General features: G+C 72.9%; 49 protein-coding genes and 1 tRNA gene (1 of these 50 running past the window's edge). 19 read left to right on the top strand and 31 right to left on the bottom strand.

Going from position 1 to position 57,671, the window contains the following annotated elements:
• From RND61_RS22735 to RND61_RS22690, 10 genes are all read right to left on the bottom strand, one after another.
• Positions 1-1,125, bottom strand: the 5' portion of a protein-coding gene (locus tag RND61_RS22735; protein WP_315879898.1) for an alpha/beta hydrolase. Its footprint begins 462 nt before the window's first position; the window shows 1,125 of its 1,587 coding nt (coding positions 1-1,125); its start codon is at positions 1,123-1,125; its stop codon lies off the left edge, out of view.
• A gap of 67 nt (positions 1,126-1,192) precedes the next feature.
• On the bottom strand, positions 1,193-2,404 hold the full coding sequence (locus RND61_RS22730) for a DNA polymerase III subunit delta' (protein WP_315879897.1): 1,212 nt from the start codon (positions 2,402-2,404) through the stop codon (positions 1,193-1,195).
• Positions 2,405-2,727: 323 nt separating this feature from the next.
• On the bottom strand, positions 2,728-5,859 hold the full coding sequence (gene tmk, locus RND61_RS22725; protein ID WP_315879896.1) for a dTMP kinase: 3,132 nt from the start codon (positions 5,857-5,859) through the stop codon (positions 2,728-2,730).
• Between the two features lie 249 nt (positions 5,860-6,108).
• Complete coding sequence (gene topA / locus RND61_RS22720; RefSeq protein ID WP_315879895.1) at positions 6,109-8,982, bottom strand: type I DNA topoisomerase; 2,874 nt, start codon at positions 8,980-8,982, stop codon at positions 6,109-6,111.
• 418 nt (positions 8,983-9,400) lie between these two features.
• Positions 9,401-9,598, bottom strand: a complete 198-nt coding sequence (locus tag RND61_RS22715; protein WP_315879894.1) for a hypothetical protein — start codon at positions 9,596-9,598, stop codon at positions 9,401-9,403.
• A gap of 230 nt (positions 9,599-9,828) precedes the next feature.
• Complete coding sequence (locus tag RND61_RS22710) at positions 9,829-11,352, bottom strand: class I SAM-dependent methyltransferase (protein WP_315879893.1); 1,524 nt, start codon at positions 11,350-11,352, stop codon at positions 9,829-9,831.
• Positions 11,353-11,439: 87 nt separating this feature from the next.
• The gene (locus RND61_RS22705; RefSeq protein ID WP_315879892.1) at positions 11,440-12,138 is read right to left on the bottom strand and encodes a small secreted protein; all 699 of its coding nucleotides are present in this window, start codon (positions 12,136-12,138) and stop codon (positions 11,440-11,442) included.
• Positions 12,139-12,349: 211 nt separating this feature from the next.
• Positions 12,350-14,746: a sodium-translocating pyrophosphatase gene (locus RND61_RS22700; RefSeq protein ID WP_315879891.1), complete on the bottom strand. Its 2,397-nt coding sequence runs from the start codon at positions 14,744-14,746 to the stop codon at positions 12,350-12,352.
• A gap of 248 nt (positions 14,747-14,994) precedes the next feature.
• On the bottom strand, positions 14,995-15,453 hold the full coding sequence (locus RND61_RS22695; protein ID WP_315879890.1) for an ATP-binding protein: 459 nt from the start codon (positions 15,451-15,453) through the stop codon (positions 14,995-14,997).
• A 627-nt stretch (positions 15,454-16,080) separates the two neighbouring features.
• Positions 16,081-16,434 carry an STAS domain-containing protein gene (locus RND61_RS22690; RefSeq protein ID WP_003967428.1) on the bottom strand — a complete coding sequence of 118 codons (354 nt, stop codon included), beginning with the start codon at positions 16,432-16,434 and terminating at the stop codon, positions 16,081-16,083.
• A gap of 78 nt (positions 16,435-16,512) precedes the next feature.
• Between RND61_RS22690 and RND61_RS22685 the strand changes: the two genes are divergently transcribed.
• Complete coding sequence (locus tag RND61_RS22685) at positions 16,513-19,008, top strand: DEAD/DEAH box helicase (protein ID WP_315879889.1); 2,496 nt, start codon at positions 16,513-16,515, stop codon at positions 19,006-19,008.
• Here the strand turns inward: RND61_RS22685 and RND61_RS22680 are convergent.
• From RND61_RS22680 to ssd, 7 genes are all read right to left on the bottom strand, one after another.
• Entirely contained in the window at positions 18,932-19,246 is a 315-nt protein-coding gene (locus tag RND61_RS22680; RefSeq protein ID WP_391653934.1) for an Rv3654c family TadE-like protein, read from the bottom strand. The genes RND61_RS22685 and RND61_RS22680 overlap by 77 nt on opposite strands.
• 62 nt (positions 19,247-19,308) lie before the next feature.
• Positions 19,309-19,653: a TadE family type IV pilus minor pilin gene (locus RND61_RS22675; protein WP_391653933.1), complete on the bottom strand. Its 345-nt coding sequence runs from the start codon at positions 19,651-19,653 to the stop codon at positions 19,309-19,311.
• A 110-nt stretch (positions 19,654-19,763) separates the two neighbouring features.
• Positions 19,764-19,964, bottom strand: a complete 201-nt coding sequence (locus tag RND61_RS22670) for a DUF4244 domain-containing protein (protein ID WP_315879922.1) — start codon at positions 19,962-19,964, stop codon at positions 19,764-19,766.
• Positions 19,965-20,037: 73 nt separating this feature from the next.
• Positions 20,038-20,811 (bottom strand): type II secretion system F family protein, encoded by a 774-nt coding sequence (locus RND61_RS22665; protein WP_391653931.1) that lies wholly within the window; start codon positions 20,809-20,811, stop codon positions 20,038-20,040.
• Positions 20,808-21,659 carry a type II secretion system F family protein gene (locus RND61_RS22660; protein ID WP_315879887.1) on the bottom strand — a complete coding sequence of 284 codons (852 nt, stop codon included), beginning with the start codon at positions 21,657-21,659 and terminating at the stop codon, positions 20,808-20,810. The genes RND61_RS22665 and RND61_RS22660 overlap by 4 nt, the downstream gene beginning before the upstream one ends.
• On the bottom strand, positions 21,653-22,804 hold the full coding sequence (locus RND61_RS22655) for a TadA family conjugal transfer-associated ATPase (protein WP_315879886.1): 1,152 nt from the start codon (positions 22,802-22,804) through the stop codon (positions 21,653-21,655). Before RND61_RS22655 ends, RND61_RS22660 begins: the two co-directional genes overlap by 7 nt.
• A complete protein-coding gene (ssd, locus tag RND61_RS22650) occupies positions 22,801-23,904 on the bottom strand; it encodes a septum site-determining protein Ssd (protein WP_315879885.1) in 1,104 nt (367 codons plus the stop codon). Before ssd ends, RND61_RS22655 begins: the two co-directional genes overlap by 4 nt.
• Before the next feature lie 589 nt (positions 23,905-24,493).
• On the opposite strand from ssd, the gene RND61_RS22645 reads away from it, so the two are divergent.
• On the top strand, positions 24,494-25,363 hold the full coding sequence (locus RND61_RS22645; protein ID WP_315879884.1) for an HAD family hydrolase: 870 nt from the start codon (positions 24,494-24,496) through the stop codon (positions 25,361-25,363).
• Positions 25,364-25,732: 369 nt separating this feature from the next.
• Here RND61_RS22645 and RND61_RS22640 read toward each other — a convergent pair whose 3' ends face one another.
• The gene (locus RND61_RS22640) at positions 25,733-26,551 is read right to left on the bottom strand and encodes an oxidoreductase (protein WP_315879883.1); all 819 of its coding nucleotides are present in this window, start codon (positions 26,549-26,551) and stop codon (positions 25,733-25,735) included.
• 102 nt (positions 26,552-26,653) lie between these two features.
• On the opposite strand from RND61_RS22640, the gene RND61_RS22635 reads away from it, so the two are divergent.
• Positions 26,654-27,637 (top strand): ATP-binding protein, encoded by a 984-nt coding sequence (locus RND61_RS22635; protein ID WP_315879882.1) that lies wholly within the window; start codon positions 26,654-26,656, stop codon positions 27,635-27,637.
• On the opposite strand, the gene RND61_RS22630 is transcribed toward RND61_RS22635, so the two are convergent.
• Positions 27,634-28,938 carry a hypothetical protein gene (locus tag RND61_RS22630; protein ID WP_315879881.1) on the bottom strand — a complete coding sequence of 435 codons (1,305 nt, stop codon included), beginning with the start codon at positions 28,936-28,938 and terminating at the stop codon, positions 27,634-27,636. The two genes, RND61_RS22635 and RND61_RS22630, sit on opposite strands and share 4 nt — an antisense overlap.
• A gap of 296 nt (positions 28,939-29,234) precedes the next feature.
• Here RND61_RS22630 and RND61_RS22625 point away from each other — a divergent pair, with 296 nt between their 5' ends.
• From RND61_RS22625 to RND61_RS22600, 6 genes are all read left to right on the top strand, one after another.
• On the top strand, positions 29,235-31,589 hold the full coding sequence (locus RND61_RS22625; protein ID WP_315879880.1) for a bifunctional SulP family inorganic anion transporter/carbonic anhydrase: 2,355 nt from the start codon (positions 29,235-29,237) through the stop codon (positions 31,587-31,589).
• Between the two features lie 222 nt (positions 31,590-31,811).
• Positions 31,812-33,827 carry an acetate--CoA ligase gene (gene acs / locus RND61_RS22620; RefSeq protein ID WP_315879879.1) on the top strand — a complete coding sequence of 672 codons (2,016 nt, stop codon included), beginning with the start codon at positions 31,812-31,814 and terminating at the stop codon, positions 33,825-33,827.
• 318 nt (positions 33,828-34,145) lie between these two features.
• Positions 34,146-35,672 (top strand): Na+/H+ antiporter NhaA, encoded by a 1,527-nt coding sequence (nhaA, locus tag RND61_RS22615; protein WP_315879878.1) that lies wholly within the window; start codon positions 34,146-34,148, stop codon positions 35,670-35,672.
• Positions 35,673-35,711: 39 nt separating this feature from the next.
• Positions 35,712-36,206, top strand: a complete 495-nt coding sequence (locus tag RND61_RS22610; protein WP_315879877.1) for a phage holin family protein — start codon at positions 35,712-35,714, stop codon at positions 36,204-36,206.
• Positions 36,203-37,141, top strand: coding sequence for an alpha/beta fold hydrolase (locus tag RND61_RS22605; RefSeq protein ID WP_315879876.1), 939 nt, complete (start codon positions 36,203-36,205; stop codon positions 37,139-37,141). Before RND61_RS22610 ends, RND61_RS22605 begins: the two co-directional genes overlap by 4 nt.
• Before the next feature lie 142 nt (positions 37,142-37,283).
• Positions 37,284-37,463, top strand: coding sequence for a hypothetical protein (locus RND61_RS22600; protein WP_315879875.1), 180 nt, complete (start codon positions 37,284-37,286; stop codon positions 37,461-37,463).
• A 214-nt stretch (positions 37,464-37,677) separates the two neighbouring features.
• On the opposite strand, the gene RND61_RS22595 is transcribed toward RND61_RS22600, so the two are convergent.
• The 3 genes from RND61_RS22595 to nth form a co-directional block, all read right to left on the bottom strand.
• Positions 37,678-38,877, bottom strand: a complete 1,200-nt coding sequence (locus tag RND61_RS22595) for a MarP family serine protease (RefSeq protein WP_315879874.1) — start codon at positions 38,875-38,877, stop codon at positions 37,678-37,680.
• Between the two features lie 66 nt (positions 38,878-38,943).
• Complete coding sequence (locus RND61_RS22590; RefSeq protein WP_315879920.1) at positions 38,944-39,663, bottom strand: NUDIX hydrolase; 720 nt, start codon at positions 39,661-39,663, stop codon at positions 38,944-38,946.
• Between the two features lie 40 nt (positions 39,664-39,703).
• Positions 39,704-40,570 carry an endonuclease III gene (gene nth / locus RND61_RS22585; RefSeq protein WP_315879873.1) on the bottom strand — a complete coding sequence of 289 codons (867 nt, stop codon included), beginning with the start codon at positions 40,568-40,570 and terminating at the stop codon, positions 39,704-39,706.
• A 316-nt stretch (positions 40,571-40,886) separates the two neighbouring features.
• On the opposite strand from nth, the gene RND61_RS22580 reads away from it, so the two are divergent.
• On the top strand, positions 40,887-41,561 hold the full coding sequence (locus tag RND61_RS22580) for a Crp/Fnr family transcriptional regulator (protein ID WP_010473292.1): 675 nt from the start codon (positions 40,887-40,889) through the stop codon (positions 41,559-41,561).
• A gap of 91 nt (positions 41,562-41,652) precedes the next feature.
• On the opposite strand, the gene RND61_RS22575 is transcribed toward RND61_RS22580, so the two are convergent.
• The 5 genes from RND61_RS22575 to RND61_RS22555 form a co-directional block, all read right to left on the bottom strand.
• Positions 41,653-42,537, bottom strand: coding sequence for a prohibitin family protein (locus RND61_RS22575; RefSeq protein ID WP_315879872.1), 885 nt, complete (start codon positions 42,535-42,537; stop codon positions 41,653-41,655).
• Between the two features lie 132 nt (positions 42,538-42,669).
• On the bottom strand, positions 42,670-43,500 hold the full coding sequence (locus RND61_RS22570; protein ID WP_315879871.1) for an MBL fold metallo-hydrolase: 831 nt from the start codon (positions 43,498-43,500) through the stop codon (positions 42,670-42,672).
• A complete protein-coding gene (locus RND61_RS22565) occupies positions 43,497-44,405 on the bottom strand; it encodes an NUDIX hydrolase (protein WP_315879870.1) in 909 nt (302 codons plus the stop codon). Before RND61_RS22565 ends, RND61_RS22570 begins: the two co-directional genes overlap by 4 nt.
• A gap of 320 nt (positions 44,406-44,725) precedes the next feature.
• On the bottom strand, positions 44,726-45,199 hold the full coding sequence (locus RND61_RS22560; RefSeq protein WP_315879869.1) for a RidA family protein: 474 nt from the start codon (positions 45,197-45,199) through the stop codon (positions 44,726-44,728).
• On the bottom strand, positions 45,196-45,354 hold the full coding sequence (locus tag RND61_RS22555) for a DUF4177 domain-containing protein (RefSeq protein ID WP_019992579.1): 159 nt from the start codon (positions 45,352-45,354) through the stop codon (positions 45,196-45,198). Before RND61_RS22555 ends, RND61_RS22560 begins: the two co-directional genes overlap by 4 nt.
• A gap of 81 nt (positions 45,355-45,435) precedes the next feature.
• Between RND61_RS22555 and RND61_RS22550 the strand changes: the two genes are divergently transcribed.
• Positions 45,436-46,404 (top strand): ArsA family ATPase, encoded by a 969-nt coding sequence (locus RND61_RS22550; RefSeq protein WP_315879868.1) that lies wholly within the window; start codon positions 45,436-45,438, stop codon positions 46,402-46,404.
• On the top strand, positions 46,401-47,684 hold the full coding sequence (locus RND61_RS22545; RefSeq protein WP_315879867.1) for an ArsA family ATPase: 1,284 nt from the start codon (positions 46,401-46,403) through the stop codon (positions 47,682-47,684). Before RND61_RS22550 ends, RND61_RS22545 begins: the two co-directional genes overlap by 4 nt.
• A 153-nt stretch (positions 47,685-47,837) precedes the next feature.
• On the opposite strand, the gene RND61_RS22540 is transcribed toward RND61_RS22545, so the two are convergent.
• Positions 47,838-48,182: a WhiB family transcriptional regulator gene (locus tag RND61_RS22540; RefSeq protein ID WP_175408568.1), complete on the bottom strand. Its 345-nt coding sequence runs from the start codon at positions 48,180-48,182 to the stop codon at positions 47,838-47,840.
• 462 nt (positions 48,183-48,644) lie between these two features.
• On the opposite strand from RND61_RS22540, the gene RND61_RS22535 reads away from it, so the two are divergent.
• Positions 48,645-50,987, top strand: coding sequence for a transglycosylase domain-containing protein (locus RND61_RS22535; protein ID WP_315879866.1), 2,343 nt, complete (start codon positions 48,645-48,647; stop codon positions 50,985-50,987).
• A gap of 66 nt (positions 50,988-51,053) precedes the next feature.
• On the opposite strand, the gene RND61_RS22530 is transcribed toward RND61_RS22535, so the two are convergent.
• Positions 51,054-51,518, bottom strand: a complete 465-nt coding sequence (locus RND61_RS22530) for a GatB/YqeY domain-containing protein (protein ID WP_315879865.1) — start codon at positions 51,516-51,518, stop codon at positions 51,054-51,056.
• An 87-nt stretch (positions 51,519-51,605) separates the two neighbouring features.
• Here RND61_RS22530 and RND61_RS22525 point away from each other — a divergent pair, with 87 nt between their 5' ends.
• The 6 genes from RND61_RS22525 (at position 51,606) to RND61_RS22500 (ending at position 57,070) form a co-directional block, all read left to right on the top strand.
• Positions 51,606-52,532: a metallophosphoesterase gene (locus tag RND61_RS22525; RefSeq protein WP_315879864.1), complete on the top strand. Its 927-nt coding sequence runs from the start codon at positions 51,606-51,608 to the stop codon at positions 52,530-52,532.
• An 80-nt stretch (positions 52,533-52,612) separates the two neighbouring features.
• Positions 52,613-52,686 (top strand) — tRNA-Pro (locus tag RND61_RS22520).
• Positions 52,687-52,910: 224 nt separating this feature from the next.
• Positions 52,911-54,311, top strand: a complete 1,401-nt coding sequence (locus RND61_RS22515; protein ID WP_315879863.1) for an MGMT family protein — start codon at positions 52,911-52,913, stop codon at positions 54,309-54,311.
• Between the two features lie 1,121 nt (positions 54,312-55,432).
• Positions 55,433-56,308 (top strand): UbiA family prenyltransferase, encoded by an 876-nt coding sequence (locus tag RND61_RS22510; protein WP_315879862.1) that lies wholly within the window; start codon positions 55,433-55,435, stop codon positions 56,306-56,308.
• Positions 56,309-56,321: 13 nt separating this feature from the next.
• On the top strand, positions 56,322-56,891 hold the full coding sequence (locus RND61_RS22505) for a hypothetical protein (protein ID WP_315879861.1): 570 nt from the start codon (positions 56,322-56,324) through the stop codon (positions 56,889-56,891).
• Complete coding sequence (locus tag RND61_RS22500; RefSeq protein ID WP_315879860.1) at positions 56,888-57,070, top strand: hypothetical protein; 183 nt, start codon at positions 56,888-56,890, stop codon at positions 57,068-57,070. Before RND61_RS22505 ends, RND61_RS22500 begins: the two co-directional genes overlap by 4 nt.
• Before the next feature lie 73 nt (positions 57,071-57,143).
• Here RND61_RS22500 and fdxA read toward each other — a convergent pair whose 3' ends face one another.
• Positions 57,144-57,464, bottom strand: coding sequence for a ferredoxin (fdxA, locus tag RND61_RS22495; protein ID WP_315879859.1), 321 nt, complete (start codon positions 57,462-57,464; stop codon positions 57,144-57,146).
• A partial coding sequence (locus RND61_RS22490) for a flavodoxin-dependent (E)-4-hydroxy-3-methylbut-2-enyl-diphosphate synthase (protein WP_315879858.1) occupies positions 57,461-57,671 on the bottom strand: 211 nt, incomplete at its 5' end. The genes fdxA and RND61_RS22490, both read right to left, overlap by 4 nt.

The raw sequence follows: 57,671 nt of genomic DNA, 5'->3' as shown, positions 1-57,671 counted from the left end.
GGCGAGGGCGAGGAGGCCGGAGCCCTCGCCGTCCATCGCGCGCGTGAGGGCCGTGCGGAGCCGGGGCCAGGCGGCCTCGTCGTACATGGCGGTGATCACACCGATCGTGGCGAGGGCTTCGCCGAGGGCCCGGTCCTGGCCGGTGGGGGCCGGCTCGCGGTCCAGTCCGGCGAGGAACGTCCTCATCCGGGCGGTGGCGTCCCGTACCGACGCGGTGCCGAGGGGGCAGTCGGGGTGGGTCAGGCAGTCGGCGGCGAAGGCGCGGAACGCCGTGTCGAAACCGGCCGCCTGGTCGAGGTTCAGCCGCTCGGCGGTGAGGGACGGGTCCATGGCGCCGTCGAGGACGAGGCGGCCGGTGCGGGAGGGGAACAGCTCGGCGTACGTGGCGCCGAGGAACGTCCCGTACGACGCGCCGACGTAGCTGAGCTTCTCGTCGCCGAGCGCGGCGCGCAGGACGTCCATGTCGCGGGCCGCCTCGACGGTGGACACGTGTGGCAGGATCCGCCCGGACCTCTTCGCGCAGGCCGAGGCGAACCCTTTGAAGGACGTGGCGAGCAGGCCGGTCTCCCGCTGGTCGTCCGGGGTCTGGTCGACCTGCGTGTACGCGTCCATGGCCGGCCCGTCGAGGCACCGGACCGGCTCGCTGCGGGCCACGCCGCGCGGGTCGAGGGCGACCATGTCGTACCGGGCGCGGACGGGGGCGGGGTAGGCGAGCCCGGCGTACCCCTGGAGGTAGCCGATGGCCGAGCCGCCGGGGCCGCCCGGGTTGACCAGCAGGGAGCCGAGGCGCTCGCCGGGGCCGGTGGCCCTGACGCGGGCGACGGCGAGCTCGACCCGGGCGCCGCCCGGCCGCGCGTAGTCGAGGGGCGCCCTGAGCGTGGCGCACTGGAAGCCCGGCGCCCCGCAGTCGCGCCAGTTCAGCCGCTGGGCGTAGTACGGGCGGAGCGCGGCCGGGTCGGACGGGAGGGACGCGGCGGGAGCGGTGGACGCGACGGAAGCGGCGGGCGCGGTGGCGCGCGGCGCCGAGGCGCCCGCGGGGTCACCGCTCCCGGCACAGCCCACCGCGAGGAGTAGGGCGAGCGTGACGGCGGACACGGACGTGCGGAGCGGACGACATGGGTGCATTCACCGGAGAGTAGCGGCGCGGTGACGGTGCGAGACCCGGTGTTCGCGCGCGTCCTACCCGTACGGGCTAACCGGCGCGCAGGGCCATGGTCATGGCCTCCACGGCGAGCAGCGGCGCCACGTTCCGGTCGAGGGCCTCACGGCAGGCGAGGACGGCCTCTATGCGGCGCAGGGTCGACTCGGGCGTGCTGTCGCGGGCGATCCGGTCGAGCGCGTCGTGCACGTCCTCGTTGGCGATCGCCGCGCGCGTGCCGAGTTGGAGGGCGAGGACGTCCCGGTAGAAACCGGTCAGGTCGCTGAGGGCGAGGTCCAGGCTGTCGCGCTGCGTGCGGGTTCTGCGGCGCTTCTGCTTGTCCTCCAGCTCCTTCATCACGCCCGCCGTACCGCGCGGCATGCGGCCCCCCTGAGCCGCGCCGAGGGCCGTCTTCAGCTCCTCGGTCTCCTTGACGTCGGTCTCCTCGGCGAGTTGCTTGGCGTCCTCCCCCGCGGCGTCGATCAGCTCCTGGGCGGCCTTGAGGCACCCGCCCACGTCCTGCACGCGCAGGGGCAGCTTGAGGACGGCGGCACGGCGGGCGCGGGCACCCTCGTCGGTGGCGAGGCGGCGGGCGCGGTCGATGTGGCCCTGGGTGGCGCGCGCGGCGGCGGCGGCCGTCTCCGGGTCGACGCCGTCGCGCCGTACGAGCACGTCGGCGACGGCGTCCACCGGCGGCGTGCGCAGCGTGAGGTGGCGGCAGCGGGAGCGGATCGTGGGCAGCACGTCCTCCAGGGACGGGGCGCACAGCAGCCAGACCGTGCGGGGCGCGGGCTCCTCGACGGCTTTCAGCAGGACGTTCCCCGCGCCCTCCGTGAGGCGGTCGGCGTCCTCCAGGACGATGACCTGCCAGCGACCGCCGGCCGGGGAGAGCTGCGCGCGCCGGACGAGCTCGCGGGTCTCCTTGACGCCGATGGACAGCAGGTCCGTACGGATGACCTCCACGTCGGCGTGCGTGCCGATCAGGGCCGTGTGGCAGCCGTCGCAGAAACCGCAGCCGGGCTCCCCGCCGAGCGCCCGGTCGGGGCTGACGCACTGGAGGGCGGCTGCGAAGCAGCGGGCGGCGGTGTCCCGGCCGGCGCCGGGCGGGCCGGTGAACAGCCAGGCGTGCGTCATCTTCGACTTCGCCGCGTCGGGCGGCGCGGCGCCCTGCGCCTCGGCGGTGACGAGGGCGTCCGCGTCCCGCGCGGCGGCGGCGAGCTGCGCCTGGACACGCTCCTGGCCCACCAGGTCATCCCATACGGGCACGGGTCACCACCTTCTCCTCACGCCGCGGCCCTTCCACCGGCGCCACCCATTGTGACGGAGCCCTCTGACAACGCCGCCCGCTCCGGCGGCACGGACGGCGCCGCGGCCCGACGGCGGCGTACGGCCACGACATCCGACCACCGCATACGGCGGACGTCCGGCCACGGCCCGGCCTCGGTGTCCCACCGCGGCGCCCTCTGCTACGGCCCGGCCACGACATCCGACCACGGCGTCCTGCTACGGCCCGGCCACGACATCCGACCACCACGTACGGCCACGACGTCCGACCACCGCGTACGCGCCCCAGCGGGGCGCGGCGGGCCTCAGCGGCGGCGTCCGCCCCGGCCGTCGCCCTCGTCGTCCTGGCCCCCGAGCAGTTCGTCGGCCAGGGACGGCAGGTCGTCCAGCGGGGTCTCCTCCGCCCAGTCGGGACGGCCGCGCCGCGGCCTGCCCTGCTCGTCGACCTGGGGCAGCTCGCGGGTCCGCTCGTTGGCGCCGGGCGGCTCGGGCGCCGCACCGGGCCGGACCTCGTCGCGGAAGAAGCCGGGCGGCACGCGGTCGTCCGGCCGCTCGTCCCGTACGGACGGCAGGACCGCCGTCTCGGCGACGTCCGGGGCCGGGTCGTCCTTGCGCATGCTGATGCGCTGGGTCTCCTCCTCCGGCCGGACCGCGGGCTCCTCGGCCTTGCGCATGCTGATGCGCTGCGTCTCGTCGTCGTCCTTGCGCAGGTCGATGCGGGCCGCGGGCAGGGGCTGCGTGATCTCGTCGGGCCGTACGACCGGGGTCGGCACCGTCACGTCGTGCGGCGAGACGGCCGGCCGGGCCGCCGCGGCGGCAGCGGCGGCGGCTGCGGCTGCCGCCTCGGCCTCGGCCGCCGCCCGGCGGCGGGCCTCCTCCGCGCGCAGCAGGGCCTCCTCGGCCTTGCGCTGCTTCTCGCGGCGCCGCTCCTCGGCCTCGGCGCGCAGCCGGGCCTCCTCCTCGGCACGCTTGCGCAGCCGCTCCTGCTCCTCGCGGCGAGCCTTCTCCTCGGCCTCGCGCCGCCGCCGCTCCTCCTCGGCGAGCCGCCGGGCCTCGGCCGCGCGCTGGCGGGCCTCCTCGGCCTGCCGCTCGGCCTCGCGGCGCCGCGCCTCTTCCTCCTCGCGGCGCTTGCGCTCCTCCTCTTCGGCGCGCAGCCGGGCGAGCTGCTCCTGGCGCTCCCGCTCCAGGCGCTCCTCCTCGGCCTTCCGCCGGGCCTCCTCCTCGGCCTTGCGGCGGGCCTCCTCCTCGGCGGCCTTCCGCGCCTCCTCCAGGGCCTTCATCTCGGCCTCGGACAGCGGCAGCAGCTGGTCGAGCCGGTGGCGTACGACGGTGGTGACGGCCTCCGGCTCCTGCCCGGCGTCCACGACGAGGTACCGGGCGGGGTCGGCGGCCGCGAGCGTGAGGAAACCGGCCCGTACGCGCGCGTGGAACTCGGCCGGCTCCGACTCCAGCCGGTCCGGCGCCTCCGTGAACCGCTCGCGTGCCGTCTCCGGCGGCACGTCCAGCAGCACGGTCAGGTTCGGGACGAGCCCGCCGGTCGCCCAGCGGGAGATGCGGGCGATCTCCGTCGGGGACAGGTCCCGGCCGGCGCCCTGGTAGGCGACGGACGAGTCGATGTACCGGTCGGAGATGACGACGGCGCCGCGCTCCAGGGCGGGGCGGACCAGCGAGTCGACGTGCTCGGCGCGGTCGGCGGCGTACAGCAGCGCCTCCGCGCGGTGGGAGAGGCCGGCGGACGAGACGTCCAGCAGGATGGAGCGGAGCCGCTTGCCGATGGGCGTGGCGCCCGGCTCGCGGGTGACGACCACCTCGTGGCCCTTCGCGCGGATCCACTCGGCGAGCGCCGCGACCTGCGTGGACTTCCCGGCGCCGTCGCCGCCCTCGATGGCGATGAAGAATCCGGTGGGGGCCGGGGCCTGCGCCGGATCGGCGCCCCGCAGCGCGTCGCGCAGATCACGGCGGAGCGGTACGCCCGACCGGTCGTCGGTCTTGGCGAGGACGAGCGCGGCGACGGGCAGCAGCAGCGCGCCGACCAGCATCAGCGTGAAGGCGGCGCCGCCGTGCGCGAAGACGCCGTCCCCGTCGGCGAGGCGGTGCGGGCCGATGGCCGCGGCGAGCAGGGGCGCCGCGAGCGCGCCGAGCGCGATGGCGACCCGCACGGCGGCTTGGAGGTGCTCGGTCAGGCGCGGCCGGCGGAACTCCTCCGTCTCCTGGTCGATCAGCGTGTGCCCGACGTTCGCGGCGACGCCGGCCGACAGGCCCGCGGCGAGCGCGAGGAACAGGACGGTCGCCGTGTCGGGCACGAGGCCCATCACGAGCAGGAGGATCCCGGTGACGGCGGTCGCGAGGGCGAGGAGCCGGCGCCGGGACAGGGCGGGCAGGACGGCGCGGGCGGCGCGGACGCCCAGGCCCGTCCCCCCGGTCAGGGCGAGGACGAGCAGCGCGTACGCGACGGGGCCGCCGCCCAGCTCGGCGGCGTGCAGTACGGCGACGGCCGCGGCGGAGGCGACCGCTCCGGCGACGGCGGCGCAGGCGAGGACGAGCAGCGGTATGGCGCCCGTGCGGCCCTTCTCCGCTCCCGCGCCCGTCGACGGCCGGCGCAGGCCCTCCAGCGGGGAGCGGGGGCGCGGCGTCTGCGTGTCGGGAAGCTGGAGGAAGTACAGGATCGACAGGGACCCGGCGAACAGCCCGGCCGCCGCGTACGAGCCGAGCGCCGCCTGGTGCGTCGCGAACCAGTCGACGCCGAGCGCCAGCAGCTTGCCGGCGAGGGCCGTGACCAGCAGGGCGGCGGCCGCTGCCGGGATGGCGACGAACCCGGTGCGCAGCGAGAGCCGGCGCAGCGTGCCCAAGTGGTCCGGCAGGGGCCGCACGGCGGCGCCCCCGGCGGGCGGGGCGGGCAGCAGGGCGGGGGCGGCGCTCTCCTGGGCGATCGTCCAGAACCGCTCGGCGGCACCGGCCAGGAAGGCGGTGATCAGGAGCAGGAGGACGGCCTGGTCGGGCGTCCAGACGATCCAGAGCGGGGCGGCGACCAGCAGCGCGACCCGCACACCATCCGCGGCGATCATGGTCCAGCGGCGGTCGAGGGGGCCGTCGGACGCGACGAGGCCGCTCATCGGGCCGAGCAGCACGGCACCGAGGAGCAGCGTGGACAGCGCGCGGGCGCCGAGGACGGCGGCGACCGCGAAGGCCGCGCCGCGCACCCCGCCGCCGAGCGTCTCCTCCGCGACGGTCGCCCGCACGGTGAGGAGGACCAGGGCGAGCAGGGCGAGGGCGTCGGCGACGCCGCCGACGAGCGACGCGCTCCACAACCGGCGCAGCCGTGGGTTGCGCAGCAGCGCCCGTACGGCGCGCTCGCGGGAGTCCGCGGCGAGTGCGGCGTCGGAGACTTCGGGGTCTGAGGTGGGGCCCAGGGCCGTTGGCTGCTCGGCTCGCGTCATCCCCTCAGCCTATCCGCCCAGGCCGACACTCATACGCCCCGACCGGCCGCGCGATCACACGGCGGCCGGCCCCCGGTACGGCGCGCGCCGCCCCGCGCCGCGCTGTCGCGGTACGGGGCCGGGCGCGGACCGGTCGGAAGGGCGTGGACCGGCCCGGAGGGCGCGGGCGGGGTCCCGGGAAGGGCACGGGCGCGCCCGGCGGGTCCGTCGGCGGGCCTGTGGGCCCGTCCGTCCCGCCTCCCCCGGCGCCTACTCGTCGGAGGCGCCGGCCTTGGCGGCCGTCGTCGTCTTCGCCGTCGCCTTCTTGGCCGTGGCGGTCTTGGTGGCCGTCTTCTTCGCCGCGGTCTTCTTCGCCGCCGTCGCCTTCGCCGTCGTCTTCTTCGCGGCGGTGGTCTTCTTCGCGGCGGTCTTCTTGGCCGCCGCCTTCTTGGCGGTCTTCTTCGCCGGGGCCTTCGCCCGCTTCTCGGCGAGCAACTCGAAGCCCCGCTCCGGCGTGATCGTCTCCACGCTGTCGCCGCTGCGCAGCGTCGCGTTCGTCTCGCCGTCCGTCACGTACGGGCCGAAGCGGCCGTCCTTGACGACGACGGGGCGCTCGCTCACCGGGTCGGTGCCCAGCTCCTTCAGCGGCGGCTTGGCGGCGGCGCGGCCGCGCGCCTTCGGCTGGGCGTAGATCGCGAGGGCTTCCTCCAGCGTGATCGTGAAGAGCTGCTCCTCGCTCTCCAGGGAACGCGAGTCCGTGCCCTTCTTCAGGTACGGGCCGTAGCGGCCGTTCTGCGCGGTGATCTCGACGCCCTCGGAGTCCTTGCCGACGACGCGCGGCAGCGACATCAACCTGAGCGCGTCCTCCAGGGTCACCGTGTCGATGGACATCGACTTGAAGAGGGAGGCCGTGCGCGGCTTCACCGCGTTCTTGCCGCTCTTCGGGGTGCCCTCGGGCAGGATCTCCGTGACGTACGGGCCGTAGCGGCCGTCCTTGGCGACGATCGTGTGGCCGGTCGCCGGGTCGGTGCCCAGCTCGAACTCGCCGCTCGGCTTGGCGAGCAGCTCCTCCGCGTACTCCACGGACAGCTCGTCGGGCGCCAGGTCGGCGGGGACGTCCGCGCGCTGGTGGCCCTCCTCGTCCTTCACGCCGCGCTCGACGTACGGGCCGTAGCGGCCGACGCGCAGCACGATGCCGTTGCCGACGGGGAAGGAGGAGATCTCCCGGGCGTCGATCGCGCCCAGGTCCGTGACCAGCTCCTTCAGGCCGCCGAGGTGGTCGCCGTCGCCGTTGCCCGCGTCGGCCGCGCCGCCCGCGCCCCCGGCGGCGAAGCCGCTGTCGGGCACCGTCTCGCCGAAGTAGAACCGCTTCAGCCACGGCACGGCCTGGGCCTCGCCGCGCGCGATGCGGTCGAGGTCGTCCTCCATCCGCGCGGTGAAGTCGTAGTCGACGAGCCGGCCGAAGTGCTTCTCCAGCAGGTTGACGACGGCGAAGGAGAGGAACGACGGGACGAGCGCCGTGCCCTTCTTGAAGACGTAGCCGCGCTCCAGGATCGTGCCGATGATCGACGCGTACGTCGACGGGCGGCCGATCTCGCGCTCCTCCAGCTCCTTGACCAGGGACGCCTCGGTGTAGCGGGCCGGCGGCTTGGTCGCGTGGCCGTCCGCCGTGACCTCCTCGGCGGTCAGGGGATCGCCCTCGGCGACCTGCGGGAGGCGGCGCTCGCGGTCGTCGAGCTCGGCGTTCGGGTCGTCGGCCCCCTCCACGTACGCCTTCATGAAGCCGTGGAAGGTGATCGTCTTGCCGGAGGCGCTGAACTCGGCGTCGCGGCCGTCCGCGGACCGGCCGCCGATCCTGACGGTGACGGAGTCGCCGACCGCGTCCTTCATCTGGGAGGCGACGGTCCGCTTCCAGATCAGCTCGTACAACCTGAACTGGTCGCCGGTCAGTCCGGTCTCGGCGGGCGTGCGGAAACGGTCCCCCGAGGGACGGATCGCCTCGTGCGCCTCCTGCGCGTTCTTGACCTTCCCGGCGTACGTGCGCGGCGCGTCCGGCAGGTAGTCGGCGCCGTACAACTGCGTGACCTGCGCGCGGGCGGCGGCGACGGCCGTGTCGGACAGCGTCGTGGAGTCCGTGCGCATGTAGGTGATGAAGCCGTTCTCGTACAGCTTCTGCGCGACCTGCATCGTGGCCTTCGCACCGAAGCCGAGCTTGCGGCTCGCCTCCTGCTGGAGGGTGGTGGTGCGGAACGGCGCGTACGGGGAGCGGCGGTACGGCTTGGACTCGACCGAGCGGACGGCGAACCGCGTGTCGGCGAGCGCGGCGGCCAGGGCGCGGGCGTTCGCCTCGTCGAGGTGGAGGACCTGGTCGCCCTTGAGGCGGCCGTCCGCGCCGAAGTCGCGGCCCTGGGCGACGCGGCGGCCGTCGACCGAGGCGAGGCGGGCCGTCAGGACCGACGGGTCGGAGGGGTCGCCGGCGCGGCCGGTGCCGAAGGTGCCGGTGAGGTCCCAGTACTCGGCGGAGCGGAAGGCGATGCGCTCGCGCTCCCGCTCGACGACGAGCCGGGTGGCGACGGACTGCACGCGGCCGGCCGACAGCCGGGGCATGACCTTCTTCCACAGGACCGGCGAGACCTCGTAGCCGTACAACCGGTCCAGGATGCGGCGGGTCTCCTGGGCGTCGACCATCCGCTTGTTCAGCTCGCGGGGGTTGGCGACGGCCTGCTGGATCGCGTCCTTGGTGATCTCGTGGAAGACCATCCGGTGGACGGGGACCTTGGGCTTGAGGACCTCCAGGAGGTGCCACGCGATGGCCTCGCCCTCGCGGTCCTCATCGGTGGCCAGGTAGAGCTCGTCGGACTCGGCGAGCTGCTCCTTCAACTTCCTGACCTGGGCTTTTTTGTCGGCGTTCACGACGTAGATCGGCTGGAAGTCGTGCTCGACGTCGACGCCGAGCCGGCGCACCTCGCCGGTGTACTTCTCGGGCACCTCCGCGGCACCGTTCGGAAGGTCGCGGATGTGCCCGACGCTCGCCTCGACGACGTAGCCGGGGCCGAGGTAGCCCTTGATCGTCTTCGCCTTGGCAGGGGACTCGACGATGACGAGTCGGCGGCCGCCCTGTGCGGTCTCGCGTGTCGGGGACAACTCTTCGCTCTTCTCTCCGGTCGGCGCTCGGTGCGTGTACGGCGCGGTGCGGCCCCGCCTGGGGAGCACCGCGGGCACTGCGGGCACTGCGCCACGGCTGTGACGCTGCTGTCGCTGCGGAGTGTGACGGTACAACCCGCCCCCGTGTCAAACGGCGAAAGCCCGCAACGGCCACTCGAACGGTAACCCGACTTCTGGCATTCCTGCCGCCCGGACTCCCGTCATGACGCGGAGGGTCACGTTCCGACCGGGGGTGCCCCACGCCGCGCGACCGGCTCCTCACCGGTCCGTCCCGGTCTTCCGCCCGGCCCTGCCGATCGCCGGTCCTGACCCGATTCGGCCTGCTCAGCGGGTGTACGCCCCCGGTCGTGGCGGTACCGGTCGCGGTGGCTGCGGGAGCCGGCCGGGGCGATGCCGGTCAGATCCGGCCGAAGCACCACACGCCGAGGGCCAGGAACGCCGCTCCGGCTCCGACGGCGAAAGCGGCGGCTGTGGCCGGACTCACCCCGTGTGCCACTGGTGCACGGTGCGTCACACGAGCCACCGTCCACACCAGCAGTCCCGCGCCGAAGACCGTGAACGCCGTGCCGGCGAAGATGGCCGGTCCGCTCTCCATGCCCGTACCCCGTTTCGTCGTACCAGTCCCCGGGGCCCCGCGGGCCGTGCGCGGTGGCCGGCCGCGTGCCCGTGGGACCGTGAGCCTGGGCCACGCTGCGGGGCGCCCCCGGGGAGGCTGACACCTCCGGGCGTCGGAAGCGCGAATTACGGGTGAACGGCGCGGGGCCCGGGGCCGTTCACCCGCCCGGCACCGCGTCGGCTCCGCGCCGGTCCCGCGCCGGCTCCGCGTCAGCCCCGGCCGTCCGGCCGCGCGGGCTCCAGGAAGCCCTCCCCCACGAGGAGGCGGATCGCCTGCGGCGTGCGGTCCCGCAGCACGACCGGGTCCTCGCCCATCAGCTGGGCGATGGCGTCCAGGATGCGGCCCGCGCTGAGCGTGCCGTCGCAGACGCCGGCGAACCCGGCACCGACCGTGTCGACCTTGGTCGCCCGCCGCATCCCGCGGTTCTGCCGCAGGATGACGTGCTCGGGGTCCTCCGCGCCCGGCAGCCCGACCTGCTCCTGCACCACCTCGGGCGCGAGCACGAAGTGGTCGGCGAGCAGAGCCGCGTCGTCCCGCGCCCGGAGGTAGTCCTGACGGGCGAAGTGCGCCCTCACGGTCTCGCCGAGCGGCTGCTCCACCGGGTGCGGCCACTCCTCGACGACGATGGACGGCTCGTCCGTGCCGGACTTCCGCAGCGTGATCCAGCCGAAGCCGACCGCCTTGGTCGCGCGCGCCTCGAACTCGTCGAGCCACGCCTCGTACCGCGCCCGGTACTCCTCCGGGGCGGCCCGGTGGTCCCCGGCGTCCCGCAGCCACAACTCCGTGTACTGGGTGACGTCCTGGACCTCCCGCTGGATGATCCACGCGTCGCACCCGCGCGGCACCCACGAGCGGACGCGGTCCTTCCAGTCCTCCCCCTCGACGTGCTGCCAGTTGGCCAGGAACTGCGCGTAGCCCCCCTTGTTGAGCCGCTCCCCGGCCTGCTGGACGAGGGCGCGGCACAGGTCGTCGCCGCCCATCCCGCCGTCCCGGTAGGTGAGCCGGGCGCCCGGGGAGATGACGAACGGAGGGTTCGACACGATCAGGTCGTACGTCTCCGACGCGACCGGCTCGAACAGCGACCCGGCCCGCAGGTCGGCCTCCGGCGCGCCGGACAGCGCGAGCGTCAGCCGGGTGAACTCCAGCGCCCGCGGATTGAGGTCCGTCGCCGTCACCCGCGTGGCGTGCCGCGTGGCGTGCAGCGCCTGGATGCCGGAACCGGTGCCGAGGTCCAGCGCGGAGGCGACGGGCGTCCGTACGGTGAGCCCGGCGAGCGTGGTGGACGCGCCGCCCACGCCGAGGACGACGCCCTCGCCCCTGCCTCCGGCTCCGCTCGCGCCGCCCACGGCGCACCCGAGGTCGGAGACGATGTACCAGTCCTCGCCGTCGGGGCCGCCGTACGGGCGCACGTCGACCGTGGCCCGGACGCCGTCCCCGTCCTTCACCGCCCAGCCGTCCGCGAGCGCCTCGTCCAGCGGGAGGGCGGCACGCGCCCACGCGTGCGGCACCCGCTGCTGGAGCAGGAACAGGCGGACGAGGGTGTCCAGCGGTCCGTCCCCGCGGGTGGCGCGCAGGGCGGGCACCGTCTCGCTGCGGGCGAGGGCGGCGTAGGCGGGCGCGCCGAGCCGGTCGAGGAGCCCGTCCGCCGTGAAGCCGGCGTCGAGGAGGGCGGCGCGCAGGCGGTCGGCGTGGTCGGGCACCGGGAGGCTGGGGGTCAGGCTGGTCGTACTCACACGCTCATTGTGACCGGCGCCACGGACAATGACGAACGGCCCGGCTTCCCTGTGGACAACCGGGCCGGACGGGCGGGGCGCGTACCGCTACTCGGACTTGGCGCTCGCTGACGCGGAGGGCTTCGCCGAGGCGGAGGGCTTCGCCGACGCTCGGCCGGAGGCCGCGGCGGACGGGGAGGCGGGCGCGGCGTCGCCGGGCTCGGCCGCGGGGCCGCCGGTCGAGGTGGGCGCGACGGACGCCCGGGCCTTCTGGCAGCCGGGCTGCTTGGCCATGGCCTTGCCCAACTCACCGGACTGGAGCTTGGCCAGCGCGTCCTGGTCCATCTTCTCGATGCGCTTCAGGCCGTTCGCGACACCCTGCAGGCCGTCGGCGAACTTCTGCTGGTCCTTGGGGTCGAGGGCGTCGACCTGCTTCCTGAGCCCCTCGTAGGCGGTGGCGGTGGCGGTGAGCTCCTTGACGGCGTCCTGCTGGAGCTTCTCGCCGTTCTCGACGGGCGGGACGCCGGCGCTCTCGACCGCCTTGGCGAGCGCCTTGTCCGTGTCCGCGATGTCCTGGAACGCCTTCGAGTCCGCCGCCTGGACGTCGGCGGGCTTGCCGTCCGCCGCCGTCGAGATGATGGTCTGCTGGGCGTCGGCCCGCTTCTGGATCTGCGGCTTCGCCTGGTCGCAGAACGTCTTCGCCCAGGCGTCCACCTTGCCTTCGTCGCCTTCGTCACTGCTGCAGCCCGACAGCGCGAGTACCAGCACCGCACCACCGGACAGCACGGCTGCAAGCTTCTTGTTCACCGGATCGGTCCCTTCCGAGGCTCTCGGCCCCGGAACATACACGCCACGTGGGCGGCAACCGCGTGCCGGGTGGCCACTGCATGCGCTTTTGCACCGTTTGCACCAAGGGAGAGAAGGCTCACCGAGACGGCCCGGAGCCGCGTGTCCGCGGTCTTGCGGCACCCCGCCCTCCCCCACCTGACCAGGTGTCATGTCATGGCGCGGTCAGTCATCACCGTACGGGGGCCGTCTTGTCCGGGGAGCCGGTGAAGCGCCCGGGCGTGTCCTCGCCGTCCCCGGCGACCGAGCGGCGTTTGGAGACGTACACCGCCGCGACGACGACGACGATCGCGACCGCCGCCACCACGGCCCGCACACCGGCGCTGGCGTCGGGGCCGTGGCCGAACCGGACGACGGCGGGCGCGATGAGCAGCGCCACCAGGTTCATGACCTTGAGCAGCGGGTTGATCGCCGGCCCCGCGGTGTCCTTGAACGGGTCGCCGACCGTGTCGCCGATCACCGTCGCGGCGTGGGCCTCGCTGCCCTTGCCCCCGTGGTGGCCGTCCTCTACGAGCTTCTTGGCGTTGTCCCAGGCGCCGCCCGAGTTCGCCAGGAAGACCGCCATCAGGAGACCGGTGCCGATGGCGCCCGCGAGGTAGGCGCCGAGCGCGCCCACGCCGAGGGCGAAGCCGACGGCGATGGGCGCCATCACGGCCAGCAGGCCCGGCGTCGCCAGTTCGCGCAGGGCGTCCTTGGTGCAGATATCGACGACCCGCCCGTACTCCGGCTTCTCCGTGCGGTTCATGATCCCGGGGTGCTCGCGGAACTGGCGGCGCACCTCGTACACCACCGATCCCGCCGAACGGGACACCGCGTTGATGGCCAGCCCCGAGAAGAGGAAGACGACCGCGGCGCCGAAGACGAGGCCGACGAGGTTGTTGGGCTGCGAGATGTCCATGCTGAGGGTCGTCTCGGTGGCCCTGGCGCCCACGTCGGCGACGGCGGTGGCGATGGCCTCCCGGTACGAGCCGAACAGCGCCGAGGCCGCGAGGACCGCCGTGGCGATGGCGATGCCCTTCGTGATCGCCTTGGTGGTGTTGCCGACCGCGTCGAGGTCGGTGAGGACCTGCGCGCCGGCACCCCGGACATCACCGGACATCTCGGCGATGCCCTGCGCGTTGTCGGAGACGGGCCCGAAGGTGTCCATCGCGACGATGACGCCGACGGTGGTGAGCAGGCCGGTGCCGGCGAGCGCGACGGCGAACAGCGCGAGCATGATCGAGGCGCCGCCGAGCAGGAACGCCCCGTAGACGGCCAGTCCGATCAGCAGGGCCGTGTAGACGGCGGACTCCAGACCGAGGGAGACCCCTGCGAGGATGACGGTGGCGGGACCGGTCAGCGACGACTTCCCGACGTCCTTCACGGGCCGCCGGCCCGGCTCGGTGAAGTACCCGGTCAGCTGCTGGATCAGCGCGGCGAGGACGATGCCGAGGGCGACGGCCACGAACGCCAGGAGGCGGGGATCGCCGTCGTGCGCCCGCACGGCGGTGTCGGTGACGCCCTCCAGCTCCGCGAACGAGGCCGGCAGGTGGACGAACGCGGCGATCGCCACGAGCACCAGCGAGACGGCCGCGGAGAGGAAGAACCCGCGGTTGACCGCCGACATGCCGCTGCGGTCGGCGCGCCGGGGCGCGACCGCGAAGATGCCGATCATCGCGGTGACGACGCCGATCGCCGGGACGATGAGGGGGAAGGCGAGGCCGAGATCGCCGAAGACGGCCTTGCCGAGGATCAGCGCGGCGACCAGTGTGACGGCGTACGACTCGAAGAGGTCGGCGGCCATGCCGGCGCAGTCGCCGACGTTGTCCCCGACGTTGTCGGCGATGGTGGCGGCGTTGCGCGGGTCGTCCTCGGGGATGCCCTGCTCGACCTTGCCGACCAGGTCGGCGCCGACGTCGGCGGCCTTGGTGAAGATGCCGCCGCCGACACGCATGAACATGGCGATCAGGGCGGCGCCGAGACCGAAGCCCTCCAGGACCTTGGGCGCATCGGCCGCGTAGACGAGGACGACGCAGCAGACGCCGAGCAGACCGAGGCCGACGGTGAACATGCCGACCACACCGCCCGTGCGGAAGGCGATCCTCATGGCCTGGTGCGAGACGGCCGTCGGGTCCCTCCCCTGTTCGCCCGGCACTGCGGCGGCCTCGCGCGCCGCCGCCGCCACCCGCACGTTGCTCCGTACGGCGAGACGCATGCCGGTGTATCCGGTGACCGCGGAGAAAAGCGCGCCGACGAGGAAGAACAGCGAACGCCCCGCCCGCTGGGACCAGTCGTCGGCCGGGAGCAGCATGAGGAGGAAGAACACGACGGCCGCGAACACCGCCACGGTCCTCAACTGCCGTGCCAGATAGGCGTTGGCGCCTTCCTGGATCGCGGCGGCGATCCTTTTCATGGATTCGGTGCCTTCGCCGGCGGCCAGCACCTGGCGGACGAGCAACTGGGCGACGACCAGGGCGAACAGCGCCACGAGGGCGATCACGACCACGATGATCCGGTTCCCCGCGGTGAGGACCGCGGCGGCGAGCGGCACCGGGTCCTGGAACCGCTGTGGGTCGAGGAGCCCCGCCATGCGTCCTCCTCGACGTCGGCTCAGGACATGGACGGCTCGTAGCGAGCGGAACCCGATCGGTGCGGGGCGCCGAAGAACAGGATCGACCGTGTCCCACCGGTCGGCAAATGATCCGTTTCCGAAATCCACCCGGGCGCGGTGACGGGGTGGCGGAACCGGCTCCGGAGGGACGGCTCCGGAAGATGCCGGGAAAGGAAAAAGGCCCTGTTCAGCAGGGCCTTTACGGGGATTACGGGGCGGGCGGGCTTTCAGAGGACTTCCGCGGAACCCGGCCTGGGCCAGCTCATCCGAATGAGTCCGCCGTGCTCCCCCGCGGACACCTCGACGTCGTCGACGAGCCCGCTGATCACCGCGAGCCCCATCTGGTCCTCGCCCTCCGCGTCGTCGAAGCCCCCGGTCGGCGCGCCGCTGCGCGAGCCGGGCACGCCGGCCGCGTCGGCTGCCGCGACACCGGCACCGGGCACCTCGTCGCCGACCTCGATGGAGAACGCCTTCTCCTCCTCGGTCAGCCGCACCTTGACGGGCGCGGTGACACCGTTGCTGCGGTGCAGTCCGACGGCGCGGGAACACGCCTCGCCGACGGCGAGCCTGACCTCGTCCAGCACGGCGTCGTCGACCCCTGCCCGGCGTGCGACGGCGGCCGCCACCAGGCGGGCGGTCCTGACGTGCTCGGGCTGGGCGCTGAAGCGGAGTTCAACGGTGGCCATGCGGTCCCCCTCGGGCGTACGAGCGTGCGTCTCAGCGGTCCGGGCCGGCTGCCCGGCACCCCTGCCGTTCCACCGGACGTCCCGGGTCCGTCCGGCACGTCCGCACCGCTGGGGGCGCGGGGCCACCAGCGGCGGTATCGCCTCCGGCGCGTCCTGGAGCCGCGCGGTCCCGGCGCCCTCCCACAGGTCATGTGCCCTGCGAGCGGGCCTTCACGCCCCGCCCAGGGGGCTTGTGGGCCCGTTTCCGGCTCCGCGTCGTTCCCTCACCGGGAAGGGCGCGAGGTGTCGCGGTCCCGGCGTCGGGCCCTGGCGGGAGCCCGGCGCGGGCCTGCGACGGCGCGTGGCCGCCGCGACTTCGGGCATCCGGTCCGCGGGCTCCCGGGCGTCCGCCGTCGCCGGGGCACCGGGCCGCCGGAGCGCCCGGACAGGACCCGGCAGGGCCCGTGAAGCCCGCGGGCTTCACGGGCTTCGGGACGGCGCGGCACCCCGGTCACCGAGGCACCGGGCACCGGCCCGGCCCCGCGGTGTCGCCGGTCACCGCCGCTCGGGCGCCGCAGGGGCGGCCCGGGCGCGGTGGACGACACGCGGCGGCGTCCGGCCCGCGCGGGCCGGGCGTCGTCGCCCTGGTCAGTCGGTGGCGGCGACGGCCTCGTCGACCGTGGTGTGAATCGGGAACACCTTGGTCAGACCCGTGATCCGGAAGATCTTCAGGATGCGCTCCTGGTTGCAGACCAGGCGCAGCGAGCCCTCGTGGGCTCGTACGCGCTTCAGCCCGCCGACCAGAACGCCGAGGCCGGTCGAGTCCAGGAAGTCCACGCCCTCCATGTCGACGACCAGGTGGTAGCTGCCGTCGTTCACCAACTCGACCAACTGCTCGCGCAGCTTGGGCGCGGTATACACATCAATCTCGCCACCGACCTCGACGACCGTACGGTCGCCACCAGGGCCGGACACATTGCGAGTCGACAGGGACAGGTCCACGGATCCTCCAGCACCTTGCTATCGAGCGGTCGCCCCCGGGTCTCCCCGACGGAGTCAGGGGACGGATCGCCAGCCGCGATGGCATTCAATCACTTACCAGCAACCATGCACGACGCCTTGGGAGCATTGTCCGTCACGCCGGTGACACACTCGGTGCCGATGGCCAGGAATCACCGCCCCAGTCGTTCCCCCGAGAACGGGGACGCCCGCCCCTCCCCCGGTACGGTCCTCGATCGGCTCGCCGCGCGGGCGAACCGGGCTGCGCGCATCACTCATACGGAGCACCTGCCCCCGAGAGAGGGACGCCATGCCGTCTGGCCGGATCGCGTCCGGCCGGAAGTGATCGATGCCATTCACCAGGCCGGTGTCGGCCATCCGTGGACCCACCAGGCGACCGCCGCCGAGCACGCCCTGGACGGCGAGTCGGTGGTGATCGCCACGGGCACGGCGTCCGGGAAGTCCCTCGCCTACCTCGCGCCCGTCCTGACGACGCTCCTGGACGGCTCCGAGGCGGCGAACGGCCGGGGCACCACCGCGTTGTACCTGTCCCCCACCAAGGCGCTGGCCGCCGACCAGCGGCGCGCCGTGCGGTCCCTCTCGGCCCCGCTCGGCAATCGGATCCGCCCGGCCGTGTACGACGGGGACACGCCGGTCGAAGAGCGCGAGTGGGTCCGCCAGTACGCGAACTACGTGCTGACCAACCCCGACATGCTCCACCGGGGCATACTCCCGTCCCATCCGCGCTGGGCCTCCTTCCTGCGCGCGCTGCGCTACGTCGTGATCGACGAATGCCACACGTACCGGGGGGTCTTCGGCTCCCATGTCGCACAGGTGCTGCGGCGGCTGCGCCGCCTGTGCGCCCGGTACGGCTCCGACCCGGTGTTCCTCCTCGCCTCGGCCACCGCCGCCGAACCGGCCGTCGCCGCGAGCCGCCTCACCGGCCTGCCCGTCCGCGAGGTGGCCGACGACGCGTCACCGCGCGGCGAGCTCGTCTTCGCCCTGTGGGAACCACCGCTCACCGAACTGGAGGGCGAGAACGGTGCCCCCGTCCGGCGCACCGCGACGGCCGAGACCGCCGACCTCCTGGCCGACCTGGCGGTGCAGGGCGTCCGCTCGGTCGCCTTCGTCCGCTCCCGGCGGGGCGCCGAGCTGATCTCGGTCATCGCGCAGGAGCGGCTCGCCGAGGTCGACCGCTTCCTCGCCCGCAGGGTCGCCGCCTACCGGGGCGGCTACCTCCCCGAGGAGCGCCGCGCCCTGGAGCGGGCGCTGCACTCCGGCGAGCTCCTCGGCCTCGCCGCGACCACCGCCCTGGAACTGGGCATCGACGTGTCGGGGCTGGACGCGGTCCTCATCGCCGGCTACCCGGGCACCCGCGCCTCCCTGTGGCAGCAGGCGGGTCGCGCCGGACGGTCCGGCGAGGGCGCCCTGGCGGTGCTGGTCGCCCGCGACGACCCCCTGGACACCTACCTCGTCCACCACCCGGAGGCACTGTTCCGCCGCCCGGTGGAGTCCACCGTCCTGGACCCCGACAACCCCTACGTCCTGGCCCCGCACCTGTGCGCGGCGGCGGCCGAGTCGCCGCTCTCCGACGACGACCTGGCGTTGTTCGGCCCGTCCGCCCCGGAGCTGCTGCCACAGCTGGAGGCCGCGGGGCTGCTGCGGCGGCGGGCCTCCGGCTGGTACTGGACGCGCCGCGAGCGGGCCGCCGACCTCGCCGACATCCGGGGCGAGGGCCGCAGCCCCGTCCAGATCGTCGAGGAGGGCACGGGGCGCCTCCTCGGCACCGTGGACGCCTCGGCCGCCCACACCACCGTCCACGAGGGGGCCGTCCACCTCCACCAGGGCCGCACGTACCTGGTGCGCCACCTCGATCTGGAGGAGTCGGTCGCCCTCGTCGAACAGGCCGACCCGCCGTACTCCACCACCGCCCGCGACACCACCTCCATCTCCGTCCTGGAGACCGACACCGGGATCCCGTGGGGGAGCGGCCGTCTCTGCTACGGCTCCGTCGAGGTCACCAACCAGGTCGTCTCCTTCCTCCGCCGCCGTCTGTTGACCGGCGAGGTCCTCGGTGAGACCAAGCTCGACCTGCCGCCGCGCACCCTGCGCACCCGGGCGGTGTGGTGGACGGTCACCGAGGACCAGCTGGACGCGGCCCGGGTGAACCCGGAGCAGTTGGGCGGGGCGCTCCACGCCGCCGAGCACGCCTCGATCGGTCTGCTGCCGCTGTTCGCCACCTGCGACCGCTGGGACATCGGCGGAGTGTCCGTCCCGCTCCACCCCGACACGCTGCTGCCGACGGTGTTCGTCTACGACGGCCATCCGGGCGGTGCCGGGTTCGCCGAGCGGGCCTTCCACACCGCCCGCGCCTGGCTGGGCGCGACCCGTGAGGCGATCGCGTCGTGCGAGTGCGACGCGGGCTGCCCGTCGTGCATCCAGTCACCCAAGTGCGGCAACGGCAACGACCCGTTGCACAAGCGCGCCGCCGTGCGTCTCCTCACCGAGCTCCTCCGGGGGGCTCCGCAGGACCCGCCGGGGCCGGCCACGCCTCCGGAGGGCCCGCCCGTGACCTGACCACCGGGGCGTACGGGCCGAACCTCGCCTGCGCCGCCACCTCCGCGATCTCTCCCCGCAGGGTGCACCGCACCACCTCCGCCCGCTGCGCCCGGGCGACCCGGACGGCGGCGTCGCAGGCGGTCCCGGCGCCCCGCAGGGCGTGATCGGCCGCCGCGAGGGCCGCCAGGTCGGCCGCGCCGCCCGCCCGGTGCCGAGCCGCCACAGCCTGGCCCAGGGCGAGTACGGCGGCGAACACGGCACACAGCGCGCCCGCTGCCACGGCCGTCCACACGCTCGCGGAGCCCCGGTCGCCGCGCCTCAGGGACCGTCCCGCGTGGCCGTGTCGCCCACCGCGTCCTCCGCGAGGGCGGCCGCCTCGGCGCGGAGGGCCAGTCCCCAGGCTGCGGGCCCCGGCGCGGGCGCCTCGACCCGTACCCGCCACAGGTCGCCCACGCGTTCCACCGCCACCCGCGCCCCCTCCGGTGCGGCCGCCCGGGCCGCTTCCACCGCCGACGCCTCCGGCTCCGACCGGGCCACCGCCCGCGCCCCGGCGCGCGCCGCGTCCACGCACTGGATCTGCGCGGCCGCCGCGACGAGCCCCCAGAGCAGCGCCGTCGTGAACACCACCAACGCGGGCACGGCCAGGGCCGCCTCCGCCGTCACCGAGCCCCGGTCCGCGCGCCACCGGGAGCCGGGACCTCGTCCCAGAGCGGGACCTCGTCCCAGAGCGGGGCTTCGTCCCAGAGCGGGGCTTCGTCCCAGAGCGGGGCCTCTCAGAACGGGGCATCGAGCGCCCTCTCGATCGTCGACCGCAGTCCTGACGACACGACGTCGCTCGTCACGACCTTGTACAGCACGGCCGCGAAGGCGCACGCGGCGATCGTGCCCATCGCGTACTCGGCCGTGTTCATGCCGGCGTCCCGTCGCATGCCCGTCCGGGCCTTCGTCCAGCGCCGCTTCGTCCATTCCGCCATCCGGTGCCACACGGCGACCTCCTCGTCTCGTACCACTCGTGTCCTTGCCACCGGCTCCAGGGGCCGGTGTCCCTCACAGCAGCCGGCCGGCCAGCCCGATCACGACCGGCGCGACGCCGACCGCGAGGAAAACGGGCAGGAAGCACAGCCCCACCGGCGCGGTGATCAGCACCTGCGCCCGCTGGGCCCGGGCCGCGGCGGCCCTGGCCCGGTCGGCGCGCAGTCCCGCGGCCAGCCGGGACACCGGTGCCGCCGCCGGGGCCCCCGAGGTGGCCGCCCGCTCCAGGCAGCGGGCCAGTGGCCGCGCACCCGGGATGCCGCCGAATCGTCCCCACGCCTCTCCCGGGTCACCGCCCAGCGCCAGTTCCGCCGCGGTCCGTATGAGCTGCTCGCCCACGGGACCCCCCATCGACCGGCCGACCGCCTCCGCCGCTTCACGGGGCCCGGCCCCGGCCGAGAGGCACGCCGCGAGCAGTTCCGCGGCGAGCGGAAGCCGGCCGGCCGCCTCGGCATCGATGGCCGGGGGGCGGGGGCGGCGGCGCCACTTCCGTACGGCGTACGCCCCGGCGGTGCCGACCGCGCAGCCGACGATCCCGCCGAACAGCACCCACCCGGCCGTCACCGCCGCAGCCGGACCCACCCACCGGCGTGTCACGGCCGCGACGCGGCCCGCCCACCGAGGGCGGGGGCGGCGAGGGCACTCGGCCGCCACCAGGGCCGCGAGCCGTCCGCGTGTCCGACGGACCCGCCGTGCGCGGGCCACCGCCCACGCCGTCCACAGGATGCCCGCGAGCAACACGAGCGCCGTCCACAGGTGGTGGACAACCTCTCCGGTCTCCCCGGTCACGGTTCCTCCCCCGCCCTGACGATCCGCCCGGCCCACCACAGCCCCGCCGCTTCCAGGGCCCCGCCGACCGCGAGGCAGGCGAGACCGGCCGGGGTGTGCAAGAGGACCCCCAGCGGATCGGCGCCGAGGGCGGCTCCCATGGCGAGGCCCGCGACGGGCAGCAGGGCGAGGAGGACGACGGTGGCCCACGCGCCGGACAACTGGGCACGGAGCCGCTCCCGCTGCTCCCGTCGCTCGCGCAGCGCCGCCTCCAGCCGGTCGAGTCCGGCGGCCAGTCCCGCACCACCGTCCACGGCGACCTGCCAGCACGCCCCGAGACCGGCCAGCCCGTCGGCGCCCTCGGCCCTCGCCGCGCAGCGCAGCGCCTCGGGCACGTCACCGCCGAACCGCGCGGCGGCCAGGACGGCGGGCTCTTCACCTCCCAGCGCCCCGGTGGCGCGGGCGGCGAAACGCAGCGCCTGGGCGGGCTGGCTGCCGGCGCGCAGCTCCGCCGCGACCGCGGCGCACAGTTCGATCACAGCGTCGGCACGCCGATCCCGCTCCCGGGCACGGGCCCGCGCGCGCAGCCACCCGCCGACCAGGGGCACGGCGGCCACGCCCGCGAGCAGCGGCAACAGGGACTCTCCCAGCAGGGCCGGTACGAGCGAGGCCGCGAGGCACAGCCACTCCGGCCGGAGCCGTGACGCCGACCGCCCCGGCCACCAACCGGCCGGTGGCGGACCGACGCGGGCAGCACCGGCCTCGAACAGCAGCCTCCCGCGGCGCGGCCCCCGGCCTCGTCCCGCGCCGAGCCGCGCCGCCAGGCCCGCGTACAGCGCCGCCGCGTGCACCGGCCGGCCCGTCACCATCGCGCGTCCCCGATCAGGGCGCGCAGCCGTTCCCAGCCCCGTTCCTCGGTGAAGCCGGTCGGCGCCCACCGCAGCGCGGGCACGGTGGCGACCAGCCCGTCGGCCCCCCGCTCCAGCACATGGACCTCCGCGACCCGCCGCCGACTGCCCGGCGCGCGCACCAGGTGCACCACGGCGGACAGGCCGGCGGCCAACTGGCTGTGTAGCGCGGCCCGGTCGAGCCCCGCGGCCGTTCCGAGGGCCTCCAGGCGCGCGGGGACGTCCGCCGCGGTGTTGGCGTGCACCGTCCCGCACCCGCCTTCGTGGCCCGTGTTCAGGGCGGCGAGCAGGTCGGCGACCTCCGCGCCCCGCACTTCGCCGACGACGAGGCGGTCCGGTCGCATCCGCAGTGCTTGGCGCACCAAGTCGCGAAGGGTCACCCGGCCGGCACCCTCCTGGTTCGGTGGGCGGGCCTCCAGCCGTACCACGTGCGGGTGGTCGGGGCGCAGTTCCGCCGAGTCCTCTGCCAGAATGATCCGCTCGCGTCCCCCGACGAGCCCGAGGAGCGTGGACAGCAGCGTCGTCTTCCCCGTTCCCGTGCCACCGCTGATCAGGTACGACACGCGGTTCTCGACGAGTGCCCGCAGGACGTGGTCGCCGCGTGGCGGCACCGTCCCGGCACGGACGAGTTCGGTGAGGGTGAAGGCGCGTGGCCGTACCACGCGCAGGGACAGGCACGTCGAACCGACCGCGATCGGCGGCAGCACCGCGTGCATCCGCGTACCGTCCGGCAGCCGGGCGTCGACCCAGGGGCGGGCGTCGTCGAGGCGCCGGCCCGCCACCGCCGCGAGCCGCTGTGCGAGCCGGCGTACGGCCTCGGCGTCGGGGAACGAGACGCCGGACAGTTCCAGGCCGTCGCCCCGGTCCACCCACACGCGGTCCGGCGCGGACACCAGCACGTCGGTGACCGCGGGGTCGGCGAGCAGCGGCTCCAGCGGCCCGGTGCCCACCAGTTCGCAGCGCAGTTCCTCCGCCGTACCCAGGACCTGGGTGTCGCCCAGGAGCCTTCCCTGGGCCCGTAGTGCCGCCGCCACCCCGGCCGGTGTCGGTTCGGTGCCGCTCTCGGCGAGCCGCTGCCGTACGGCCTCCAGCAGTCCGACGGTCACGACACGGCCTCCGGGGCGAGCACCCGCTCCCAGAACGCGGAGCAGAACCGCCCCAGTGGACCGGAGGCGCTGCCGCCGGGCGGGGTTCCGCCGTCCAGCGTCGCCCGGAGCCGCGGTTCCTCGGGCAGTTCCCCGGCGAGCGGCAACCCCAGCACCTGGGCGATCCACGCCTCGTCGACCCCGGCGGCGTACGGGCCGCGCGCCACCACGCGCAGGTCGTCGAGGACCATGCCCACCATGGACGCCACCCGCTTCGCCGCGGCGACCGCCCTCAACTCTCCCGGCACGACGAGCAGCCCCATGTCGACCTGGGCGAGCGCCTCGACGGTGGCGTCGTCGACCCGGCGCGGCAGGTCGACCACCACGACACCGCCCCGTCGGCGCGCCGCCGCGAGCACGGACCGCATGGCTTCGGGTGGGACCACCGCGGTGTCGCCCCGGTCCCAGCTCAGCACGCGCAGGCCGCGCGGCGACGGCAGGGACTCCTCGAGCGCCGCGCCGGCGACCCGCCCCTTGGAAGCGGCGAAATCCGGCCAGCGCAGCCCTTCCTCCCGTTCGGCTCCGAGGAGGACGTCGAGTCCGCCTCCGAGCGGGTCGCCGTCGACGAGCATCGCGCGGTGCCCACCGCGAGCGGCGCTGACGGCCAGGGCGCACGCCAGGGTCGACGCTCCCGCCCCTCCGCGACCGCCCAGCACACCGACGGTCAGCGCCTGCCGTCCGACGCCCTCGACGACATCGGCGATCCGGTCGACGAGCCAGCTCTCCGCGTCCGGGAGCCGCAGGACGCAGTCCGCTCCGATCTCCACGGCCCGCCGCCACACGCCGGCGTCGTCCTGGTCCCGGCCCACGAGCAGCACACCCGATCGGCGTGACATCCCCCGGCAGCGTGCCGCCGCGTCGTCGCCGACGATGACCAGCGGTGCCGCGTCCCACACGGTCTTGCGGTCCGGTGGCCCGTGGTGCACCACGGGTTGGCAGCCCGCGGCGGCGCACAGCCTGAGCAGGTCGTCGAGCAGTTCGACGTCCTCGGTCACGATCAGTGGCTCCGCCCGTCGGCCCTCTACGTCCGGCGTCCGGTCACACGTCCTGGAGTCCGCCATGGTCTCCGCCCCCCTCTTCCGCTTGTCCACGGCGCCCGTCCGGCGCCGTGTCCGCACTTCGTCCCGCGTGTCGTGCGCACGCGCCGTCCACACGGCGGTCGCGCGGCTTTCGGCGCGCACGGGCGCCGAGTCGCGCCGCACCGGCGTGACGGGGAGATCTGCGATTCCGCGTCACGGCTTCGCGGCCGGAAACACAGTGACGGGGTTCTGGAAATAAAGTGGATCTTGTTCAAAAACTGTGGACAACCCACCGCTTGTGAATATCTCGATCACCCATACCAGCGACTTCCATAGAGCAGCACTTCGACTACTCTGAGTGATGACGAGTGGCGGGCCGGGGCCGGTGCCACAGAAGCGCGAAGGAGACGAGATGGGGATGCCGAAGCGGGACCAGCGGGCGAAAACCCCTTTGGACATGCGACGACCCCCGCCGGGGGGGAGAGCGGGGGTCGTCTCTCCGGCCGACTCGGGGGGGGAGGAGCCGGTCCGGGTTAGCACGGTCGCGAACGATCCGTGACTTCCATGGTGTACCCGAGAGCCTTCTCAGGCAAACCCACACGCCCCAGCGTACGCCGAATGGCGGGCACCTATGCTCTGGCTTGTGGAAAACCACTCCTCGCCTCGCACGGCGGCCTTCTTCGACCTGGACAAGACGGTCATTGCGAAGTCATCGACGCTGACCTTCGGCAAGTCCTTCTACCAGGGCGGCCTGATCAACCGCCGCGACGCGCTGCGCACCGCGTACACGCAGTTCGTCTTCCTCGCGGGCGGCGCCGACCACGACCAGATGGAGCGGATGCGCGCCTACCTCTCCAGGCTCTGCAAGGGCTGGAACGTCCAGCAGGTCAGAGAGCTGGTGGCCGAGACGCTGCACGAGCTGATCGATCCGATCATCTACGACGAGGCCGCCTCACTCATCGAGGAGCACCACGCCGCCGGCCGGGACGTGGTGATCGTCTCCACTTCCGGCGCCGAGGTGGTGGAGCCGATCGGCGAGATGCTGGGCGCGGACCGCGTGGTCGCCACCCGGATGGTGGTCGGCGACGACGGCTGCTTCACGGGGGAGGTGGAGTACTACGCCTACGGCCCCACCAAGGCCGAGGCGGTACGGGAGCTGGCCGCGTCGGAGGGGTACGACCTGTCGCGGTGCTACGCGTACAGCGACTCGGCGACGGACCTGCCGATGCTGGAGGCGGTCGGGCACCCGCACGCGGTGAACCCGGACCGGGTGCTGCGCCGGGAGGCGGTGGCACGGGAGTGGCCGGTCCTCGTCTTCAACCGTCCCGTCCGACTGAAGCAGCGGTTCCCCTCGTTCCGGATGCCGCCGCGGCCGGCACTGATGGCCGCCGCGGCGATCGGCGCCGCGGCGGCCACGGCAGGGCTCGTCTGGTACGCGAGCAGGCGCCGCCAGTCGGCGTCGATGAAAACCGGGCCTTCCATGAGACTTGTCCGTATTTGAAGGCAAAAGTAAAGATATTCGGTCAAGTCTTTCGCTTCACGGGCCCCGGTAGTACAAAGGAGTTACGGCCCGCGAGACCGAGGACATCCGAGAGGATCATCTGTTGAGCAGGAAGGCCCCACGGACCGAACAGCACGGAAACTGAGCACCCACGCGACGTCGACCCGTCGATTACGGGCCAGCCGCACCAGGCGTAGGGCGGAGTTCCCCGCCTGATGGGCACATAACGAGGACGCATGGTAACTCGGCGGAAGTGCCAGCGGCGGTACCGGAACCGGTACCGCCGCAACCCTGTCGGAGCTCGGCACTCGCCTTCGACCGGGGCCGGTACGGCGCCCGCCGAAAACGCCGGACGCGTCGCCGTCCGCCTCAGGCGGCGCCGCGCTGGAGCGCCTCGCACACGGCCGTCGACTCCCGGACGCCGAGTTCCACGGCCCGGCCGCAGTGGGCGATCCACCGGGCCATGCCCTCCGGCGTCCCGGACAGGTAGCCGTCGAAGGCGGCGACGTACGCGGCGCGGCCCAGTTCGGCGTGGCCGACCTCGGCCGGGCAGATCGCCTTGGGGTCGAGGCCGCTGCCGATCAGCACCAGGCGCTCGGCGGCCCGCGCCACCAGACCGCTGTACGAGGTGAAGGGCCGCAGCGCCAGCAGTTCACCGTGCACCACGGAGGCCGTGACGAGCGCCGGGGCGGACGTGCCCGTGACGACCAGCTCCGCGAGGCCGTCCAGCCGGGCGGCCACCTCGGCCGCGTCCGGCAGGGGGGCCTCGACCAGCGGCTCGTCGACCGCCTCACCGGCCTGCCGCGGCCGGCCCACGGACTCCGCCGCGTCACCGGCCGCCACCAGGTGCAGCCTGGCCAGGACCCGGAGGGGCGACTGTCGCCAGATGGAGAGCAACTGTCCGACCTCGACACCGAGCCTCAGCGCCGCGCCGACCGTTCGCGCCTCCGCGTCCGCACCGAAGTCACTGCGCCTGCGGACCTCCTCCAGGGCCCAGTCCGCGCCGGACAGCGCCGCCGAGGCGCGCGCACCGCGCAGGGCGGCTTCCGAGGAGATCTCATTGCTCCGGCGCCGCATCACGCGGTGCCCGTACACCCGGTCGACGGCCTTGCGCACGGAGTCCACGGCGTCGGGGACACCCGGCAGCGCGGCGAGGGCGGCCAGTGGGTCGGCGGCATGCGTACTCATAAGTAGCGAGGCTACGCGCACCCGCGACACCGACCCACCCCCAGTGGCGTTCCTCATAAGGGAAGGCAACACAACGCCATCGAACCACTACGGTAGGTGAACATGAAGATCGCTTTCGTTGGGAAGGGCGGCAGCGGCAAGACGACGCTGTCCTCGCTTTTCATTCGCCACCTGGCGAGCACCGAGGCCCCCGTGGTCGCGGTGGACGCCGACATCAACCAGCACCTCGGGGCCGCGCTCGGTCTCGGTGAGGACGAGGCGGCGGCGCTCCCCTCGATGGGCGCGCACCTGCCGCTGATCAAGCAGTACCTGCGCGGCAGCAATCCGCGGATCAGTTCCGTCGACACGATGATCAAGACGACACCGCCCGGTGAGGGTTCACGGCTGCTGCGCGTCCGCGAGGACAACCCGGTGTACGAGGCGTGCGCCCGTCCACTGCGGCTGGACGGCGGCGTGATCCGGCTCATGGCGACGGGGCTGTTCACCGAGGCGGACCTGGGGGTGGCCTGCTACCACTCGAAGGTCGGCGCGGTGGAGTTGTTCCTCAACCACCTGGTCGACGGTCCCGACGAGTACGTCGTCGTCGACATGACGGCCGGTTCGGACTCGTTCGCGTCCGGGCTGTTCACCCGCTTCGACATGACGTTCCTGGTGGCCGAACCGACGCGGCGGGGCGTCTCGGTCTACCGCCAGTACACCGAGTACGCGCGGGACTTCGGGGTCGCGCTGAAGGTCGTCGGCAACAAGGTTCAGGGCCGGGACGACCTGGAGTTCCTGCGGGACGAGGTGGGGGACGACCTGCTGGTGGCGGTCGGGCAGTCGAATTGGGTGCGGTCCATGGAGAAGGGGCGGTCCGGCCCGTTCGGGGCGCTGGAGCCGGAGAACCGGGAGGCCCTGCGCGTACTGCGGGACGCCGTCGACGCGACGTACGGGCTGCGTGACTGGGAGCGGTACACGCGCCAGATGGTGCACTTCCACCTGAAGAACGCCGAGAGCTGGGGCAACGCGAAGACGGGTGCCGACCTGGCCGCGCAGGTCGACCCCGCCTTCGTGCTGGGGGAAGCGGTGACGCGGCTGCCGGTCTAGCCGTCCCGGCGCGTACCGGACGGCGCCGTCACGCGGGCGGCCGCCTGTCCCGCGGTCCCGCCGCCGGGCGACGGCGAGGCCTTCGCCGGCGGGGCGGCGAGGAAGCGGCCCCAGCCCTCGGCCGGCGCCTGTCCCACCTTCAGCGTCCGCAGCTTGGCGAGGACGGTCGGGTCCTGGACGTCCAGCCAGTCGGCGAGCTGACGGAACGACACGCAGCGGACCTCGGGCTTCACGCAGACGTGAGCAATCGTTTCCTCAATGGCGCGCATGTACGTGCCGCCGTTCCAGGACTCGAAGTGGTTCCCGATGATCAGGGGCGCGCGGTTGCCCTGGTACGAGCGGTTGAACGCCTGGATCAGGCCGTCCCGCATCTGGTTGCCCCAGAACCGGTGCATGGCGGGGTCGCCCTTGGCGGTGCCGGACTGGTTGACCATGAAGTTGTAGTCCATGGACAGCGTCTCGAAGTCCCGTCCGGGGATGGGGACGAGATGCATGGACAGGTCCCACAGGGACCCGTCCTTCTTGGGCCAGACCTGGTTGTTGACGCCGCTGGTGTCGTAGCGGAAGCCCAGTTCGCTCGCGGCGCGCACGAAGTTGTCACGGCCTTCGAGGCAGGGGGTCCGGGCCCCGATGAGCTCCTTGTCGTAGTCGAAGGGGAGTGGCTTCTCGTTCACCAGGCCGGAGTTGGTCTTCCAGTTCTTCACGAAGGACTTGGCCTGGGCGATCTCGCTCTTCCAGTCCTCGACGGACCAGGTTCCGACGCCCCCCTCCGGGCCGCAGAAGTGCCCGTTGAAGTGCGTCCCGATCTCGTTGCCCTCCAGCCAGGCCCCACGGAGCTCGCGCACGGTGTCGCGGATGCCCTCGGTGTCGTTGAAGCCGATGTCGGAGCGGCCGGGGGCGTGGCCGGGCGGGCTGTAGAGGGCGGCCTTCTCCTCGGGGAGGAGGTACACGCCGCTGAGGAAGTACGTCATCGTCGCGCCGTACCGCTTGCCGACGCCGCGGAAGTGGGAGAACAGCTTCTGACTGTCCTCTCCTGCGCCGTCCCACGAGAAGACGACGAACTGCGGGGGCCGTTGACCCGGTACCAGGCGGGTGGGCTTGCTGAGGCCCGGCTGGGCACCGGTGTAGGCGGTGGAGCCGTCACCGATCAGCCGAACGCGGTTCTGGGGCGGTCCGGCCCCCTTCTCGGGTCCCCGGGCGCCGGCCCCGGACGGCTCGTCGGAGCCACCGCACCCCGCCAAACCGGTGATCAGCGCCGCCGCGACGGCGCCGACAGTGATCCTCTTCCTGACAGCCCTCATCGGCCCACCCTTCCGTTTCGCCGGGTTCCTGTGCGAGCGCCGCCAACGTCGCATCGGAAGCCGGGCACGGACGGTATGACGAGCCGTATAGAACGACTAATCACCTCACCGGGTGAAACTTTGCTCCGTTCGCCCAGAATTTAATGCCTTTTTCTTTACTCTGCATTACTGTTCGTTTACCGAGAGTTGGCAATCTCCTGAGTTGGCCTCGCCTGTCGGCGCCTCCGCCGCGGCCTTGTTCCCCACGTTGTCTCGGACGTCCAGCGACCACTCAAGTCCATGAGGAGACGGGAACCGTGAGCTCTTACACCACTCCGCGCACGAACGACGCCGACCCTCCGGCCGACCGACCAGCCGGTGGCTCCGACCTTCCCGAAGAGCACGGCCTTCCGCCGACCCGCCGAAGCTTCCGGATCGCGGGTTCCGACCTGTCCGCGTCCATCGCGGTGTTCCTGATCGCCCTGCCCCTCTCCCTCGGCATCGCGCTCGCCACCGGCGCCCCGCTCCAGGCGGGGCTCGTGGCCGCGGCCGTCGGCGGCATCGTCGTCGGCCGGTTCGGCGGCGCGCCGATCCAGGTCAGCGGTCCGGCGGCCGGGCTGACCGTGGTGACGGCCGAGCTGATCCAGCAGTACGGATGGCGCACCACCTGCGCGATCACCGCTCTGGCCGGGCTCACCCAACTCGCCCTGTCCGCCCTGCGCGTGGCACGTTCGGCACTCGCCGTCTCACCCGCCATCGTGCACGGGATGCTGGCCGGCATCGGCGTGACGATCGCCCTCGCCCAGCTCCACATCGTCCTCGGCGGTACGCCGCAGAGCTCGGCCGTCGACAACGCCCTAGAGCTCCCCCTCCAGTTGGCGGACCCGCACCCGGCCTCGCTGTCGGTCAGCGCCCTCACGATCGCGGTGCTGCTCATGTGGCCGCGGCTTCCGGGGCGCTGGGGAAAGGCCGTGCGCGTGGTGCCGGCCGCGCTGGTCGCGGTCGCCACCGCGGCGATGACGGCGTCCCTCGCGGGACTGGCCCTGCCGAGGGTGGACCTGCCCTCGTGGCACAGCCACGCGCTGCCGGGGCTGCCCGAGGGGCCGGTGCTGGGGCTGATCGCCGGTGTGCTCACCATCACCCTGGTCGCCAGCGTCGAGTCACTGCTGTCGGCGGTGGCCGTGGACAAGCTGGTCGCGGCCCGCAAGCAGCCGTCGGTACCGGTTCCGCGCGCGCGGCTCGACCGGGAGCTCGCCGGACAGGGCATCGGGAACATCGTGTCGGGCTCCCTCGGCGGACTGCCGATCACCGGGGTCGCCGTCCGCAGCTCCGCCAACGTCGCGTCGGGGGCGGTCAGCCGGAACTCCACGATGTTGCACGGCTTCTGGGTGGTCCTGGCGACCCTGCTGCTCGTCCCCGTGCTGGAGCTGATCCCGCTGCCGGCGCTGGCCGCGCTGGTGATGGTGGTCGGCATCCAGATGGTGAACATCACCCACGTACGGAAGATCACCCACCACCGCGAGGTGCTGGTGTACGCGGCGACCGTGGCGGGTGTCGTCCTGCTCGGGGTCCTCGAGGGCGTGGCCATCGGGATCGCCGTGGCGACGGGGACGGCCCTCCACCGGCTGACCGGGACGCGGATCACCCGTGAGCAGCGGGACGGCGTGGAGCACGTGCGGGTGCGGGGGCAACTGACGTTCCTGGCCGTGCCCCGGCTGAGCCGGACGCTGCACCAGATCCCGGCGGACGCGCGGGTGGTGGTCGAGCTGGACGGGTCCTTCATGGACCACGCCGCGTACGAGACGCTGCACGACTGGCAGGCATCGCAGTCGGCACACGGCGGCCATGCGGAGCTGACCGACCGGTCCGGTACGTGCACCGCGGATCCGGCCGCCGAGGGGCACACGTGCTGCCGGCCCCGGGCGTCCTGGCGCAATCACCTGCGCGGAGAGCTTCCGGTGGAGAGCGGCGCGGTGAAGGGGAGTCGACTGGCGAGCGGGTTGAGCTCGCTCCTGCGGATCACCTCGCCGCGCGTACGGGACGAGCCGGCCCGCGAGGGGCAGCGGCCTCCGCAGCTCTTCCTGGCCTGCGCGGACTCCCGGCTGGTGACCGGCATGATCACGGCGAACGGCCCGGGCGACCTGTTCACCGTGCGGAACATCGGCAACCTCGTACCCCTCCCCGGAGCGGAGAGCGGCGACGACTCGGTGGCCGCCGCGATCGAGTACGCCGTGGACGTGCTGCGAGTGGGGTCGATCACGGTGTGCGGGCACTCCGGTTGCGGCGCGATGCAGGCGCTGCTCGCCACCGACCCGTCGCCGTCCGCGCGGCCGCCGCAGTCCCCGCTGCGGCGGTGGCTCCGGCACGGGCTGCCGAGCCTGGAGCGGATGCGCGGCGAGGGGAGGGTGTCGCCGCGGCTGGCGGGGCGACCGCTCGCCGACACGGTGGAGCAGCTGTGCCTGACGAACGTGGTGGAACAGTTGGAACGCCTGAAGGAGCACGAGGCGGTCGCCAGGCGGCTCGCGGAGGGGACGCTGGAGCTGCGCGGGATGTACTTCCACGTGGGCGAGGCGCAGGCGTACCTACTGGAGCGGGAGGGAACCGACGACATCTTCCGTCCGGTGTCACCGGTCGGTGAGGGATCGACGCGTCGGGAGGAGGTCCGCGCCTGACCGACCGGGTGTCACCGGACAGACTCCCGGGGTGAACCGGCGGCAGGGCGGGGACGTGATGGTGGTGGGTGGCCCTCTCCTCCCCGCCCTTCCGGCGCCGAGGGGGAGGAGGCCGCTTGACCGCACGTGTCGGCCGACGCGTCCCGCCCTCACCCATCCGCCTGAGAGGTCTAAACCAATGCTCGGGAAACCCTTGTCACCCGGGCATCCGGCTGGTGAGCTATGGACCGGGACACATCGGACGCCCTGGGAATGGGAGATGTCGTGAGCAACGAGAGCAGCTTGGCCAACCTTCTGAAGGAGGAGCGGCGGTTCGCCCCGCCCGCCGAGCTGGCCGCGCAGGCCAATGTGACGGCGGCCGCGTACGAGCAGGCGGCGGCGGACAGGCTCGGCTTCTGGGCCGAGCAGGCGCGCCGTCTCAGCTGGGCCACCGAGCCCACCGAGACGCTCGACTGGTCGAACCCGCCCTTCGCCAGGTGGTTCGCCGACGGCAAGCTCAACGTGGCGTACAACTGTGTGGACCGCCATGTGGAGGCGGGACTCGGCGACCGGGTCGCCATCCACTTCGAGGGCGAGCCGGGCGACAGCCGGGCCATCACGTACGCCCAGCTCAAGGACGAGGTGAGCCGGGCCGCCCACGCGCTGACGGAGCTCGGGGTCCGCAAGGGCGACCGGGTCGCGGTCTACATGCCGATGATCCCCGAGGCGGCCGTGGCCATGCTGGCGTGCGCGCGGATCGGCGCGGCGCACTCCGTCGTGTTCGGCGGCTTCTCGGCGGACGCCATCGCGGCCCGCATCCAGGACGCCGACGCCAAGGTGGTCATCACGGCCGACGGCGGTTACCGGCGCGGCAAGCCCTCCGCCCTGAAGCCCGCCGTCGACGAGGCCCTGGGCCGGGTCGACGGGGTCGAGCGCGTGCTCGTGGTGCGCCGCACCGGACAGGACGTGGCCTGGACCGAGGGGCGGGACGTCTGGTGGCACGAGATCGTCGACCGGCAGAGCGCCGAGCACGCGCCCGAGGCGTTCGAGGCGGAGCACCCGCTGTTCATCCTCTACACCTCCGGCACCACCGGTAAGCCGAAGGGCATCCTCCACACCTCCGGCGGCTACCTCACGCAGGCGGCGTACACGCACCACGCCGTCTTCGACCTGAAGCCGGAGACCGACGTCTACTGGTGCACCGCCGACATCGGCTGGGTCACCGGTCACTCGTACATCGTGTACGGACCGCTGGCCAACGGCGCGACGCAGGTCATGTACGAGGGCACGCCGGACACGCCGCACCAGGGCCGGTTCTGGGAGATCGTGCAGAAGTACGGCGTCACGATCCTCTACACGGCGCCGACCGCGATCCGGACGTTCATGAAGTGGGGCGACGACATCCCCGCCAAGTTCGACCTGTCGAGCCTGCGCGTCCTCGGCTCGGTGGGCGAGCCGATCAACCCGGAGGCGTGGGTCTGGTACCGGGAGCACATCGGCGGGGGCCGCTGCCCGATCGTCGACACCTGGTGGCAGACCGAGACCGGCGCGATGATGATCTCGCCGCTGCCGGGCGTGACGGAGACCAAGCCCGGTTCGGCGCAGCGGCCGCTGCCCGGCATCGCGGCGACCGTCGTCGACGACGAGGCGAACGAGGTGCCCGACGGCGGGGGCGGCTACCTCGTCCTCACGGAGCCGTGGCCGTCGATGCTGCGCACCATCTGGGGTGACGACCAGCGGTTCATCGACACGTACTGGTCCCGCTTCGAGGGCAAGTACTTCGCGGGCGACGGAGCCAAGAAGGACGAGGACGGTGACATCTGGCTGCTCGGCCGTGTCGACGACGTGATGCTCGTGTCGGGCCACAACATCTCCACCACGGAGGTCGAGTCCGCGCTCGTGTCGCACCCGAAGGTCGCCGAAGCCGCCGTCGTGGGGGCCGCCGACGAGACGACCGGCCAGGCCATCGTGGCGTTCGTGATCCTGCGCGGCAACGTGGCGGCGGAGGCCGAGGCGGACACCGACGCGCTCGTCGCGGACCTGCGCAACCACGTCGGTGCCACGCTCGGGCCGATCGCCAAGCCGAAGCGCGTCCTGCCGGTCGCGGAGCTGCCCAAGACCCGCTCCGGCAAGATCATGCGGCGGCTGCTGCGGGACGTCGCCGAGAACCGGCAGCTCGGTGATGTCACGACGCTGACCGATTCATCCGTTATGGACCTCATCCAGGCCAAGCTGCCGGCCGCTCCCAGCGAGGACTGAGGCAGGCCAGCCGGTCGGTCGGTCAGCCAGCCAGTCGGCTGGACAGCCGGCCGGCCGGTCGTCGGTCGAGAGGACCGACCGCCGGTTCCACGGCCACAGCTACGACCAGATCACAGCGACGGCCACAGCGACAATCATGGCCATGGCCATGGCCATGGCGGAGGGCACCCGGCGACGACGCGCCGGGTGCCCTTTCCGCGCTTAAAGTGATGATGGTCGGACAAGCCCCCGCGCCCTCCCTGTAGGGTGTGCGTCGCACCAATAAAGCGATAAGAATCCAAAGGGGCGCCGGGAAGTCTGGTCGGCATGTGATTCGCCATGTCCGCCGACACCACCGGAGGTCTCCGTACCGTGGCCGCGCCCAAGACGCCTGACACCAACGGCACCACCCCCAACAGCACCGGCAGCACCGGCAGCACCAACAGCACCAACAGCACCAACAGCACCAACGCCGGAACCAGCACCACCGGGCGGAGGGTCCTCGGCCTCCTGCCCCTCCCCGAGCGGTCCTTCGTTCTGGACGCGCTCCGCACCGAGACCGTCGGCGGCGTCCTGCTGCTCCTCGCCGCCGTCGCGGCCCTCGTCTGGGCGAACACCCCACTGAGCCACAGCTACGAGACGGTCCGCGAGTTCCACGTGGGGCCCTCCTCGCTCGGGCTGAACCTCTCGATCGAGCACTGGGCCGCCGACGGTCTCCTCGCGATCTTCTTCTTCGTCGCAGGCGTCGAACTCAAGCGCGAGATGGTCGCGGGCGAGCTGCGCGACCCCAAGGCCGCCGCGCTGCCCGTGGTCGCCGCGCTCTGCGGCATGGTCGCCCCGGCCCTCGTCTACCTGGTGGTCAACGCCACCGGCGGCGGCTCCTTCGACGGCTGGGCCGTCCCGACCGCCACCGACATCGCCTTCGCGCTCGCCGTGCTGGCCGTCATCGGCACGTCGCTGCCGTCCGCGCTCCGGGCCTTCCTGCTCACGCTGGCCGTCGTCGACGACCTCTTCGCCATCCTGATCATCGCGGTGTTCTTCACCAGCGACCTGAACTTCGTCGCGCTCGGCGGGGCCCTCGTCGGGTTGCTCCTCTTCTGGTTCCTCCTCCGCAGGGGCGTCCGGGGCTGGTACGTGTACGTGCCGCTCGCCGTGGTCGTCTGGGGCCTGATGTACAACAGCGGCGTCCACGCCACCATCGCCGGCGTCGCCATGGGCCTGATGCTGCGCTGCACCCGCCGCGAGGGCGAGGCCCTCTCCCCCGGTGAGCGCATCGAACACCAGGTGCGCCCCCTGTCGGCCGGCTTCGCCGTACCGATGTTCGCCCTGTTCTCGGCCGGTGTCGCGGTGTCCGGCGACGCGCTGGGCGACGTCTTCACCCAGCCGGAGACGCTGGGTGTGGTCCTCGGCCTGGTGGTCGGCAAGGCGATCGGCATCTTCGGCGGCACCTGGCTGACCGCCCGCTTCACCCGCGCCGAGCTCAACGAGGACCTGGCCTGGGCGGACCTGTTCGCCGTCGCCACCCTCGCCGGCATCGGCTTCACCGTCTCCCTGCTGATCGGCGAGCTGGCGTTCGAGGGCGACGCGAGGCTGACCGACGAGGTCAAGGCGGCCGTCCTCGCCGGGTCGCTGATCGCCGCCCTGATCGCCACGGTCCTGCTGAAGCTCCGCGTCCGCAAGTACCGGGCCCTGGTCGAGCTGGAGGAGCGCGACGAGGACCTGAGCGGCGTCCCCGACGTCTACGAGGTCGACGACCCCGAGCACCACCGCCGCCTCGCCGAGATCTACGAGCGGAAGGCCGCGGAACACCGCCGCCGGGCCGAACAGGCGGGGGCAGCGCGCGGGAACGGCGACCGTCCGGCATGATCTGAGGTCGGACCGTAGAGGGAGAGAGGGAGCGAGACGATGAGCGACCCCGCCGGGAGGACCGGTATCGCCGGGAACGGTGCAGAACCCAGTCTCGGTCAGTTGGTCGCCTCCGCGACCGCCGAGATGTCCGCGCTCGTGCACGACGAGATCGCGCTGGCCAAGTCCCAGCTGCGACAGGACGTCAAGCGCGGCGCCGTCAGCGGCCTGGGGTTCGGGGCGGCCGGGCTGGTGCTGCTCTTCTCGCTGCCGATGCTGAGCTTCGCGCTCGCGTACGGCTTCCACGCGTGGACCGGCTGGCACCTGTCGGTGTGCTTCCTGCTGTCCTTCGGCGTGAACGTCGTCGTGGCCGCCCTGCTGGGGCTCGTCGGCGCCGTGTTCGCGAAGAAGGCGAAGCGCGGCAAGGGCCCGCAGAAGACCGCGGCGTCCGTGAAGCAGACCGCCGCGGTGCTGCAGAACGTCAAGCCGCACCCCCGTCCCGACACCTCCGCCGTCCAGGAGAAGGCCGCGGCTGTGGCACGCTCGTCCGTATGACCGTCCCTGAGAGCAGTACCGGCGCCCCCGGCGGCCCCGTCCGGATCGACGGCCCGTGGACGCACCGCGACGTGGCCGCCAACGGGGCGCGGTTCCACATCGCGGAGATGGGCGACGGTCCGCTCGTCCTGCTGCTCCACGGCTTCCCGCAGTTCTGGTGGACCTGGCGGCACCAGCTGCCCGCGCTCGCCGACGCGGGGTTCCGGGCCGTGGCGATGGACCTGCGCGGCGTGGGCGGCAGCGACCGCACGCCGCGCGGCTACGACCCGGCGAACCTGGCGCTCGACATCACGGGCGTCGTACGGTCCCTGGGCGAGCCGGACGCGGCGCTGGTCGGCCACGACCTGGGCGGCTACCTGGCGTGGACGGCCGCGGTGATGCGGCCCAAGCTGGTGCGGCGCCTGGCCGTCTCGTCGATGCCGCACCCGCGGCGGTGGCGCTCGGCGATGCTCTCCGACTTCGCGCAGACCCGCGCCGGTTCGTACGTGTGGGGCTTCCAGCGCCCGTGGCTGCCCGAGCGGCGGCTGGTCGCGGACGACGCGGCGCTCGTGGAGCGGCTGATCCGGGAGTGGTCCGGCGCGCGCGAGCCGGACGACGAGACCCTCGGCGTGTACCGGCGGGCGATGGCGATCCCGTCGACGGCGCACTGCTCGATCGAGCCGTACCGGTGGATGGTCCGCTCGCTGGCCCGCCCGGACGGCATCCAGTTCAACCGGCGCATGAAGCGGCCCGTCCGCGTGCCGACGCTCCATCTGCACGGCTCCGCCGACCCGGTGATGCGGACGCGCAGCGCGGCGGGATCCGGCCAGTACGTCGAAGCGCCCTACCGCTGGCGGCTGTTCGACGGCCTCGGCCACTACCCGCACGAGGAGGACCCGTTGGCGTTCTCGGCGGAGCTCGTCAACTGGCTGAAGGACCCCGAGCCGGACCGCTGAGGCGGAGTCGGCGGGTGTCCGGGGGAAGGTACGTGAACCGGCGGGGGCCGTTGTCCTACGATCAGCCAAATGCCTCCCGCATAGGCCGATCGGTCGTCCCCCGGGCGGTTACGGACCATGGGCCCCGGGCACACGTCGGGGTATGGGCTGGACGCACGACCATGTTGACGCCGCACGCAACCGCCGCTCGGCCGCGGCACCGCCTCCCGAGAGGAGCGGCGCCCCGCGCGACCCGGAGCTGGACGCGCGCCTCGGGATCCCGCACATCCTGCGCCGCCGGGCCCGCTGGGTCTCCGCGCGTCTGCGGCACCAGCGCGACTGACCGCGCCGCACACGGCCGCACCGGACCCACGCCGAACCCGCGCCACATGCGCGTACGACGCACCCCCGCGCTCCGCGTGCGCGCGCCGGCTCACCGCGTACGCACGCCGGAGCACTGCACACGCGCGCCGGCGCACCGCACACGCACACCCGCGTACGCGCCCCCGCCCGCAGGGGCCTGACGCCACGGCCGGCGCCGGGCCCCGGGCGGGCCGTCAGAGGGCGCAGCTCTGGCTGTCGACCTGCTGGTGGGCGTTCAGGCCGAGCGTGATGTCCTCGCGGATCTCGTCGACCGTCAGCGCGTACCCCGTGTTCGCGTCGTCCAGGGACCGCGCGAAGATCACGCCGTACACCTTGCCGTCCGCGGTGAGGAGCGGTCCGCCGGAGTTGCCCTGGCGGACCGTCGCGTAGAGTGAGTAGACGTCGCGGCGGACCTCGCCGCGGTGGTAGATGTCCGGGCCCTCGGCGTTGATGCGGCCCCGGACGCGCGCCGAGCGGACGTCGTACGCGCCGTTCTCCGGGAAGCCGGCGACGATGGCGCTGTCACCGCTGCGCGCGTCGGTCTCGGTGAACTCCAGCGGCCTGGCCTTGAGGTCCGGCACGTCGAGCACGGCGATGTCGCGCTCCCAGTCGTACAGGACGACCGTCGCGTCGTACAGCCTGCCCTCTCCGCCTATCTGGACGGTCGGCTCCTCGACGCCGCCCACCACGTGGGCGTTGGTCATCACGCGGCGCTCGCCGAAGACGAAGCCGGTGCCCTCCAGGACCTTGCCGCAGCCGCCGGCCGTGCCGACGACCTTCACGATGGACTGCTGGGCGCGCGCGGCGACCGGGCTGTCGACGAGCTCCGGGTCGGGCGGGCGGACCTCCGCGATCGGCTCGTTCGTGAAGGGATTGAAGACCTGCGGGAAGCCGTTCTGCGCGAGGACCGACCAGAAGTCGTCGAACATCGTGGACGCCTGAGCGGGCATCACCTGCGACACGCCGAGGAGCACCTTGGAGGCACGGACCTCCTTGCCGAGCCACGGAACGGCCGTCCTGGCGAGGAGCGTGCCGATGAGCCAGGCGACGAGGAGCATCGCCACCACGTTGACCAGCGCGCCGCCCGTCGCGTCCAGGGCGCGGGCGGGCGACCAGGTGATGTGGCGGCGGAGTTTGTTGCCCAGGTGGGTGGTGAGGGCCTGACCGACGGACGCGAAGATCAGCACGACGGCGACGGCCACGATGGCCGCCGTCGTGGAGAGTTCGGCGCCCCCCGTGAGCGGCTCCCACACGAGCGGCAGCAGGTAGACGGCGACGACTCCGCCGCCGAGGAAACCGATCACCGACAGGATGCCGACCACGAACCCCTGTCGGTACCCGACGATCGCGAACCACACGGCGGCGACCAGCAGCAGGATGTCCAGCACGTTCACCGTCATTAGCCTCGCAGATTCGTCTCCGGTGGCCCCGTACGGCCGCGGAGCCCAGCAGTCAGCCTGTCATGCGCGCCAGTCGAGCGGGACCCGCCTCTCCCGGTCCCACGGCTCCTCCCACCCGGCGAAGTGGAGGATGCGGTCGATCAGCCCCGCGGTGAACCCCCACACGAGGGCGGACTCGACCAGGAACGCCGGGCCCTGGTGGCCGCTGGGGTGGACGGCCGTGGAGCGGTTGGCGGGGTCCGCGAGGTCGGCCACGGGCACCGTGAAGACCCGGGCGGTCTCGGCCGGGTCCACGGCGCCGACCGGGCTCGGCTCCCGCCACCAGCCGAGGACGGGCGTGACGACGAAGCCGCTCACCGGGATGTAGAGGCGCGGCAGGACGGCGAAGACCTGGACGCCCGCCGGGTCGAGGCCGGTCTCCTCCTCGGCCTCGCGCAGCGCGGCGCGCAGCGGGCCCAGCGTGGCCGGGTCGCCGTCCTCGGGGTCGAGGGAGCCGCCGGGGAAGGACGGCTGCCCGGCGTGCGAGCGGAGGGTCCCGGCCCGCTCCATCAGCAGCAGCTCGGGACCGCGCTCGCCCTCGCCGAAGAGGATCAGCACGGCGGCCTGGCGGCCCCCCTCCGGGGGCGGCAGGAACAGGCTGAGCTGCTCGGGCGCGATCGTGTGCGCCGCCTTGGCCACCGGCTCCAGCCAGGCGGGCAGCCCGTCGGCGCTGACGTCCACGGACGGCAGCCCACCGACGCCCCCGGCGTCTTCCCTCGCACGCGTCACAGACACCCCCAGCTCACCCAACGCGTACCGGCCACTCGATCGTTCCGCCCGTTCAGACGGCCTCCCCGGCCGCGTCCCCGCCGCCCGTGGCCACGGGGGCGGCCGGGCGGCCCGGGTAGTCCGGCGGCGGGGCCAGGCGCTGGCCCGGATACCCGCCCATCTCGTACTTCAGCAGCTTCTTCGCCTTCTCCGGGTCCGTCTCTCCCTCTCCGTACGCCGGGCAGAGCGGCGCGATCGGGCAGGCGCCGCACGCGGGCCTGCGGGCGTGGCAGATGCGGCGGCCGTGGAAGATCACCCGGTGCGAGAGCATCGTCCACTCGGACTTCGGGAAGAGGCCGCAGACCACCGCCTCGACCTTCTCCGGATCTTCCTCCTCCGTCCACTTCCAGCGGCGGACCAGCCGCCCGAAGTGCGTGTCGACGGTGATGCCGGGGACCCCGAAGGCGTTGCCCAGCACGACGTTCGCCGTCTTGCGGCCGACTCCGGGGAGCGTGACCAGGTCCTCCAGGCGGCCGGGGACCTCGCCCCCGAAACGGTCGCGCAGGGCCGTGGAGAGGCCGATCAGGGACCTGGCCTTGGCGCGGAAGAAGCCGGTCGGCCGGATGACCTCCTCCAGCTCCTCCGGCACGGCCGCCGCCAGGTCCTCCGGGGTGGGGTACCTCGCGAAGAGCGCCGGCGTCGTCTGGTTCACCCGCAGGTCCGTCGTCTGGGCGGACAGGACGGTCGCCACGAGCAGCTCGAAGGAGTTGCGGAAGTCCAGCTCCGGATGGGCGTACGGGTACACCTCGGCCAGCTCGCGGTTGATCCGCCGCGCCCGGCGGACCAGGGCGAGATGGGATTCCGGCGCGCTCGCCTTTTTTGTCGCCTTCGTCCGCTTCTGCGGGTTTTTCCTGGCCGCTGCCGAGGCTTGTTCGCCCACAGCGGAATTCTGCTCCCCGGACACTCTCCCGGCCCCCTCGACGTGCGCTCTCACCGGCGAATTGGACACCCGGCCAGCCTAAGCGCCGCCACCGACATCCGCCCTGGGCACGGGCGATGTGGCCCCGATCGGGCCCCTGCCGCACGGACACGCGTACCAGTACGTCAGACTTGGTGTGACTGATCGCACGGCAATTAACCTGCGGGGGCCGGACCTCCCGGGGGACCGCGTCGCGCAGCGTCCCCCGGAAGAGCACCGCGCGGTCCGGCATCATGGGGACCAACGTCCCTGAGCAGGTCGACATAGGAGAGAACTCGTGGACGACGTTCTGCGGCGCGCCCCGCTCTTCGCGGCGCTCGATGACGAGCAGGCCGCGGAGCTCCGCGCCTCGATGAGTGAGGTGACGCTCGCCCGCGGCGACGCGCTCTTCCACGAAGGCGACCCGGGCGACCGGCTCTACGTGGTCACCGAAGGCAAGGTCAAGCTCCACCGCACGTCCCCGGACGGCCGCGAGAACATGCTCGCCGTCCTCGGTCCGGGCGAGCTGATCGGTGAGCTGTCCCTGTTCGACCCGGGTCCGCGTACGGCCACGGCGACCGCGTTGACCGAGGTGAAGCTGCTCGGTCTGGGCCACGGCGACCTCCAGCCCTGGCTGAACGCCCGCCCCGAGGTGGCCTCGGCGCTGCTGCGCGCCGTCGCCCGCCGCCTGCGCAAGACCAACGACCAGATGTCCGACCTGGTCTTCTCCGACGTGCCGGGCCGCGTCGCCCGGGCGCTCCTCGACCTGTCGCGCCGCTTCGGCGTGCAGTCGGAGGAGGGCATCCACGTGGTGCACGACCTCACCCAGGAGGAGCTGGCCCAGCTCGTCGGCGCGTCGCGCGAGACCGTCAACAAGGCGCTGGCCGACTTCGCGGGCCGCGGCTGGCTGCGCCTGGAGGCGCGCGCCGTGATCCTGCTGGACGTGGAGCGGCTGGCGAAGCGCTCCCGCTAGCGGCCAGGCGCCCGCGCGCCCGTACGTAAGCGAAGGGCCGCCCCGCGGTGACTGCGGGGCGGCCCTTCGCGTACGTACGGCCCAGGGGACGTCAGTTCCTCTTGCCGTCCACGATCACCGGCGTACCGCTGCCGCTGCCGCACGGCACCGCGTACACCGGGTTCTTCGCCGCGGCCTCCTTGTACGCCTCGATGCACTGGTTGAGCAGGACCTTGTCGCTCAGCGAGTTGTTGAGGATCTTGTTGGCGCGGGCGATGCCCTCCGCCTCGATCCGGCGGCGCTCGGACTCCGCCGTGGCCGTACGGGCGGCCTCCTGGGCGCGCTCGGTGGCCTGCTGCTGCTGGATCTTGCGGTCGATCTGGTCCTGGAGCTGGTCGGACGGCTTCACGTTCCGCAGGTTCACGGTCGTCACGTCGATGCCGCGCGGGGCCAGGCGCTCCTTGATCAGCTCACCGATCTCGGCGTTGATCTTCTCTCGGGCGGAGGTGTAGCCCTCCTCGCTCGTGTGGCGCGCGAAGACGTTGCGGACGATCTCCCGGCTGTCCGGGAAGACCAGCCGCTGCTGGATGGCCGACTCGTTCCCGGCGAGCCGGTACAGCTCGACCGCCTTGGACGGCGTGACCGCCCACTTCACGGTCAGCTCGGCGTACATCACGCCGCCCTGGGAGGAGCGGACCTCCACCACGTCCTTGTCGGAGAGGTTCAGGTCGACGGGGCGGGTGGAGAAGGTGGTGATGGTGGTGAACGGCGAGACGACGTTCATGCCCGGAGTCATCGGCGTACCGACCTTGCCGAAGGTGACCGGGACGCCGACCTCGTACGCGCCGACGACGTGGACGCAGCTCACGACACCGGCGAACAGGGCCGCCAGCAGCGCGCCGAGCGCGCCGAGCCGGAAGCCGGTGCGGCCCTCGCCGCGCCCGACGAAGAACAGCACCACCGCGGCTATGAGCAGCAGGATGGACAGGACCAGCACGAAGACCCCCCGTGGAACGACACCGGTGCGGCGACCGGTGCGGACAGACGTAAAGGGAGCGTAAAGCACGCTTCCCCGCCGGGAACCCCGCCCGCTGTCGCGAACGCGTACCGACTTCGCCACGCTCCGGTGTCAGATCAGCCCGTGCCCGGAGAGGTACTCCAGCTGCGCCCGCACCGACAGTTCGGCGGCCGGCCACAGGGACCGGTCGACGTCCGCATACACGCGCGCCACGACCTCCGCGGGGGTCGTGTAGCCGTCCTCCACGGCGGTCTCCACCTGCGCCAGCCGGTGCGCGCGGTGCGCCAGGTAGAACTCCACGGCGCCCTGCGCGTCGTCCAGGACCGGACCGTGGCCCGGCAGGACGGTGCGCACCCCGTCGTCGACGGTCAGGGAGCGCAGCTGGCGCAGCGAGTCCAGGTAGTCCCCGAGCCGCCCGTCCGGGTGCGCCACGACCGTCGTGCCGCGGCCGAGGACCGTGTCGCCGGTCAGGACGGCGCGGTCGGCCGGCAGGTGGAAGCTGAGCGAGTCCTCGGTGTGGCCCGGCGTCGGCACGACCCGCAGCTCCAGGCCGCCGACCGTGACGACCTGCCCCGCGGACAGGCCCTCGTCGCCCAGCCGCAGCGCCGGGTCGAGGGCCCGTACCGGCGTCCCGGTCAGCTCCGCGAACCGGGCGGCGCCCTCCGCGTGGTCGGGGTGGCCGTGCGTGAGCAGCGTCAGGGCGACGCGCTTGCCGAGGCGCTCGGCCGTGTCCCGTACGCGCGCGAGGTGACCCTCGTCGAGCGGGCCCGGGTCGACCACGACGGCGAGCGGGGAGTCCGGTTCGGAGAGGATCCAGGTGTTGGTGCCGTCCAGGGTCATCGCGGACGGGTTGGGCGCCAGGACGTTCACGGCCCGCTCGGTGGCGGGGCCGGACACCGCGGCGCCGCGGGGTTGGCCGGGCAGGGCGGCCGCGTCGGTCATGCGGCACCTCCGGCGGGCGCCCCGGGAACGTGCCGGGTGAACTCGTCGTGCCCGGGCCAGCTCAGCACCACCTCGTCACCGACCAGCCGGGCCCGCGCCAGCACGGGCGCGAGGTCCTGGTCGCGGGCGGCCTCCAGGGCGGCGAGCGGCGATTCGTACGCGGTGAGGGAGCGCAGGGTGGCGATGGTGGGCGGCATCATCAGCAGTTCGCCCCGGTCGTAGCCGGCGGCGGCGTCCGCGGGGCGGATCCACACGGCCAGGTCGGCCTCGCCGGAGGCGGCGGGGGTCCCCCGGGCGGGGTCGAGGGCCTGGGACAGGGTGCGCTGGCCGGCGGGGAGCGCGGCGACGAAGAACCAGGTGTCGTAGCGGCGCGGCTCGAACTCGGGGGTGATCCAGCGGGCCCAGGCGCCCAGCAGGTCGGAGCGGAGGACCAGGTCGCGGGCGCCGAGGAACTCCGCGAACGACAGCTCGCGCGCGACGAGGGCGGCGCGGGCGGCCTCCCAGTCGTCACCCGTCGTGTCGCCGACGACCGAGTCGGGGGTGGGGCCGGCGAGGAGGACACCGGCCTCCTCGTACGTCTCGCGGACCGCCGCGCACACGATGGCCTGCGCCTCGGCCGGTGTGGCGACGCCGAGGCGCGCGGCCCACTCGGCGGGGCCCGGCCCGGCCCAGCGCACCGGGTGCTCGTCGCGCGGGTCGACGCCGCCGCCGGGGTAGGCGTACGCGCCGCCCGCGAAGGCCATGGAGGCGCGGCGGCGCAGCATGTGCACCTCGGTGGTGGCGCCGGCCCCGCGCAGCAGCATCACGGTGGCGGCGCGCCGGGGCGCCGCGGCCGTCAGCTCGCCGGCCGCGAGGGCGCGGATCCGGTCGGGCCATTCCGGTGGGTACCACTGACCATTGGGCATGGCCGGAGCCTATGCCGATCGGTCCGGATGTTCGAGGGCTCCCGGGGCGGTCGGGCCGGTACCGTACGCCGCCCCTACGCGCGCGTGGTGTGGCCCCTGCGCACGCGTGGCACCGTCCTGTGCGAAGCCGGACGACCGGCTTCGGGGGGAAGCCGTCCCTGCGCGCGCGTGGCGGCGTCGTGCCGCGTGGCGCCGCCCCTACGCGCGCGTGGTGTGGCCCCTTCACCGCGGCGGCCCGACCCGGGGCGAGCGCGGCCGGTACGCGCGTGGTGCGGCCGGCCCGTCCCCCGCGGCGCGGCCGGCCGCGCCACCGGGCCGGGTCAGGACTCCGGGAGGAGCTCCACCTGGAGTTCGACCTCCACGGGGGCGTCCAGCGGCAGGACCGCCACGCCCACCGCGCTGCGGGCGTGGACACCGGCCTCGCCGAGGACCTCGCCGAGCAGCTCGCTCGCGCCGTTCAGGACGGCCGGCTGCCCCGTGAAGTCCGGCGCCGAGGCGACGAAGCCGACGACCTTCACGACGCGCGCGACGCGGTCCAGGTCGCCCGCCACGGACTTCACCGCGGCCAGCGCGTTCAGCGCGCAGACGCGGGCCAGGTCCTTGGCCTCCTCCGGCGTGACCTCCGCGCCCACCTTGCCGGTGACCGGGAGCTTGCCGTCCACCATGGGCAGCTGACCCGCCGTGTACACGTACGCGCCGGACCGCACGGCCGGCTGGTACGCGGCCAGCGGCGGCACCACCTGCGGAAGCGTCAGTCCGCGCTCCGCGAGGGCCGCCTCGACGCGCCCGGTCACGGCTTCTCCCGCTTCAGGTACGCCACGAGCTGCTCGGGGTTGTTCGGTCCGGGGACGACCTGGACCAGCTCCCAGCCGTCCTCGCCCCAGGTGTCCAGAATCTGCTTGGTCGCGTGCACGAGAAGGGGCACGGTCGCGTATTCCCACTTGGTCATGGGCCGACTGTATCCGCTGCCGCGCGCCGCCCCGGGGCAGCCTCCTGCGTGGGCCGCCGCGCCACTGGTTACGCTCGCCCTGTGAGCAGGCTCCAGGTCGTCAGCGGAAAGGGCGGTACCGGTAAGACGACGGTCGCCGCCGCCCTCGCGCTCGCCCTCGCGACGGAGGGCAGACGGACCCTCCTCGTGGAGGTCGAAGGCAGACAGGGCATCGCACAGCTCTTCGAGACGGACGCGCTCCCCTACGAGGAGCGGAAGATCGCCGTGGCGCCGGGCGGCGGGGAGGTGTACGCCCTCGCGATCGACGCCGAACGGGCGCTGCTCGACTACCTCCAGATGTTCTACAAGCTGGGCGCCGCGGGCCGCGCCCTGAAGAAGCTCGGCGCGATCGACTTCGCGACGACCATCGCACCGGGCGTGCGGGACGTGCTCCTCACCGGCAAGGCGTGCGAGGCGGTGCGGCGCAAGGACAGGGCCGGGCGGTTCGTCTACGACCACGTCGTGATGGACGCCCCGCCGACCGGCCGCGTCACCCGCTTCCTGAACGTCAACGACGAGGTCGCCGGCCTGGCCCGGATGGGCCCGGTCCACAACCAGGCGCAGTCGGTGATGCGGGTCATCAAGTCGCCGGAGACGGCCGTGCACCTGGTGACCCTGCTGGAGGAGATGCCGGTCCAGGAGACCGCGGACGGCGTCGCCGAGCTGCGTGCCGCGGGCCTCCCGGTGGGCAACGTCCTCGTGAACATGGTCCGCCCGCGCCTCCTCGACGAGGACGCGGTACGGGCCGCCGCCGGCGACCGGCGCGCCGGTGTCGCCCGGGCCCTGGCGGCGGCCGGGGTGAGCGGCCCGGAGCGGCTCGTGGACCCGCTCCTCGCCCAGGCCGCCGAGCACGCGCGGCGGGCGGAGCTGGAGCGGGAGCAGCGGGAGGCCCTGGCGAAGCTCCAGGTGCCCGCGTACGAGCTGCCGCTGCTCGGCGGGGGCGTGGACCTCGCCGGGCTGTACCACCTGGCCAGGGAACTGCGGAGGGACCTCGGGGTGAGCGACGCATGACGGCCGCCGAAGCGGCACCGGTGGCGACGGAAGCGGTCGCCGCGCCGCGCGCCCTGGAGGTCGATCCGCTGCTGGACGACCCCGCGACCCGGATCGTCGTCTGCTGCGGCGCGGGCGGGGTCGGCAAGACGACGACGGCCGCGGCGCTGGGCCTGCGGGCGGCGGAGCGGGGCCGGAAGGTGGTCGTCCTGACGATCGACCCGGCCCGCCGGCTGGCCCAGTCGATGGGCATCGAGGAACTGGACAACACCCCGCGCCGGGTGCCGGGCATCGCGACGGACGCCGGTGGCGAGCTGCACGCCATGATGCTGGACATGAAGCGCACGTTCGACGAGATCGTCGAGGCGCACGCGGACCCGGAGCGGGCCCGCGCGATCCTGGCGAACCCCTTCTACCAGTCGCTGTCGGCCGGCTTCGCGGGCACGCAGGAGTACATGGCGATGGAGAAGCTGGGCCAGTTGCGGGCCCGCGACGAGTGGGACCTGATCGTCGTGGACACGCCGCCGTCCCGTTCGGCGCTGGACTTCCTGGACGCCCCGAAGCGACTGGGATCGTTCCTGGACGGGAGGCTCATCCGGGCGCTGATGGCGCCGGCGAAGGTGGGCGGCCGGGCGGGGATGAAGTTCCTGAACGTCGGCATGTCGATGATGACGGGCACCCTGGGGAAGCTGCTGGGCGGTCAGCTGCTGCGGGACGTGCAGACGTTCGTGGCGGCGATGGACACGATGTTCGGCGGCTTCCGTACGCGGGCGGACGCGACGTACCGGCTCCTGCAGGCGCCCGGTACGGCGTTCCTGGTGGTGGCCGCGCCGGAGCGGGACGCGCTGCGGGAGGCGGCGTACTTCGTGGAGCGGCTGGCCGCGGAGGACATGCCCCTGGAGGGGCTCGTCCTCAACCGGGTGCACGGCAGCGGCGCCGCCGGGCTCTCCGCCGAGGGGGCGCTCGCCGCGGCGGAAAATCTTGACGGGGCCCGCATAGTGGACCGGGAAGGCGGGCAGACTCGTGGAGGCGGCCCGGCGTCCCCCACCCCCGAGGCCCCAGCCCCCGAACCGGCGTTCGAATTCACCCCCGCCGACGCCGAGTTGACGGCGGGGCTCCTGCGGCTCCACGCGGAGCGGATGCGGGTGCTCGCCCGCGAGCGGCGGACGCGTGACCGCTTCACCGCGCTCCACCCGGACGTACCGGTGACCGAGGTCCCCGCCCTCGCCGCCGACGTCCACGACCTGGCCACGCTGCGCGCCGTCGGCACGCACCTGGCGGCATCCGGGCAGGACCGCTGACGACTGCGCGCCACGGCGCGCGTTCCGCTGGGGGGTACCCGGGCAGGGCTCGGGAGCGGAACGGGGCACGTGGCGCGCGGGCCCGAGACGGGCCGGCCGGCTCGTGCCGGCGACAGCACCGGAAGGGGCGACGGGACCGGAAGCGGCGACGGCTCAGCCGACGGCCGCGTACGTCTCGTACGTCTCGTCGTCGTTCAGCGCGACGGGCAGGATGCCCGCGCTGCGCTCGTACTCCGTACGCGCCGTCTCCAGGAGGCGCCGCCAGGAGGTGACGGTCGGCCGCCGTCGCAGCAGGGCGCGCCGCTCGCGTTCCGTCATCCCTCCCCACACGCCGAACTCGACGCGGTTGTCCAGCGCGTCGGCCAGGCACTCGGTCCGCACCGGACATCCGGTGCACACCGCCTTGGCCCTGTTCTGCGCCGCTCCTTGTACGAACAGTTCGTCCGGATCGGTAGTGCGGCAGGCCGCCTGCGCACTCCAGTCAGCTACCCAGCCCATGCCGGCGCCGTCCTCTCCCGAATCGAGGCTCCCCCACGGCGGCAGCGGCATATTCACCGCTGCCAGTTGAGGACGTTACGGAAGGTCGACACACCGCAACACCCCCTTCGGGCCCAATCTTGAATGGTCCGAACGGACTATGCGTACGCGGCAGATCACCCAGGGGAGTGACCAAGGACATAAGGAGGCGAACCGCCCGAAGTGGCCTATTCCTCCTCCGCCATACGAGGGCATTTCCGTACACGTGCCAGAAAACGGGCGGCGTATCGCGTCGTCGTCGAACACGGGGAAGGGGTGGGGCCGTAGTGCCGGGGGCGGCGCCGTGGTGCCGTGCGGGAGAGCGGGCGAAGGCGGTGACCTGACCGCAGCAGCACGCCGGCGGCGCAACTGCTGTGACAGTTGTGACCAGCTTAGGCCAAGGCATATACGCGTGTCCGGCGAATCAGAACGTAGGCTTCCCCCATGCCAAAGAACCGCTCGGGCGGGGGTCTGACCGCGACCCAGCAGGCCGCCAAGTTCCTCGGTGTCAGCGTGCTCTCCGGAGTCGTCCTCGCCGGCATCGCCATGCCCGCGGCGGGAGCCCTGGGTCTCGCGGCGAAGGGGACGGTCCAGGGGTTCGACGAGATCCCGGCCAACATGAAGAGGCCACCGCTGAGCCAGCGCACCCAGATCCTGGACGCCGAAGGCGGCCTGATCGCGACGGTCTACTCCCGCGACCGCACGGTGGTCCCGCTGGAGGAGATCTCGCCGTACATGCAGAAGGCGATCGTCGCGATCGAGGACTCGCGCTTCTACGAGCACGGCGCCATCGACCTCAAGGGCGTCCTGCGCGCGGTGAACCGCAACGCGCAGGAGGGCGGGGTCGCCCAGGGCGCCTCGACGCTGACGCAGCAGTACGTGAAGAACGTCTTCGTCGAGGAGGCCGGCGACGACCGCGACAAGTTCGCGCAGGCCACCCAGCAGACCCTGGGCCGCAAGATCCAGGAGCTGAAGTACGCGATCCAGGTCGAGAAGGAGCTCGGGAAGAAGAAGATCCTCGAGAACTACCTCAACATCACGTTCTTCGGCCAGCAGGCGTACGGCATCGAGGCGGCGTCGCAGCGGTACTTCTCCAAGCGCGCCAAGGACCTGACCCTCGGCGAGGCCGCGATGCTCGCCGGGCTCGTCCAGTCCCCCAGCCGGTACGACCCCGTGAACGACGTCCAGGAGGCCACCGAACGCCGCAACATCGTCCTCCAGCGGATGGTCGTCGTCGGCGACATCAGCCAGGCCGAGGCCGACCGGGCCAAGGCCGAGCCGATCGGCCTGAAGGTCACGCGCCCGAAGAACGGCTGCATCACCGCGCGCGACGGCGCCGGCTTCTTCTGCGACTACGTCCGCGAGGTCTTCCTCTCCGACCCGGTCTTCGGCAAGACCCGCGAGGAGCGGGCCAAGGTCTGGAACCGCGGCGGCCTGACCATCCGGACCACGCTCGACCCGCAGGCGCAGCGGGCCGCCCAGGACTCGCTCAAGGACCACGTCTACCAGGACGACAAGGTCGCCGCGGCGGTGACCATGGTCCAGCCCGGCACGGGCAAGATCCTCGCGATGGGCCAGTCCAAGCCGTACGGCTTCGGCAAGAACGAGACGCAGATCAACTACTCGGTCAACCGGAGCATGGGCGGCTCGAACTTCGGCTTCCCGACCGGCTCGACCTTCAAGCCGTTCGTCGCCGCGGCCGCCATAGAGCAGGGCAAGCCGCCGACGCAGGTCTACCCGTCGCCGTACAAGATGCCGTACCCGGACTCGGTCCAGACGTGCAGCGGGAAGCCCTGGCGGAACGTGGGCGACGACATGGTCGAGAACGAGAACGAGTCGGAGGTCGGCCCGTACGCGCTCCGGGAGGCCATGGAGAAGTCGGTCAACACGTACTTCGTGCAGATGCTCGGCGAGATCGGCATGTGCCCGGTCGTCGAGATGACCGGCAAGCTCGGCGTGGTCATGGGCAACGACGAGAAGCTGCCCGAGAAGCCGTCCGCGCTCACCCTCGGCTCGCAGGGCATGTCGCCGCTGACCATGGCCGCCGCGTACGCGACGTTCGCCAACCGCGGCACGTTCTGCACGCCGACCGCCATCGAGTCGATCAAGACCAGCGAGGGCCGCAGCCTGAAGGTGCCGCGGTCGACGTGCGAGCGCGCGATGTCCGAGCGGACCGCGGACACGATCAACACGCTGCTGCGCGGCGTGGTCGACTCCGGCACGGGCCAGGAGGCCGGTCTGCAGTCCCGTGACAACGCCGGCAAGACGGGTACGACGGACAGCCGCCGCAACGCCTGGTTCGTCGGCTACACGCCGAACCTGTCGGGCGCCGTCTGGGTGGGCAGCCCCACCCAGCAGGTGAAGATGGAGTACATCACCATCGGCGGGCGGTACCACGACAAGGTCTTCGGCGGGAAGGTTCCCGGCCCGATCTGGAAGGACGCCATGTCGGGCGCCCTGGAGGGCCACCCCTCGCCGGACTTCAACGAGGTTTCGATCCCGGAGGCACCGGCGCAGCGGCCCCCGGGTCCGGGCGGCGACGACAAGCCGGGCGGTGCGACCGGCGGGGCGACCGGCGGTGCGACGGGCGGGAACGGCGGGGCGACCGGCTGGGTCGGCGGCGGTCCCGGCGGAACCGGCGGCACCGGTGGTGGGACCGGCGGGACCGGCGGCGGAACCGGCGGGGTCGGCGGCATCACCCTCCCGACGGATCTCCTCGGCGGCGCCCACACGGGCGGCGGAGGCAACGGCGGGAACGGCAACGGCCCGGGCGGCCGGGACCGGTAGGCCGAACGCGCGGAGGGCGTCCCCGGTGGGGGACGCCCTCTCGCGTGTCCGGGACCTCCGCCGCCGCTAACCCGCCAGGAGCCCCTTGACGGCGGCGGCGACGCGGCCGCCCTCCGCCCGCCCGGCCACCTTCGGGTTCACGATCTTCATCACGGCGCCCATCGCGCGCGGCCCCTCGGCCCCGCCCGCCCTCGCCTCCTCGACGGCCTGCGCCACGATCTCGCGGAGCTCGTCGTCCGTCAGCTGCTTCGGCAGGTACGCGTCGAGGATGCCGCCCTCCGCCCGCTCCCGCTCGGCCTGCTCGGCACGGCCGCCCTGGGCGAACGCCTCGGCCGCCTCGCGGCGCTTCTTCGCCTCCTTGGCGATCACCTTCTGCACCTCCTCGTCGGAGAGCTCACGGGACTGCTTGCCCGCGACCTCCTCCTTCGTGATGGCGGCGAGGGTCAGCCGAAGGGTCGAGGAGCGGAGCTCGTCACGCGCCCTGATCGCCTCCGTGAGGTCTTCCTGCAACTTGGACTTGAGCGTGGTCATGCGGACCAGCATGACAGGTGCCCCACCGCGCCCGCCGTCCATTTCCCGGGCGTCGCTCCCCCGCGCCCCGTCTGCGACCATGGACCCATGCGCGCGCGATACGGAGTACCCCTCGGCATCACTGCACTGGGCGCGGCCGGGCTGGCCTACGCCGCCGGTTTCGAAGCCCGCTCGTTCCGGCTCCGCCGGGTGACCGTCCCGGTCCTGCCGCGCGGCACGCGCCCCCTCAGGGTGCTCCAGGTCTCGGACATCCACATGGTGAGCGGGCAGCGCAAGAAGCAGCGCTGGCTCCAGACGCTGGCGGGCCTGCGCCCCGACCTCGTCGTGAACACCGGCGACAACCTCTCCGACCCGGAGGGCGTGCCGGAGCTGCTGGACGCGCTGGGCCCGCTGCTCGACTTCCCGGGCGTGTACGTCTTCGGCTCCAACGACTACTACGGCCCCAAGCTGCGCAACCCCGCCCGCTACCTCTTCGAGAAGCTCCAGGGCCGCCACGGCCTCAACGGCAACCCGCCGGCCGTCGGCGCCGTCCACAACCCGTGGGAGGAGATCCGCGACGCCTTCGACGCGGCGGGTTGGCTGGACCTCACCAACACGCGCGGTCGTCTCAAGGCGGAGGGCCTGGAGCTGGCCTTCACGGGCCTCGACGACCCGCACATCAAGCGGGACCGGTACGAGAAGGTCGCGGGCGGCCCGGAAGCGGACGCCGACCTCTCGGTGGGCGTCGTCCACGCCCCGTACCTGCGCTCCCTGGACGCCTTCACCGCCGACGGCTACCCGCTGATCCTCGCCGGCCACACCCACGGCGGCCAGCTGCGCGTCCCCTTCTACGGCGCGCTGGTCACCAACTGCGACCTGGACACGGACCGTGCGAGGGGCCTCTCCACCCACCGCGCGGGCGGCCACACGGCGTACCTGCACGTCTCCGCGGGCTGCGGCACCAACCGCTACACCCCGGTCCGCTTCGCCTGCCCCCCGGAGGCCACCCTCCTCACCCTGACCGCCCGCGACTGAGGCCCCCGGAAAACCGGATTTCGTCTCCGGCCGCCGGTGGGCTAAAGTAAACGTCGTCGCCAGGACAACAACGGCGACATCGGGGTGTAGCGCAGCTTGGCAGCGCGCTTCGTTCGGGACGAAGAGGTCGTGGGTTCAAATCCCGCCACCCCGACAGCCGAAACACCAGGCCAGGGGCCTGATCCACTCAGTGGGTCAGGCCCCTGAGTGGTTTGTGGGGGCGTTCTGGGAGCCGTGTGCGGCAGGGGCTCCCGGTCGGTTCCCGGGAACGGGTGCGGGGGGCCGGGAGCGGGGCGCGACGGCCTGTGCCGGGGGTCGTCCGCGCCATAGGCTCTGAGCGTACGGTCCGGTGCCGCCGGACGGACGAGGGGGAGCAGGGTGGATCATCTCTTCACGGTTTCGGGCCCGTCCGCGACGCCGGTCCCACCGACCGGACTGGCCGCGGAAGGACTGTTCGAACGGCGGCACCTCCAGGAGTGGGTGATCGACAACCCGCAGGTCCTCGGCGAGTCGGTGCTGGTGATCACCGCGGAGTTCGACCGGTGGGCCGACACGGACGGGGTCCCGGCGCGTGACCGGCTGGACGTCCTGGGGTTGGACGCCACGGGCCGCCTCGTGGTGGTCGAGCTGAAGCGGGGGACGGCCGACCGCGACGTCCACCTCCAGGCGATCACGTACGCCGCGCTGGTGTCCCGCTTCGACCTCGACACCCTGGCCCAGGCCCACCACGACTTCCTCGCGGGCAGAGGGCGGCCCCTGGACCTCGAAGCGTGCAGGCAGCGCCTCCTCGATCACGTCGACGGGGACTGGAGCCCGGAGCTGCTGCAGCGGCCCCGACAGGTGATCGTCGCCGCCGACTTCCCCAAGCAGGTCACCCACACCGTGGTGTGGCTGTCGGAGATGAACCTGGACATCGACCTCGTCCAGGTTGCCTTGTGGAGGGTCGAGGGACACCTGGTCGCCGGCTTCACCAAGGTCTATCCGACTCCGGAGGTGGAGGAGTTCACGCTCGCGCCGGCCCGGGTCGAGGCCAAGGCCGCCGCCGAGAAGCTGGAGGAACGCTCGCGGGCCCGCAACGCCGTCCACGTCCTCGTGGGCGCCGGTCTGCTGCCGGACGGCGCCCGGCTGCGGTTGACCCCCCGCCACGGGGTGACCGAAGCCATCCGCGTGGCCATCGCCGCGTGGGTGGGTGAGGACGATCGGCGTGCGACGGCCACCTGGAGCAACGACACCGCCAAGCCGCTGTCCTGGGCCGCCGACGGCAAGTCCTACTCGCCGACCGGGTTGGCCAACCACATCTTCCGCAGCGTCACCGACCGGAAGGCCGACGGCATCCAGGGCACGACCTGGTGGGACGTCGACACCGACCACGTTCCGGACAACGTCGACCCCGACGATTGGTCGTCGCTGGCGGGCACCGACCTCGCGTCGCTCGCCAAACGGCTCAACGGCGCGGGGAAGGACTGGACGGTCCTGCACACCCTGCTGGGAGCCGTCCCGTCCGGGCGCTGGACCACGTACGGTGACGTGGCGACCGTCATCGGGAGCCACGCGGTCCCTGTCGGCACCCACCTCGCCACCTGCCACACGTGCCCCAACCCCTGGCGGGTGCTCAACGCCGCGGGACGCGTCAGTCCCGGCTTCCGCTGGGCCGACCCGACGCGCACGGACACCCCGGCGGACATCCTGGCCACCGAGGGCGTCCGCTTCGACGAGGAGACCGCCGATCAGGAAGCACGCCTGCCGCTGGACGAACTCCAACGTCTCCTGGAGGGCTGACGTCGGCCAGGCGCGTGCACGGCGGGCCGGCGGTGTGCGGTGCGCTCGCCCCGCCCGAGAGCGTTGCGGCGATCCCCGGTGACCTGCGCCCAGTCGTCCCGAGACGCCTTCGACCACGTGATGCGGCTTCCCTGTCGCAGTCGGTTCGGCTCCGGCGCGTCGATGACGGGCTCCTCACCACCCGACGGCATCCCGGCCGTGTCCACGGCCTCGTCCGCCAGGTCGCCAAGGCGCTCGACTCCGGCACCGACGCCCCCACCCGGGCTCGACGCCACGGCCGAAGCCGTCACGCGCGGCACGCCGTACAGAGGACACCGCCGACGCTCTGCTCGCCCATCGCGACGGCACTGCTCCGGCTCGATCCCCGCATTCACGATCGGGGGCCGTGACGAGGGGGATGAGGGGGTGCCCCACGTGCTGGCCCTTGGTGGGGTGGGTCGCCGGGGGCGGCGGTGACGGGGGGTGGTGTTCCGCGGGAAGGGCGCGGATGGCGGGTCCGGTGATCCATATTCCTTCGGCACATGCAGAAGGATCTTCATCGGCTATTTGGTTACTTGTCAGTCGCCCGCTTGTCGTCGGGCAAAACACCTCTTAGGCGTCACCTCACCAGAACCGATCGGAATTCAGTCGGCCCTTGATATCGGTCGACTGAAATCGGTAGCATCCCCCTACGGTCCAGCGGGGGGCCGGAACGCCCCGCGGTCAGAGCATCACGCATCGGGGGAGCGAAGAATGCGATCAGGGCACATACGCCTGCCTCTTTTCTTGTACGTGGCACCAGTCTGCCCCGACCCCGGACTGTCGCCCCTCGCGCGCTGACGGATACCCGCGCGCTTCACCCGGAGTGAACCCGGCACACCCCCAACGTCGCCGGATGCGTCCGCTCATGTTCCCGGCCATCGGCCGTGACGCCCCTTCAGAGCGCCTCACGCCGCCGTTCATCCGGTTTTTCCCGCAGTTGGCTCGACAGCAGGTCATTCCCTTTTTTCATGCAGCGCTACAGCTGGAAGGGTCGCATGATCTCGAAAGACACGACCGCGCGCCATACCGCAATCACCACCGAACCCGCCCGAACCGCCACCCGGAGCGAGGTCCTGCTGGGACTCGTACGTCTTTCCAAAGTGAAAGTCGTCCAGCACTACTTCGGACTGTTCCTCGCCTGGCTGCTGCTGGACCGCGCCACCCTGGAACGCCCCGCGACGACGTACGCCATGCTGCTGTTCCTGCTGGGTTCGGCCGCGATCGTCGCCTGCGCCTGCGCGGCGGACGACATCGCCGGCTACCGCAACGGCAGCGACGCCGTGAACTACAAGGAGGGCGAGACCCTCCGCGACATCCGTACGAAACCCCTGCTCAGCGGGTCCGTGACCGAGCAGCAGGCGATCCGGTTCGCCGTCGGGTCGGGTGTCGTCGCCGCCGTCGCGGGAGCGCTCGCGTTCTGGGTGCTCGACTGGCGCGCACCCGTCGAGGCGTACGTCGCCTACGGCGCCGGCTTCTTCTTCAGCGTCCAGTACTCCGCCGGGATCAAGGTCAGCTACCGGCTCGGCGGGGCGGAGACGCTGCTGTGCCTGTCGACCGCCGCGGGACTCCTGGCGCCCTTCCTGGCGGTGCACGGGGAATGGACGCGGGCGTCCGTCGTCATTTCCCTGCTCCTGGGCCTCTGGCTCGTCATGGTCAGCAGCTACTCGAACATGAACGACGTGGAAGGAGACCGATCCGTCGGACGGAAAACCCTCGCGGTCGCAACCGGCCCGAGGACGGTCGTCACGGTGATGGTGGTCCTTTTCGCCCTCTCCACCGCGCTCCTCGTGTGGATTTCCCTCAGTGATCTTCCCCGGTGGGCCCTGATCACCGTCCTCCCCGCCATCGCGCTCCACGCGGCGCAATTGCACTACGGCCCTCGCGAGAAGAACTGGCTCAAGGCCCGCGGCCTGGGTCTCGTCGCGTACAACCTCGGCTTCGTCGGACTCGCCGTCCCCCTCCTGTGGACCAACTGAAAAGGGAAAACGAGTGGCTTCGAAGGCACTGCACCAGAATGCGGTAAAGGACGACCTGGCGAAACTGCCCGCCCTCTACGAGGACTGCTTCCACGCGATTTCCCGCAGGCGGTCCCCCGCGATCTTCATGACCCGGGTGCGGACTTCCCGGAACCCCGACCCGTTCAACGACGAGGCGATAGAGGTGCGCCGTCACATCGACGACGTCCTGCGGTCCTGGGCGGCCCTCGTCGCGGAGCGGGTGGGGTTACCCGTGCCGGGTCCGGACCGGGGCGCGGGCATCGGCGGACTGACCGCCTTCCTCGTCGCCCACCTCGACTGGCTGATGCGCTCCGCGGCGGCCACCGAGTTCGCCGAGGAGGTCGCGGCGCTGCGCGGCCGGGCGGAGCGGCTGGTCAACGGCACCGCCCCCGCCCATCACCTGGGCGAGTGCGTCGAGGCGTCGTGCGACGGGCGGCTCACCGCCCGTACCGCCCCGGGCCGCGCGGTCGCCTCGCAGATCGGCTGCGACCGCGGGCACAGTTGGCCGCCCCGGGAGTGGCTGCTCCTGTCGGCCCGGATCGAGCGGCGGGAGGCGTCGTGACCGGTTCCGCCAGGCACCGCCGCGTCCCCACCGAACTCGCCGCGCTCGCCGCGGGCGTCTCCCCCGCGACCATCCGCCAGTGGGTGCGGCGCGGCAAGCTGACCCGGTACGGGCCGCCCAACCGCGCCGAGTTCGACATCACCGAGTTGCTGGACGTGATCCGCACGACCAGGGGGTGAGCGCGCCGGTACGACGAGGGGCGGCCCGTCCGGGAGGTGCCCGGGCGGGCCGCCCCGCCGCACCGGCGCGGGGTCAGGAGGTCCGTACCGGCTGCCCCGCCACCAGCGGGTGGTCCCGCTCGATCAAGCCGAGCCCGGAGGCGCCGCCGGGGGAACCCAGTTCCTCGAAGAACTCGGTGTTCGCCCGGTGGTACTCCCGCCACTCGGCCGGCACGTCGTCCTCGTAGAAGATCGCCTCGACCGGGCAGACCGGTTCGCAGGCCCCGCAGTCGACGCATTCGTCGGGGTGGACGTACAGGGAGCGCTCGCCCTCGTAGATGCAGTCGACGGGGCACTCCTCGACGCACGCCTTGTCCTTCACGTCGACGCAGGGCTGTGCGATGACGTACGTCACTGCGGGGACTCCTTCTCCATCTGTTCGGCGATCTTCATCGCTTCCTCGATCAGCGTCTCGACGATCTTCGACTCCGGCACCGTCTTGATCACCTCGCCCTTCACGAAGATCTGCCCCTTGCCATTGCCCGACGCCACCCCCAGATCCGCCTCACGCGCCTCACCCGGCCCGTTGACCACACACCCCATCACCGCCACCCGCAACGGG

Source organism: Streptomyces tamarix (genome assembly GCF_032423885.1).
Lineage (GTDB): Bacteria > Actinomycetota > Actinomycetes > Streptomycetales > Streptomycetaceae > Streptomyces > Streptomyces tamarix.
This window is presented reverse-complemented; position numbering and strand designations above follow the sequence as displayed.

What these genes read in the sequence shown, in the direction of transcription:
- acs (WP_315879879.1), top strand. Translation starts at nt 31,812, where the DNA reads ATGGACCGGGACACATCGGACGCCCTGGGAATGGGAGATGTCGTGAGC.
- RND61_RS22535 (WP_315879866.1), top strand. Translation starts at nt 48,645, where the DNA reads ATGCCAAAGAACCGCTCGGGCGGGGGTCTGACCGCGACCCAGCAGGCC.
- RND61_RS22610 (WP_315879877.1), top strand. Translation starts at nt 35,712, where the DNA reads ATGAGCGACCCCGCCGGGAGGACCGGTATCGCCGGGAACGGTGCAGAA.
- RND61_RS22605 (WP_315879876.1), top strand. Translation starts at nt 36,203, where the DNA reads ATGACCGTCCCTGAGAGCAGTACCGGCGCCCCCGGCGGCCCCGTCCGG.
- RND61_RS22565 (WP_315879870.1), bottom strand. Translation starts at nt 44,405, where the DNA reads ATGCCCAATGGTCAGTGGTACCCACCGGAATGGCCCGACCGGATCCGC.
- tmk (WP_315879896.1), bottom strand. Translation starts at nt 5,859, where the DNA reads ATGACGCGAGCCGAGCAGCCAACGGCCCTGGGCCCCACCTCAGACCCC.
- RND61_RS22715 (WP_315879894.1), bottom strand. Translation starts at nt 9,598, where the DNA reads ATGGAGAGCGGACCGGCCATCTTCGCCGGCACGGCGTTCACGGTCTTC.
- RND61_RS22630 (WP_315879881.1), bottom strand. Translation starts at nt 28,938, where the DNA reads ATGAGGGCTGTCAGGAAGAGGATCACTGTCGGCGCCGTCGCGGCGGCG.
- RND61_RS22635 (WP_315879882.1), top strand. Translation starts at nt 26,654, where the DNA reads ATGAAGATCGCTTTCGTTGGGAAGGGCGGCAGCGGCAAGACGACGCTG.
- RND61_RS22645 (WP_315879884.1), top strand. Translation starts at nt 24,494, where the DNA reads ATGCTCTGGCTTGTGGAAAACCACTCCTCGCCTCGCACGGCGGCCTTC.
- RND61_RS22640 (WP_315879883.1), bottom strand. Translation starts at nt 26,551, where the DNA reads ATGAGTACGCATGCCGCCGACCCACTGGCCGCCCTCGCCGCGCTGCCG.
- RND61_RS22600 (WP_315879875.1), top strand. Translation starts at nt 37,284, where the DNA reads ATGGGCTGGACGCACGACCATGTTGACGCCGCACGCAACCGCCGCTCG.
- RND61_RS22530 (WP_315879865.1), bottom strand. Translation starts at nt 51,518, where the DNA reads ATGACCACGCTCAAGTCCAAGTTGCAGGAAGACCTCACGGAGGCGATC.
- ssd (WP_315879885.1), bottom strand. Translation starts at nt 23,904, where the DNA reads ATGGCGGACTCCAGGACGTGTGACCGGACGCCGGACGTAGAGGGCCGA.
- RND61_RS22700 (WP_315879891.1), bottom strand. Translation starts at nt 14,746, where the DNA reads ATGGCGGGGCTCCTCGACCCACAGCGGTTCCAGGACCCGGTGCCGCTC.
- RND61_RS22670 (WP_315879922.1), bottom strand. Translation starts at nt 19,964, where the DNA reads ATGGCGGAATGGACGAAGCGGCGCTGGACGAAGGCCCGGACGGGCATG.
- RND61_RS22545 (WP_315879867.1), top strand. Translation starts at nt 46,401, where the DNA reads ATGACGGCCGCCGAAGCGGCACCGGTGGCGACGGAAGCGGTCGCCGCG.
- RND61_RS22685 (WP_315879889.1), top strand. Translation starts at nt 16,513, where the DNA reads ATGGCATTCAATCACTTACCAGCAACCATGCACGACGCCTTGGGAGCA.
- RND61_RS22555 (WP_019992579.1), bottom strand. Translation starts at nt 45,354, where the DNA reads ATGACCAAGTGGGAATACGCGACCGTGCCCCTTCTCGTGCACGCGACC.
- RND61_RS22695 (WP_315879890.1), bottom strand. Translation starts at nt 15,453, where the DNA reads ATGGCCACCGTTGAACTCCGCTTCAGCGCCCAGCCCGAGCACGTCAGG.
- RND61_RS22540 (WP_175408568.1), bottom strand. Translation starts at nt 48,182, where the DNA reads ATGGGCTGGGTAGCTGACTGGAGTGCGCAGGCGGCCTGCCGCACTACC.
- RND61_RS22570 (WP_315879871.1), bottom strand. Translation starts at nt 43,500, where the DNA reads ATGACCGACGCGGCCGCCCTGCCCGGCCAACCCCGCGGCGCCGCGGTG.
- RND61_RS22660 (WP_315879887.1), bottom strand. Translation starts at nt 21,659, where the DNA reads ATGGTGACGGGCCGGCCGGTGCACGCGGCGGCGCTGTACGCGGGCCTG.
- RND61_RS22525 (WP_315879864.1), top strand. Translation starts at nt 51,606, where the DNA reads ATGCGCGCGCGATACGGAGTACCCCTCGGCATCACTGCACTGGGCGCG.
- nhaA (WP_315879878.1), top strand. Translation starts at nt 34,146, where the DNA reads ATGTCCGCCGACACCACCGGAGGTCTCCGTACCGTGGCCGCGCCCAAG.